52 protein-coding genes and 1 tRNA gene are annotated in these 55892 nt (G+C 71.6%); 24 read left to right on the forward strand and 29 right to left on the reverse strand.

Translation table 11 applies throughout. From position 1 onward, the window contains the following. The 8 genes from ABZY13_RS12170 to ABZY13_RS12205 all read right to left on the reverse strand — a co-directional run. The coding region (locus ABZY13_RS12170; RefSeq protein WP_356629536.1) for a replication initiator at window positions 1–557 on the reverse strand (557 nt) is incomplete at its 3' end. Window positions 558–710: 153 nt separating this feature from the next. Further along, entirely contained in the window at window positions 711–956 is a 246-nt protein-coding gene (locus ABZY13_RS12175; protein WP_053914013.1) for a hypothetical protein, read from the reverse strand. A 25-nt stretch (window positions 957–981) separates the two neighbouring features. Beyond that, window positions 982–1176, reverse strand: a complete 195-nt coding sequence (locus ABZY13_RS12180; protein WP_356629538.1) for a hypothetical protein — start codon at window positions 1174–1176, stop codon at window positions 982–984. Between the two features lie 15 nt (window positions 1177–1191). After that, window positions 1192–1383 carry a mobile element transfer protein gene (locus ABZY13_RS12185; protein ID WP_004986816.1) on the reverse strand — a complete coding sequence of 64 codons (192 nt, stop codon included), beginning with the start codon at window positions 1381–1383 and terminating at the stop codon, window positions 1192–1194. Window positions 1384–1395: 12 nt separating this feature from the next. Next, entirely contained in the window at window positions 1396–2061 is a 666-nt protein-coding gene (locus ABZY13_RS12190) for a DUF2637 domain-containing protein (RefSeq protein ID WP_356629540.1), read from the reverse strand. A gap of 88 nt (window positions 2062–2149) precedes the next feature. After that, entirely contained in the window at window positions 2150–3529 is a 1380-nt protein-coding gene (locus ABZY13_RS12195; RefSeq protein WP_356629542.1) for an FtsK/SpoIIIE domain-containing protein, read from the reverse strand. Then, window positions 3529–3885 carry a hypothetical protein gene (locus ABZY13_RS12200; RefSeq protein ID WP_093799846.1) on the reverse strand — a complete coding sequence of 119 codons (357 nt, stop codon included), beginning with the start codon at window positions 3883–3885 and terminating at the stop codon, window positions 3529–3531. The genes ABZY13_RS12195 and ABZY13_RS12200 overlap by 1 nt, the downstream gene beginning before the upstream one ends. Window positions 3886–4040: 155 nt before the next feature. Continuing rightward, window positions 4041–4826, reverse strand: coding sequence for a GntR family transcriptional regulator (locus tag ABZY13_RS12205; RefSeq protein ID WP_356629545.1), 786 nt, complete (start codon window positions 4824–4826; stop codon window positions 4041–4043). Window positions 4827–4933: 107 nt separating this feature from the next. Between ABZY13_RS12205 and ABZY13_RS12210 the strand changes: the two genes are divergently transcribed. The 4 genes from ABZY13_RS12210 to ABZY13_RS12225 all read left to right on the forward strand — a co-directional run bounded on the left by ABZY13_RS12210 (window position 4934) and on the right by ABZY13_RS12225 (window position 6534). Further along, window positions 4934–5341 carry an NUDIX hydrolase gene (locus ABZY13_RS12210; protein WP_356629864.1) on the forward strand — a complete coding sequence of 136 codons (408 nt, stop codon included), beginning with the start codon at window positions 4934–4936 and terminating at the stop codon, window positions 5339–5341. A 46-nt stretch (window positions 5342–5387) separates the two neighbouring features. Then, entirely contained in the window at window positions 5388–5819 is a 432-nt protein-coding gene (locus tag ABZY13_RS12215) for an ATP-binding protein (RefSeq protein WP_356629547.1), read from the forward strand. 98 nt (window positions 5820–5917) lie between these two features. Further along, window positions 5918–6160: a hypothetical protein gene (locus ABZY13_RS12220; protein WP_356629548.1), complete on the forward strand. Its 243-nt coding sequence runs from the start codon at window positions 5918–5920 to the stop codon at window positions 6158–6160. Continuing rightward, window positions 6157–6534, forward strand: a complete 378-nt coding sequence (locus ABZY13_RS12225) for a hypothetical protein (protein WP_356629550.1) — start codon at window positions 6157–6159, stop codon at window positions 6532–6534. Before ABZY13_RS12220 ends, ABZY13_RS12225 begins: the two co-directional genes overlap by 4 nt. Window positions 6535–6884: 350 nt before the next feature. Here ABZY13_RS12225 and ABZY13_RS12230 read toward each other — a convergent pair whose 3' ends face one another. Further along, window positions 6885–8018, reverse strand: a complete 1134-nt coding sequence (locus ABZY13_RS12230; RefSeq protein ID WP_356629552.1) for a hypothetical protein — start codon at window positions 8016–8018, stop codon at window positions 6885–6887. 537 nt (window positions 8019–8555) lie between these two features. Next, entirely contained in the window at window positions 8556–10262 is a 1707-nt protein-coding gene (locus ABZY13_RS12235) for a DUF6119 family protein (RefSeq protein WP_356629554.1), read from the reverse strand. Window positions 10263–11043: 781 nt separating this feature from the next. Between ABZY13_RS12235 and ABZY13_RS12240 the strand changes: the two genes are divergently transcribed. Then, complete coding sequence (locus tag ABZY13_RS12240; RefSeq protein ID WP_356629556.1) at window positions 11044–12645, forward strand: restriction endonuclease; 1602 nt, start codon at window positions 11044–11046, stop codon at window positions 12643–12645. Between the two features lie 344 nt (window positions 12646–12989). Here the strand turns inward: ABZY13_RS12240 and ABZY13_RS12245 are convergent, their stop codons facing one another. Next, window positions 12990–13634, reverse strand: a complete 645-nt coding sequence (locus ABZY13_RS12245) for a DNA-binding response regulator (RefSeq protein WP_356629866.1) — start codon at window positions 13632–13634, stop codon at window positions 12990–12992. Between the two features lie 83 nt (window positions 13635–13717). Between ABZY13_RS12245 and ABZY13_RS12250 the strand changes: the two genes are divergently transcribed. Continuing rightward, window positions 13718–14575 carry an oxidoreductase gene (locus ABZY13_RS12250; RefSeq protein WP_356629558.1) on the forward strand — a complete coding sequence of 286 codons (858 nt, stop codon included), beginning with the start codon at window positions 13718–13720 and terminating at the stop codon, window positions 14573–14575. A gap of 74 nt (window positions 14576–14649) precedes the next feature. On the opposite strand, the gene ABZY13_RS12255 is transcribed toward ABZY13_RS12250, so the two are convergent. Then, window positions 14650–14898 carry an SCO4226 family nickel-binding protein gene (locus ABZY13_RS12255; RefSeq protein ID WP_356629560.1) on the reverse strand — a complete coding sequence of 83 codons (249 nt, stop codon included), beginning with the start codon at window positions 14896–14898 and terminating at the stop codon, window positions 14650–14652. 463 nt (window positions 14899–15361) lie between these two features. After that, the gene (gene phoU / locus ABZY13_RS12260; protein WP_356629562.1) at window positions 15362–16051 is read right to left on the reverse strand and encodes a phosphate signaling complex protein PhoU; all 690 of its coding nucleotides are present in this window, start codon (window positions 16049–16051) and stop codon (window positions 15362–15364) included. 199 nt (window positions 16052–16250) lie between these two features. Here phoU and ABZY13_RS12265 point away from each other — a divergent pair, with 199 nt between their 5' ends. Together ABZY13_RS12265 and ABZY13_RS12270 are read left to right on the forward strand one after the other, a co-directional pair. Next, on the forward strand, window positions 16251–17516 hold the full coding sequence (locus ABZY13_RS12265; protein ID WP_356629564.1) for an ATP-binding protein: 1266 nt from the start codon (window positions 16251–16253) through the stop codon (window positions 17514–17516). Further along, the gene (locus ABZY13_RS12270; protein WP_356629566.1) at window positions 17513–18193 is read left to right on the forward strand and encodes a response regulator transcription factor; all 681 of its coding nucleotides are present in this window, start codon (window positions 17513–17515) and stop codon (window positions 18191–18193) included. Before ABZY13_RS12265 ends, ABZY13_RS12270 begins: the two co-directional genes overlap by 4 nt. A gap of 119 nt (window positions 18194–18312) precedes the next feature. On the opposite strand, the gene ABZY13_RS12275 is transcribed toward ABZY13_RS12270, so the two are convergent. Beyond that, on the reverse strand, window positions 18313–19002 hold the full coding sequence (locus ABZY13_RS12275; RefSeq protein ID WP_356629568.1) for a copper chaperone PCu(A)C: 690 nt from the start codon (window positions 19000–19002) through the stop codon (window positions 18313–18315). A gap of 695 nt (window positions 19003–19697) precedes the next feature. Here ABZY13_RS12275 and ABZY13_RS12280 point away from each other — a divergent pair. From ABZY13_RS12280 to ABZY13_RS12305, 6 genes are all read left to right on the forward strand, one after another. Next, a complete protein-coding gene (locus tag ABZY13_RS12280) occupies window positions 19698–20180 on the forward strand; it encodes a CarD family transcriptional regulator (protein WP_003953493.1) in 483 nt (160 codons plus the stop codon). A gap of 392 nt (window positions 20181–20572) precedes the next feature. Further along, window positions 20573–21325: a 2-C-methyl-D-erythritol 4-phosphate cytidylyltransferase gene (gene ispD, locus ABZY13_RS12285; protein WP_356629570.1), complete on the forward strand. Its 753-nt coding sequence runs from the start codon at window positions 20573–20575 to the stop codon at window positions 21323–21325. Continuing rightward, window positions 21315–21863 carry a 2-C-methyl-D-erythritol 2,4-cyclodiphosphate synthase gene (gene ispF, locus ABZY13_RS12290; RefSeq protein WP_356629572.1) on the forward strand — a complete coding sequence of 183 codons (549 nt, stop codon included), beginning with the start codon at window positions 21315–21317 and terminating at the stop codon, window positions 21861–21863. The genes ispD and ispF overlap by 11 nt, the downstream gene beginning before the upstream one ends. A gap of 430 nt (window positions 21864–22293) precedes the next feature. Beyond that, a complete protein-coding gene (cysS, locus tag ABZY13_RS12295; RefSeq protein WP_356629574.1) occupies window positions 22294–23697 on the forward strand; it encodes a cysteine--tRNA ligase in 1404 nt (467 codons plus the stop codon). A 134-nt stretch (window positions 23698–23831) separates the two neighbouring features. Then, window positions 23832–24773 carry a 23S rRNA (guanosine(2251)-2'-O)-methyltransferase RlmB gene (gene rlmB / locus ABZY13_RS12300; protein WP_356629576.1) on the forward strand — a complete coding sequence of 314 codons (942 nt, stop codon included), beginning with the start codon at window positions 23832–23834 and terminating at the stop codon, window positions 24771–24773. A 129-nt stretch (window positions 24774–24902) separates the two neighbouring features. After that, window positions 24903–26657 (forward strand): DoxX family membrane protein, encoded by a 1755-nt coding sequence (locus ABZY13_RS12305; protein WP_356629578.1) that lies wholly within the window; start codon window positions 24903–24905, stop codon window positions 26655–26657. A gap of 98 nt (window positions 26658–26755) precedes the next feature. Here ABZY13_RS12305 and ABZY13_RS12310 read toward each other — a convergent pair whose 3' ends face one another. The 3 genes from ABZY13_RS12310 to ugpC form a co-directional block, all read right to left on the reverse strand. Further along, window positions 26756–27487 (reverse strand): nucleotidyltransferase family protein, encoded by a 732-nt coding sequence (locus ABZY13_RS12310; protein ID WP_356629580.1) that lies wholly within the window; start codon window positions 27485–27487, stop codon window positions 26756–26758. Between the two features lie 422 nt (window positions 27488–27909). After that, the gene (locus tag ABZY13_RS12315) at window positions 27910–28356 is read right to left on the reverse strand and encodes a hypothetical protein (RefSeq protein ID WP_356629582.1); all 447 of its coding nucleotides are present in this window, start codon (window positions 28354–28356) and stop codon (window positions 27910–27912) included. 209 nt (window positions 28357–28565) lie between these two features. Next, entirely contained in the window at window positions 28566–29654 is a 1089-nt protein-coding gene (ugpC, locus tag ABZY13_RS12320) for a sn-glycerol-3-phosphate ABC transporter ATP-binding protein UgpC (RefSeq protein WP_356629584.1), read from the reverse strand. Between the two features lie 235 nt (window positions 29655–29889). On the opposite strand from ugpC, the gene ABZY13_RS12325 reads away from it, so the two are divergent. The 3 genes from ABZY13_RS12325 (at window position 29890) to fxsT (ending at window position 35879) form a co-directional block, all read left to right on the forward strand. After that, window positions 29890–29963 (forward strand) — tRNA-Thr (locus ABZY13_RS12325). A 187-nt stretch (window positions 29964–30150) separates the two neighbouring features. Next, window positions 30151–31623 carry a hypothetical protein gene (locus ABZY13_RS12330; RefSeq protein WP_356629586.1) on the forward strand — a complete coding sequence of 491 codons (1473 nt, stop codon included), beginning with the start codon at window positions 30151–30153 and terminating at the stop codon, window positions 31621–31623. A gap of 338 nt (window positions 31624–31961) precedes the next feature. Further along, complete coding sequence (gene fxsT, locus ABZY13_RS12335) at window positions 31962–35879, forward strand: FxSxx-COOH system tetratricopeptide repeat protein (protein ID WP_356629588.1); 3918 nt, start codon at window positions 31962–31964, stop codon at window positions 35877–35879. A 138-nt stretch (window positions 35880–36017) separates the two neighbouring features. Here fxsT and ABZY13_RS12340 read toward each other — a convergent pair whose 3' ends face one another. From ABZY13_RS12340 to ABZY13_RS12350, 3 genes are all read right to left on the reverse strand, one after another. Next, entirely contained in the window at window positions 36018–37814 is a 1797-nt protein-coding gene (locus ABZY13_RS12340; protein WP_356629590.1) for an HEXXH motif domain-containing protein, read from the reverse strand. An 18-nt stretch (window positions 37815–37832) separates the two neighbouring features. Beyond that, the gene (locus ABZY13_RS12345) at window positions 37833–38015 is read right to left on the reverse strand and encodes a hypothetical protein (RefSeq protein WP_356629592.1); all 183 of its coding nucleotides are present in this window, start codon (window positions 38013–38015) and stop codon (window positions 37833–37835) included. 132 nt (window positions 38016–38147) lie between these two features. After that, the gene (locus ABZY13_RS12350) at window positions 38148–39257 is read right to left on the reverse strand and encodes a trypsin-like peptidase domain-containing protein (RefSeq protein WP_356629594.1); all 1110 of its coding nucleotides are present in this window, start codon (window positions 39255–39257) and stop codon (window positions 38148–38150) included. A gap of 176 nt (window positions 39258–39433) precedes the next feature. Here ABZY13_RS12350 and ABZY13_RS12355 point away from each other — a divergent pair, with 176 nt between their 5' ends. Continuing rightward, window positions 39434–39604: a hypothetical protein gene (locus ABZY13_RS12355; protein WP_356629596.1), complete on the forward strand. Its 171-nt coding sequence runs from the start codon at window positions 39434–39436 to the stop codon at window positions 39602–39604. A 9-nt stretch (window positions 39605–39613) separates the two neighbouring features. Next, complete coding sequence (locus ABZY13_RS12360) at window positions 39614–41305, forward strand: HEXXH motif domain-containing protein (RefSeq protein ID WP_356629598.1); 1692 nt, start codon at window positions 39614–39616, stop codon at window positions 41303–41305. Here the strand turns inward: ABZY13_RS12360 and ABZY13_RS12365 are convergent, their stop codons facing one another. The 3 genes from ABZY13_RS12365 to ABZY13_RS12375 all read right to left on the reverse strand — a co-directional run bounded on the left by ABZY13_RS12365 (window position 41306) and on the right by ABZY13_RS12375 (window position 44527). Continuing rightward, a complete protein-coding gene (locus tag ABZY13_RS12365) occupies window positions 41306–42202 on the reverse strand; it encodes an aminoglycoside phosphotransferase family protein (protein WP_356629600.1) in 897 nt (298 codons plus the stop codon). It abuts the gene before it with no gap. Window positions 42203–42304: 102 nt separating this feature from the next. Further along, on the reverse strand, window positions 42305–43285 hold the full coding sequence (locus ABZY13_RS12370) for a zinc-binding dehydrogenase (RefSeq protein ID WP_356629602.1): 981 nt from the start codon (window positions 43283–43285) through the stop codon (window positions 42305–42307). A 72-nt stretch (window positions 43286–43357) separates the two neighbouring features. Continuing rightward, the gene (locus ABZY13_RS12375; RefSeq protein WP_356629604.1) at window positions 43358–44527 is read right to left on the reverse strand and encodes an NAD(P)-binding protein; all 1170 of its coding nucleotides are present in this window, start codon (window positions 44525–44527) and stop codon (window positions 43358–43360) included. Between the two features lie 177 nt (window positions 44528–44704). On the opposite strand from ABZY13_RS12375, the gene ABZY13_RS12380 reads away from it, so the two are divergent. Next, complete coding sequence (locus ABZY13_RS12380) at window positions 44705–45433, forward strand: pentapeptide repeat-containing protein (RefSeq protein ID WP_356629606.1); 729 nt, start codon at window positions 44705–44707, stop codon at window positions 45431–45433. Between the two features lie 13 nt (window positions 45434–45446). On the opposite strand, the gene ABZY13_RS12385 is transcribed toward ABZY13_RS12380, so the two are convergent. Beyond that, entirely contained in the window at window positions 45447–45947 is a 501-nt protein-coding gene (locus ABZY13_RS12385; protein ID WP_356629608.1) for a hypothetical protein, read from the reverse strand. A gap of 7 nt (window positions 45948–45954) precedes the next feature. On the opposite strand from ABZY13_RS12385, the gene ABZY13_RS12390 reads away from it, so the two are divergent. Next, window positions 45955–47427 carry a M1 family metallopeptidase gene (locus ABZY13_RS12390; RefSeq protein WP_356629610.1) on the forward strand — a complete coding sequence of 491 codons (1473 nt, stop codon included), beginning with the start codon at window positions 45955–45957 and terminating at the stop codon, window positions 47425–47427. Window positions 47428–47835: 408 nt separating this feature from the next. Here the strand turns inward: ABZY13_RS12390 and ABZY13_RS12395 are convergent, their stop codons facing one another. After that, window positions 47836–48411: a TerD family protein gene (locus ABZY13_RS12395; protein ID WP_356629612.1), complete on the reverse strand. Its 576-nt coding sequence runs from the start codon at window positions 48409–48411 to the stop codon at window positions 47836–47838. A gap of 184 nt (window positions 48412–48595) precedes the next feature. Here ABZY13_RS12395 and arfB point away from each other — a divergent pair, with 184 nt between their 5' ends. Then, window positions 48596–49033, forward strand: a complete 438-nt coding sequence (gene arfB, locus ABZY13_RS12400; protein WP_356629614.1) for an alternative ribosome rescue aminoacyl-tRNA hydrolase ArfB — start codon at window positions 48596–48598, stop codon at window positions 49031–49033. A 111-nt stretch (window positions 49034–49144) separates the two neighbouring features. Here arfB and ABZY13_RS12405 read toward each other — a convergent pair whose 3' ends face one another. Beyond that, a complete protein-coding gene (locus ABZY13_RS12405) occupies window positions 49145–49636 on the reverse strand; it encodes a flavin reductase family protein (RefSeq protein WP_356629868.1) in 492 nt (163 codons plus the stop codon). A gap of 368 nt (window positions 49637–50004) precedes the next feature. Here ABZY13_RS12405 and cdgB point away from each other — a divergent pair, with 368 nt between their 5' ends. After that, the gene (cdgB, locus tag ABZY13_RS12410; RefSeq protein ID WP_356629616.1) at window positions 50005–51657 is read left to right on the forward strand and encodes a diguanylate cyclase CdgB; all 1653 of its coding nucleotides are present in this window, start codon (window positions 50005–50007) and stop codon (window positions 51655–51657) included. 121 nt (window positions 51658–51778) lie between these two features. Continuing rightward, the gene (locus tag ABZY13_RS12415) at window positions 51779–52708 is read left to right on the forward strand and encodes a carbohydrate-binding protein (RefSeq protein ID WP_356629618.1); all 930 of its coding nucleotides are present in this window, start codon (window positions 51779–51781) and stop codon (window positions 52706–52708) included. 21 nt (window positions 52709–52729) lie between these two features. Here ABZY13_RS12415 and ABZY13_RS12420 read toward each other — a convergent pair whose 3' ends face one another. The 3 genes from ABZY13_RS12420 to ABZY13_RS12430 form a co-directional block, all read right to left on the reverse strand. Then, complete coding sequence (locus ABZY13_RS12420; protein WP_356629620.1) at window positions 52730–53659, reverse strand: 1-phosphofructokinase family hexose kinase; 930 nt, start codon at window positions 53657–53659, stop codon at window positions 52730–52732. A gap of 133 nt (window positions 53660–53792) precedes the next feature. Then, complete coding sequence (gene nagA, locus ABZY13_RS12425; RefSeq protein WP_356629622.1) at window positions 53793–54938, reverse strand: N-acetylglucosamine-6-phosphate deacetylase; 1146 nt, start codon at window positions 54936–54938, stop codon at window positions 53793–53795. Continuing rightward, window positions 54938–55885, reverse strand: coding sequence for an ROK family protein (locus ABZY13_RS12430; protein WP_356629624.1), 948 nt, complete (start codon window positions 55883–55885; stop codon window positions 54938–54940). The genes nagA and ABZY13_RS12430 overlap by 1 nt, the downstream gene beginning before the upstream one ends. Between the last annotated feature and the right edge of the window lie 7 nt (window positions 55886–55892).

A 55892-nucleotide genomic window follows, 5' to 3' on the forward strand; every position in this document is an offset into this window, starting at 1 on the left:
AAGGCCCGCTGGGTGAGTCCGGCGCGCTTGGCGACTTCCCGGCGCAGGTAGATGGAGAAGCGCCGCCACAGCGGACCGGCGTGCGCGTTCCAGAGCACGGCCGCTTCGTATTCGTAGGTGTCCGGGTCGAGCGGGGTTCCGAGGGCGGGGTCGTCCTGGTCGTGGAGGGCGCCGCAGCGGCAGCGGCGGGCCGATCCGGTCGGGCCGGTGGGGCGGTTGTGGACCGGGCCGAAGCTCGGGGCGGTGAAGGTGGCGAAGACGCGCGGGTGGGCGGCGACGCGTTCGGGGACGCCCTTGCCGCCGCGCAGTCCGGAGGTGATCAGGTGGAAGGTGTCGCGGCGGTACACCTCGGCGCAGGCCGCGCACCGGGTGGTGCGGCGGTTGTTGCAGCGGACCAGGAGGTGATCGGCTGGGAGGCTGGAGGAGTCGAGGTGGTGGAGGACGTTGCCGATCTCGCCGGTGCGGGTGTCGACGGCGTACTCGGTGCGGTGGCCGTCGAGGCGGATCGGGTGCGTGCAGCCGCCGAGACCGGCGAGCTGGCGCAGGAGTGCAGGCATGGTGCCGAGGGCGGCCAGTTCGCCGAGTTCGTGGAGCGGGGGCGGAGTGGCGCGGGTGATGATGGCTTTCTCCTTCTGGTTCGGCTGGAGGGAGACGGCCCCCGGGGCGGCGGATGCTTGGCGGTATCGAGGCCGCCCCGGGGGTCCGGTGCGTCAGCGGCGGTGCTGGTCGCGCAGCAGCGAGCGCAGGACCACGGCGGCGACGGCCACGGAGACGGCCGTGACGGCGACGGCGGCCAGGAGCGCGGTCAGCACGACGCCGCCGACGAGGACGGCCGCGACCGCTCCGGTACTGACGGAGATCTGAGGGGCAGGCCGCCGAGCGGGCACCTGGTCGGCCACGGTGTGGGTGTGTGCGGGCGGCGGCGTCGGGCTGTCGGGGTACTTGGGCAGGAACACGGCGAAGCTCTCCTTACCTACTCGTCTAGTCATGTGAGCCGTTGACGATGTCCACGCCGGAGCGCGTGCCGGACTCGATGGCCGGGGCCAGGAAGGTGTCCGAGAGCCAGAAGCCGAAGAGGGCGATCAGGATGACGATCCACGTGCGGACGCCGAGGAACTTGACCGCTCCCCAGGCGAAGAAGCCGAGGAGGACAACGAGCGGCAGGCTGACGGTCACGGTGTGCGGGTCCTTTCAGCGGACGGGGCAGCGGTGGGTACGGGCGGCCAGTTCGGCGGCGGCGCGGCTGTCGTAGTCGGCGGAGAAGCCGCAGCGCGGGGCCGTGCAGGCGGCGGTGTGCTTCTCCCGGCCGCGACCGTCGTAGGACGTGCCGACCTGGACGGGGCCGATGCGGGTGACGGAGCGGAAGCGGCGGTTGGCGCTCATGTGGGTCTCCTCTCAGAGCTGGGCGGCGATGGCGTCGGCCATGGGTGGCGGGACGCCGAGGCGGGCGCGCAGGGTCGGGGCGTCGATGGCCGTTCCGGTGCGGGCGTGGTGCTCGGCGGCGACTTTGCGGGCGTGCTCGACCAGGGCGGCCGGGACGGCGACCGGTGGCGAGGCCGGGGTCGGAGGCGGAACCAGTGCCGACTCGATTGCCGGAGGCTCCGGGGGTTCCGGTGCAGGATCGGGCGCGTCCTCCTGGTCCTCGATGTCCTCGGGCGTCTCCTGTCCCACGGCGTCACTGGTCTCGTCGTGCGTGGTCGGCGACGAGTGGACCAGAAGGGTTCCGCCGAGGAAGGCGACCGCGGGCCAGCCCGCGACGAGGATGCGGAGCCAGGCCGGCACGTGGTCCAGGTCGAGCAGTCCGGCGGTGGCGACGTTGGCGCCGAGGGACGCGGCGAGGGCGATCAGGAACCAGCACCACCCGGCCGCTTTCGCGTCGCCGGACCGCAGTCGGCGCCAGGCGGCGACGAGCAGCAGGTCGACCGAGACGGGATAGGCCCACGCCTTCCACCCGTCCTGTCCGGCCGCCGAGGCGACGTCGTGCAGGTGGGCGAAGGACAGCGCGGCGGCGATGACCGCTTGGACGAGCACCGCGTCGACACGGGCCAGGTGGGCGCGCATGCTGCGGCTCCTTCCAGGTTCGGGCATGGGAGGGGTAGAGACGTGGCGTGAGGTGGTCACGCCGACCGGGGATGAGCGCGGGCGCGGGTCAGTCGGTCACCGGGTGGGGCCGCACGACCGGGCCCGGTGTCTCGGCGGGCGGCCGTACGGGCACGTCGGGCCGGAAGGGCTTGAGCGCGGGTAGGTCGGGGACCAGGTGGGCCGACTCGCGGCAGGTCTCGGCGGCATCGCCGAGGGAGAGGTACGGCGTGCGGATGCGGGACCAGCCGCCGGAGGTGTCACCGGCCACGGCGAGGCCGGGCCGTTCGGGAGCGATGGCGCAGGCGGCGGAGACCGCTTCGGGGGCGATGTCGCCGAGGGCCATCTTGGCGGAGGCTTCGTCGTTGACGCGGTGGCAGACGCGGCCGGTCAGCTGGGCCCGCAGCATGGTCGCGCCCTTGCCCAGCTCGGCACCGAAGCGCTGGCCGCAGACCTCCAGGTAGATGCCGGCGGCCCGGCCGAGCTGGGCGAGCCGGATGAGCTGGGTGACCATCTCGTCCCGGCGTTCCTCGTCCTTCTTCGTTGCGACGAGGAAGAGTTCGGCCACCTCGTCGACGAACAGCACGACGGGCACCGGGCGTTCGTGCTCGGGCAGGCCCCAGATGTCGGAGGTGATCTCCTCGTTCTGTGTGCTCGGTGCGATGCCTTGCCGGGCCTTGATCAGGTCGTACCGGTCCTCCATTTCCTTGATGAGCACGGGCAGCAGCTCGGCGGCCTGCTCCGGGTCGGTGGCGAGCGCCGACAGGCGTGGGGCGAAGGGCGCCAGTTCCACGCCCCGCTTGCAGTCGATGCCGACCAGGGCGACGGGCTGACGGGCGAGGCCGGTGACGAGGTGACGCAGGTACATGGACTTGCCGGACAGCGTGGCGCCGAGGGTGAGTTGGTGCGGAACGGTGCGGTAGTCGCGTACGAACGGAGTGGCGTCCTCGCGCAGCGCGACCGGCACCCGTAGCAGGTCCGGGCGGAGCTTGCGCGGCATGCGTACCCGCCGTAGTACGTCGAAGCCGACGAGCCGCAGTTCGACCACGCCCGGCTTGACCGTGGTCACGTAGACGGCGTGGACGCCCCAGGCGTGCCGCAGTCGTTCGGCGGAGGCGGCCACGTCGGCGGGTTCCTGCCCCGGGGCGAGCCGCAGGCGGACCCGCAGCCCCGTCGTGGTCGGGCGGATGATCCCCCGGCGCGGTGGTACGGGCCGGACCTCACGGCGGGTCGTGGCCTTGACCGCCAGGACCCGCAGCCGGGAGGGGGCCACGGTCAGCCCGCACGCCTCCATGACGGAGCCGTAGGAGCTGAGCAGCCGGACCGTGGACACCGGTAAGCCGACCGTGGACCAGTAGACGCCGGGGTGTCGCGCCCGGGCGTAGGCGGCCCCACCGCCGAGCGCGGCGACGGGACAACCCACCTCCAGAAGCGTTGCCAGGTCGGTCATCAGGCCGACGCCCCTACGGCGGCCGGGAAGGCGGCCGGAGTGACGGCGGCGGCCCGGAAGGCGATGCCGTGGCGCTGCTGGCCGTTGAACACGCTCTCCCACGGCCGGGCGATCAGGCCCGGCAGGGAAACCGGGGCACCGAGGGCGAGCCCTTCCGACACCCCGCTCTCCGGAACGGTCACCTTGATCAGGGACGACTCCCCCTCCTCGATGTACACGACGCCGATGGTCATCAGCGCCTCACCGCTGACGGCGTCCTTCGCGATCTCGCCCGACTGCCGGTCGCGGACCTTGGGCTCGGGCGCCTCGGTCAGCAGGATCGTCGCGGCCGAGGTCTCCACACGGATGGTGCGCAAGGCTTCTTCCCATCTACTCGTCTAGACAAGATGCATCCTTCGAACCCGACGGCGCCGGGAACGGGATCACCTTGCCACACAACTTGCTCACTCGTCTATACGAGTATGCGTGTCGGTGTGTACGAGTCCGGGGAAGTGGCCTCGCGCACCGCCGATCAGGTCGCCGGGAGCTGGTAGGAGAGGACGTACGCGTCCGCCGCCATCACTGTGTCGCAGACCTCCACGGCCCGCCCCGCAGTGTCGAAGGCGGTGCGGATCAGGTGGATCACCGGCACACCGGAGGCCAGTTGCAGCGTCTTCACCTCGGACGGCGAGGGCATCCGGGCCCGGATCTCCTCCTCGAAGTGGTCGAGCTGGTGGCCCAGTTCCTCAAGGCGGGCGTAGATGCCGCCGGGGCCCGGGTTGGGTTCGGCGATCTGCGTACCGCGGGCGATGTCGAGCGGGAGGTACGACGTGGCGAACTCGACCGGCCGGCCGTCGAGCAGGTACCGGCGACGCCGGGCGAGCACGCGCCGCACGGACCCGAGCCGGGTGGAGATGTCCTGGCCGGCCTTCTCCTCCTTCACCTCCAGGCTGTCCACGGTGGGGTGACTGCCGGCGGCATCGGCCTCCACGATGAACGCGGACTTGCCCTGCTCGCGGTGACGGCGGGCGAACCGGTCGGAGGCGAGGCGGCGCACCGGAGGCCGGGGCCGGACGAAGACCCCCTTACCGTGCTCGGCGTGCACCAGGCCCTCGCCCTGGAGGATCGAGAAGGAGTTCCGGACCGTCATCCGGGAGACCCCGTAGTGTTCGACCAGCTCAGCCTCGGAGGGCAGCTTCTCCCCCTCCTTGAATCGCCCACGGTCGATGGCCTCGCGCAGCTGGTCGGCGATCTGCCGGAAGACCGCGCGATCGCTGGTGGGGTCGAGGCCGCCGAGAAGGCTCGGTAGAGACGCCATGCGTACTCCTTTAGGTATCTAGACGAGTGGGCGAGTGTTGTTGCTACGGTGGAGAGCCTAATCAGCCGAGAGGGCCGAGGAACGTGAGCACAGAACGCCCGCACTCCGTGAGCGTCGCCGGGGTCATCGTCGATGACCAAGGCCGGGCCCTCCTGATCAAGCGCCGCGACAACGGTAAGTGGGAGCCCCCGGGCGGAGTCCTCGAACGCGAGGAGACCATCCCCGAAGCCCTCCAGCGTGAAGTCCTCGAAGAAACCGGCATCAAGATCGAGCTTCCCGCGACCCTGACCGGCGTCTACAAGAACATGACGGGCCTGATCGTCTCCCTCGTCTTCCGCTGCCAGGCGGCCGACGGTACTCCCACCACGGGGGACGAGACCCACGCACTGCGCTGGGCCACCCGCGAAGAAGTCATCGAACTCGCCGACGAGGCGTACGCGATCCGCGTCCTTGACGCACTCGACGCGGCGTCCCCGCCGGCCGTCCGCGCCCACGACGGCGTGAAACTCGTCTAGCCCGAACCCGCTGCACATGGCGGCCTACCAGCACGAAGGGACTTGTATGCACGAGTATACGAGTAGCGCCCGGGTCTGGGGGCTCAGTTGCCCAGGATTCCCGGAAGAGGTCAGCAGGGCCCGCCGCTGGACCCGCGACATCCTGCGAGGCTCACCGCTGGCGGAGGACGCCGAGCTGATCGTCAGCGAGCTGAGCGCGAACGCGATCCTCCACACGGCCAGCGGCCAGACATCCGGCAGCTTCCATCTGGCCCTCGCGGTCTCCCCGCAGGTGATCGCCCTGTCCGTCACGGACGACGGAGGCACCGGCACCGCACCGAAGGTCGAGCACCAGGACCAGGAGGCGGAGCACGGCCGGGGCCTGGGCATGGTCAGCGCACTCGCTCACCGGGTCGTCGTCCACGGCAGCCACGGCGGCCACACGGTCACCGCGGAACTCTTCACCGAGACCGGCCCCGCAGGAGGACACCCGTGCTGACGTCCGCTCCTCCCGCAGCGCTGAGCACAGGCAGCCGGCCCCTCCCCTACCGATGCCGAGCCGCCGCCTATCCGTTGAACGAGGTCTGTTCCATCCCCTTGGGATCACACGACGCCACGAGCCCACGCCTGGCACTGCGCTGGTTACGCGAGCGCGCGCAGCACATCACCGACCAGCTCGACGCCGCATACGCACAGCCGGGCCTGCACTGGTTGACAGACGAGGCCGAACACGAACGGGCCCTCGCCTACCTGACCAGCGGCACGGGGTACCAACTCACCCTCTACGACGAGAGCACCCGTTACGTGCTGCTGGCCTACCCGGCGGGAGGGACCCCATGAACGGGCCCGCCCGCGGCTACTGGTGCGAATGCTGGACCGAGCAAGTCACCGGCACGGGAGGGCCGGCGCGCCTGGCATCGTTCGACGCATACTCGGCATCCCAGGCAGACCGCTGGGTAGCCATCGCTCTCCGCACCATCTCACCGGCGCTCGACTCCGACGCGTCGGACGAAGCGTGGACGTGGCTGTACGAAGAGCGCGCCGAGACCCGCAGAGCCCTGATGCGCTCCGAGCCCTGCACGGTGACCATCACCCATGCCGACGTCCGCATCACCTGGACGATCCGACCAGTGCTCTTCCTGCCCCTCGCACACCGGCAGGACGCCGAACTCCCAGCATGCACACGAAGCTTCAAGCCCCACCGAGCAGACTGAGTTACAACTTTCTCTACTGGTTCAAGGCGGCTCGCTCCGCTCACCGCGCGCGGCCCGGCCCCCGGCCGGGCCTGCGCTCCTGTCTCCGCCCCGCTCCAGCCCGGCCGGCGCCCGTGCCGCGCGCATAGCAACCAGCCACCTGACGTCAGAGAAGGCGTACCTCGTGGCTGGGGCGGTCGGCTCCACGGCTTTAGGCAGCCACTTTGGCGCGAGCCTCGCAGATCATGGCCCCAACGTCGTGCTTTACCGGGCAGGTCCACAGACTGCCCGACGCGCCGCAAGCTTACGGGGCCATGATCACTCGCGCCAAAGCAGCTCCAGCCCAAAGCCGCTCCGCCGACCTATCGTTCCTAGCTCCCCCAACTCCTCGTTCCCCACCTCAGATCATCGAACAACGCTTCCAAATCTTTATTGTCCCGCAAGTTGAATTCACGCTCGGCCGCCAATAGCCTCCACGCCGCCCAAGTGACGGCATTCTGCATTTCACGAACAAAATCGCCTTCTCGAACCCTCGGGCTTTCACCGCCATGAGCGATAGCGCTCCGCGCAGAATATATTGCATCATACTCTCGCGCCCTAAGTGGTCGATCTCGGGGCACCGCCTCCAGGAAGGCAAACCGTTCTTTCATTGCTCGCCCCGGAAGTCCGGATCGGGCACCCACCAGAGAATCTAGCGCAACGCCAGCCGCCAGAGCTGAGTCGTCGTTCGCTATCGACCAGAAACTCTCTGAAAACCATCGCGCAGCAACTTGTATTCGCCTCGTTATATTAGTCTTGCCCTCCAGGCATTTATTTACTGCATGAGCTAGTTTATCGTCACACAGTAGGCGTTCCAGCGGGACACGTTCCGCGCTATACCAGAAGCTCGGCTTAAAAACACCAAGCGCGTCGGTAATAAGTGGTTCACAGGAAAGATCCGAACCGTCGCCTGACGCCTTCATGGCCTGATGAATAACCGTTCGGTCAAGAGTCAGTCCCCGCGCGCCGGGTCTGTTCGAAGCCCCGCGAACAGAGTAAAGGGCGTGCTCCTGCTTCTTCTGCTCGAGAAGAATCGCGAGATCTATGACTAGCTCTAGACTTCGCTGAGCCTGATTGAAGGCCTCGGTTCGCTGTCCCGGAACCATCGCAGCGAATCCGATCACGGGGCGCCGATGAGATTGTTGTTCCGCGTACTCCTTCACCGACGAGACGGCAGCACTGGCCCTGCCGCCAATTTCCTCAAGGCTGCTGGCGAATGACTCGTCCAGTACGCCTATAAGACAATTTTTCGCTAGGCGTAGAGGTGGCCCCTCCCAGTCGATGTTAGCCACCGAGAAAACAGCGATCGACGGCTCGCAAGAGAACACCGTACCGAAATTTCTCTCAGCCACGCCTTCCGGATTTTCCACCTCAGACAGGAGCGCGACCAGAGTTGCAATTAATCCCCATAGCTCCTCCAGATCCCATCGCTCGCGTATTTGTTGTTGCTTCTGCAGGAGATCCATCAGCTCTTCATATTTCTCAAGTCCCGTCTCAGTCAGGGAAATCGGGCCCTTCGGAGAGCTGATTGACGCCTCAGGTGAGCGTCGATACGTTTCACTACACCATCCGTAATCCCACGGCTTTGAGTCCGGAGCGGGAAAAGCCGTAGAGGCAGCCTCCACGGCCAATCTGACGGCACGCTGCAATGGCTTTTGCATGCTCACATGCTGCCACAGGATCACAAACAAGACTTGGGTTTTTCGTCTTGCCGGCCTTCAGGCCGAGTCCTGCACAGTCGTGGGGGCTACAGGCCGCGACCGCTGCGATCGGTTGTGGCTGCTCATTGGTGGCTGGCATCCAGGGAGTAGTATTCACTGGGCCGGGCCGTGGTAGGCCGCTCAATGAGACCCGATCTGCGACACGGGTACCACCATCCCTAGCCCGGAGAACTGGCAGTGGTGCGAGCCGAATACGCTTCTGACCTGAAAAACCTGTTCTGCCGAGGTACCACGCCCCGCGAGTTACGGGTGTTCTGCTCCCCGCGGGATAAAAGCCATCGGTCAGTCCTCTTTTTCCTTTGCCTTCGGCTTAAACGTCATCTGTATCCGGGCGAGCGTCGCCACGGAGCCCAATAGCTTGACTCGCTTACTGAAGCTGCGAAGGTTGACCTTGCTGAAGGTTGGCAGATCTTTAGGGAGTTGCTGCTTCCCGTCGAACGCTATGGCATAGGTGACGAATCTAGGGGGTGTGAGGGCTGCCGCGTCAACGAAACGAGAATTGATCGACCGCACAGCCTCTATAAAGTCATTTCTGTACGCGGCGTCTGAGATGATTGTTTGAGCAGAAACGAATCCCTGGGAGAAGAGATGGCTCAGAGTTTGACTGCCCGTATACTGCTTCACATGAATCAGATAGCCGTCTGAGTGCAAGAGGTCGCAAGCCTCGACTTGATCGCCATCCTCGGCAAAGATCGGATGCCTATCGAGGCATATTAGATCGGACCTGCCCTCGGTCGCCTTAACGTTGTAGTGCTTTTCCCAGTTCTTCCGGTAGCCCCAATCGTCCCACGTGCGCAGCTTAAGGATGGATGTAACGTCCTCTATTTGAACTAGATCTTGGTCTAGCTTCTCAGCGTATTTTTCTGCGAGCGCATACCACTTCCCCAGTGTTAGCAGATAGCGTTTGTCTCTATCTCCCGCCTCAAAAATGAGCCAGTGCTTCAAGGGCTTGGCCATGCTCACAGCTTGGCCGTTCGTGTCGCGAGCCTGCACCTTAATGTCGGCGAGGCTGGAGACGCCAAACTTTCCGGGAAATCCAAACAGTGCTTCCCTTAGCCCATCCAGGTTCATCGTGTCGAACACCTGAGACTGGTCATTCCTATACAAAATGAAGTCGTGAATATTCTCCACCGACACGTCGTCCGGGGGAGCGACGGAGAGGATGTGTACTGCCAATTCGCTGACGTCCAGCTCGTTAAGCGGGGATCCTTGAGGTTTACGAGCACGCGACTCGAAGAGTTCATCGACGAGCAGCTTCTCTAGATCCTTGACTATTTCGCTCTTGATTCGCAGAGGTTCGAGCGAATCTATGAAGGCAAGGTCTTTCGATGTCGAACCCGTTTCAGCAGTGTCGAGCATCTTTTTCAGAGTCTCACGAACCTTATTCAGGTCCGTGTCTAGTTTGAAAGAAACAGAATCTGTTGCGACAACTGCACCAAGGTCAGGAAACTCTACCCCTGAGTCGAGTCTACCTACGAGTTTTCGAGTGAACTCGCCATCTAGCTCAACCTCAAAATCGCTAATTGAGGAGTTCACGGGAATCTGAACCCACTGAGATCGCGCGGAGGAGTCAATTCTACGACTCCCAATTCCACTCATGGCCTTACTGTCAAATCGACGAGCAGCGAACTTGAGGCCAAAGTTCGCCTCAATCCAAGACCACTCAAGGGTGGAACTTCCGTATCCGAAGCAGAGTGCAAATGTGCGATCTCTTACAGGGAGGAAAATGACTAGCCGATTCGAGAAGTTCTCCACCGTCTCCAATTCGGGAAAGACGGGCGAGAGGAGTTTTGCCCAAGCCGGAGTGTTCGGGGACATGTCTCGCAAATAAGCGACACAGCCATCCGGGGCTAACGTCGACTCGGCGAGCTTCATCATGCCGGAGGTGCCGCCGGGGCGGTACTGCGACCTCAACGCTTGCTCGGGCGATTCAAGCCCTTCCCTCAACAGGAAGCAGTTGAAACGCAGCGTTTGGACCTTTTCCGTCATGACTCACCACATCCCCCCCAGCGACAGTAAAGGGATTTGTAGCACGGTAAGTCGACTATGGGAACTGGTTTAACAGTGACGCACTGTATGCGAACAAATATTCGCCTCCCGGTCTCCTTGAGGGGGCATATGGACTGGGGCTGCACCTCTGAGTGCTATAGCCGGCGCACTCGCTGGCATCATGACGACGTACGTTGTGGTGTGGACCGAGACCGCTGGAAGCTCGGCATCACGCCTCGCGCGAACGGCTCCGCATACCGCCCCTCTGGCGAGGGCCTTCCCAAGGTTCACGTTCAGGTGGGTACGAGGATGCACCAAGATCGCCTTGTGCAAGGGAAGACCACCAAGCTCCCCAGCCAGCGAGTGTCTAACTGCGTGACAACGCCGACGAACACCGGCGGACGAGCTCGAACACCTACGCACCATCAGTGCAGGTGAGGGGCACACCAGCTCAAGGCAGAGCCCTCACCCGAGTTGCTTCGAGACGAAGAAGTCACGGTCCCAAGGTCTCATCACCAGGCCGCCGCCGTCACGGCTTGCTGTGGTCGACGGCACCAATAGCGTGGCTGAGGCCGGTGGGGGTGCAGCGAGGCACACGCGCGCCCGGTCGGTCGGCAGACTCGCCATCGTGGCTGACCGTCGTCGGTCGAGGTACAGACGACCTGAGTCAGCGATGCACCGAGCGGTCGGTCTGAGGTGACACCCCTGCCCTGCGTGATTCTGCGATGTGGAAGGGGAATGCAGCCCTGTGGCGGAGTAGGGCCAGGGGAGGGGTAAACAGGTGGCGCAACGGGGTAGCGGCCGAGGCACCGACTATCAGCGGCAGCAGCAAGCGTTACGACGTGCCCAGGAGCAAAAGACCCGGCAAGTAGAGCGGGAACGCAAGGCCGCTGAGACGGCTAGCAAGCGGCAGGAGCGCGAGCGGAAGGTTGCGTATCAGGAGCAGCAGGCAGAGCAGGCGCGGGTTCGCACGATCGGGGTCGAACACGAGGTCGAGCGGCTCGGGCAGTTGCTCCGCAACGCGCTGGTTGGCGATCCGCCGACGACCTTTGAGCGCCGGCGGAGGACTCACAAGCCGAGGAAGTTAGACGAGCGTCCTTGGTCTCGGCCGGAGCCTTCGCCGCGCTGGGAGGAGTTCGCACCACCCGAGCCCGGCGGTCTGGCTGCTGTCCTGGGTCTTGGCAGGAAGCGCTATGAAGCTCAGGTTACCGAGGCTCGTGCGCGGTTCGGCGAGGCACAAGAGCGCCACAGGCGAGCCGAGGAGAAGCGGCTGGCAACGCTGGAGCAGAAGCGTGCCGAGCACCGCCAAGCCGAAGCGCAGGCCCTTGACGAGGTGGCGGCCTTCAACGGGAAGTTGGACGAGGAGCGCGAGGCGTACAGGGCTGGGGAGCCCGCGGCCGTCGAGGCTCATCTAGGGGCGGTTCTGGATGCGTCGGAGTATCCGTTGGGCTTCCCCCACGAGCATCGGATCGCCTTTCGGCCTGCCACCGGTGACGTACTCGTTGAGATCCACTTGCCTCCCGAGGCGATCGTTCCTACCGCGCGGGGCTACCGGTACGTGAAGAACCGAGACGAGACGACGGTGCTGCCTCGTCCAGAGAAGGAGCGCAAGGGGATCTACGCCTCCGTCCTGGCACAAGTCGCTCTAAGGACAGTGCACGAGGTCCTGACGAGCGATCCAGACCGGATCGTCAATGGCGTGATTTTGAACGGCCATGTGAGAACCATCGATCGGGCCACCGGTCAGGAGGTCTCACCCTGTCTAGTGACGCTCAGCGCCAGCAGGGAGCAGTTCGGGAAGCTCCGCCTCAGTCAGGTTGATCCAGCGCAGTGCCTCAGGGGACTCAACGCTCTGGTGTCGCCCAACCCATACGATCTCGAACCGATCCGTCCCATCGTCGAGTTCGACCTGTCGAAGTACCGGCTCATGGACAGCATGGATGTAGTCGCCGGCCTGGACAGCAGGCCCGTACTGGTGAAGCTGACGCCCACCGAGTTCGAGCACCTGATTCGCCAACTGTTTGAGGCGATCGGCATGGAGGCCTGGAACACTCAGGCGTCCAAAGACGAGGGCGTTGACGCGGTGGCCGTCAGCAAGGACCCCGTCTTCAACGGTGAGTGCATCATTCAGGCGAAGCGCTACAGCAAGCTCGTGGGTGTTGAGTCCGTTCAGGCGCTCGCCGGAGTGGTCGAGCACAAGCGTGCTGCCAAGGGGGTCCTGATCACCACATCGTGGTTCGGCAGGGCCAGCCACGACTTTGCCCGCCAACATGGTCGGCTCCAGCTCATCGAAGGGCCGGAACTCAAGTACCTGATCAAGGAACACCTTGGCAAGGATGTGATCCCGGGTCCGGTTCCCCCGAAGAGGCGCCCCTCGCGCTGAGGCTGGCGGGCGGCCCACTCAGACCGAGGAGCTGGGCCGCCCCTGGGCCGTCCGAGGTCGCTCGACAGTGGCCAATGATGACCAACGACGACCACCAGGCGCACGACCCCGCCGCGTCTGAGCAGGGAAAACGCAGGTCGCCAAGATCCCCGACAACACCCAGGGCAAGAAGAAGTAACGCGTCACCGATCAGCCCCCTGCCTGCGGATTCTCCGCTGGTGGGGGGCTTACCCAGCTCGGGGCAGTCGGGTGCCCGGTCGGGCCGTGGTCGGATCAGGCTGCGTCGGTGCGACGTGTCCGGGGAAGCGGGCCGCACAGGCGGGCGGTCTCCGCCGGTCGACGTCTCAGCCGTTCAGGCCCAGTTCGCCCGCGCGCATTCCGGCCTGGAATCGTGAACCCGCGTCGAGGGCGTTGAGCAGTTCGGCGACCCGGCGCCGGTATGTTCGCAGGGACATGCCCAGCTCCCGTGCGGCTCTCTCGTCGGTGGCGCCCGATCCCAGCGCCCGAAGGACCTTGCGGCTCTCGGCATCGAGACGGGGCTGGTCGCCGTGGAGGAAGGCCGTGAGGTCGGTGGCCGTCTCCCAGGCGGCTTCGAACAGCGCGTAAACGCTGCCGACCAGGCCCGATGCGGTGGTCAGGGTGTACTCGCGGCCTTCAGGGGCATGCAAGCCGGCGAGGATGGCGAACCGGCGGTCGATGACGATCGTCTCGTGGGGGAGAGCGGTGGCGGCGATCCGTACCCGGACGCCACCGCCCATGATCTCGCGCAGGTGTTCGCGGCTGCGCTCGTCGGCCAGCACGGCTGGGCTGAAGAGCTTGCGGACGCCCCGAGTGCCGCCGCTTTCCAGCAGGTCGCGGGCGGTCTGCCGGGCTCCGGGACGGGACCAGGTGCTGAGATCGCGGGCGGCACAGATGAACTCCTCCTGGACGGAGGAGAAAAGGTGCTCGGTGCGAGCGAGGAGCTCCAGGTCACCACGGATCGTCACCATCTCTGCCACCGTGCCATTGTGCCCGACGGCAAGAAGCTGCCACGGGCTCGCAGCCCGAACACCCCGCCGCGGAAGCTGAGTTCATGAGCAATGACTTCCCACTCGGTGGTGACCTGCTGGTCAACCGGATCGGCTTCGGGGCCATGCGCCTGCCCACGGACAGTTTCCACGGCCCGGCCCGCGATCCCGCAACCGGTCGTGCCGTCCTGCGCCGCGCCGTGGAACTCGGCGTCAACCACATCGACACCGCGGCCTTCTACACCAGTGGCGACGGCACGGTGCGAGCCAACGCCCTGATCCGTGAGGCCCTTCACCCCTACCCGACCGGTCTGGTCATCGCCACCAAGGTCGGCCCGGCACGCACGCCCGACGGTGGCATGACGGAGATCACCGACCCGGCAGATCTGCGAACACTGGTCGAGGAGAACCTCGAAACCCTCGGATTGGACCGCCTCGAACTGGTCTACCTGCGCATCGGGGGCATCGAGCCGCCACCGCACGGCCAATCCGTCGCCGCACGCTTCGAGGCACTGGCGGCGATGCGCGAAGAGGGCCTGATCCGGCACCTCGGCCTGAGCAACGTCGACACCGGCCACCTGGCCGAAGCCCGAACGATCGCACCCGTCTCGGCCGTCCAGAACCACTTCCACGCGGCCAAGCGCGACGACACCGAGCTGCTGGCCGCCTGCGAGGAGGCAGGCATCGCCTACGTGCCGTTCTTCCCGCTCGGGGGCGGCCTGAGCGACCTCGCCGGCGACCGCATCGCCAAGGTCGCGGACCGGCACGGCGCCACGGTTCCCCAGATCGCCCTGGCCTGGCTGCTCGCGGCCTCACCCGTCACCCTGGCCATCCCCGGAACCGGTTCTCTCGCCCACCTGGAGGAGAACACCGCCGCCGGGTCGATCACTCTCACCGAGGAGGATCTCTCGGACCTCACCTGAGCGGGAGGAAACGGCGGCGATGGCCGGGCCGGCGGTGGGCTTCCGTTCGCCCTGAAACGGCAGGATCTCCCGCGTCACACCCTCAGCGGCACCGGATGGATCTCGTCCGCCCTGTGTCCCGCCCGTTCGTGCACCCGCTGGATCGCGTCGGCCGACGGCGCCTCCGAGAGGCAGTAGACGACGCCGGACTCCGGGTCCGCCCAGGCCTGCTTGAAGTGGACTCCTTCGTCGCCCCCGATCGCCAGGTCGGCCTGGTGGGCCTCGTGAAGCTGGGCCGCCGTGATGCCCCGCATGTTGTGGTGGACGTCCATGAACTCGGGCATGACCACGCACCTCCGCTCGACTCGGTTGTTTCCCATGCTCCGCCTGTTCGGAGGCGGGGGCGACCGGGAGGCCTGGGCTACGACGACGGCGAAGGACCCGGTGCGTCACGCGCACCGGGTCCTTCATCGCCGTACGGCCGGAAAGAACCGGAAGAACCGGAAAGAACCGGAACCGGGATGAGGCCGTCAGCCGCACTGGCACGGGCTGCCCGACTGGCACCCGCACGTGCAGCCCGAGCCGCAGCCGCACGCCGCGATCAGAGGGAGGTTCCTGATGTCGGCCGGCTGGTCGGTGTCGCGGGGCTGGGCGGGGTTCGGCGGGGTGCTCGGGGATTCGGCCATGGGACCCTCCTGGAGGCTGGTGTGCCCTGCCCATTGGAAGCCCGACCCGCCGGGCGCATCAACGGCGCATTGGGGCGAAACCGCGCCCTGCCCGGACCCCGTGAGCCGGGAGCCCGCGCGATCAGGCCCCCTCCACCCCGGTCGACGGCTCGATGTCCGGCTGGAAGTCGTCCGCGTGCTCGCCCGTGACCAGGAAGACCACGCGCTTGGCGACGGCCACCGCGTGGTCGGCGAAGCGCTCGTAGTAGCGGCCGAGCAGGGTGACGTCCACCGCGGTCTCGATGCCGTGCTTCCAGCGCTCGTCGATGAGGTGCTGGAACAGCGTGCGGTGGAGCAGGTCCATCGCGTCGTCGTCGGTCTCCAGCTGGAGCGCCAGGTCGATGTCCTTGGTGACGATGACCTCGGCGGTCTTGGCCATCAGACGCTGCGCGAGCTGGCCCATCTCCAGAATGGTGGCGTGCAGGTCGTGGGGGACCGCGCGCTCCGGGAAGCGCAGCCGGGCGAGCTTCGCCACGTGCTGCGCGAGGTCGCCGGATCGCTCCAGGTCGGCGCTCATGCGCAGGGAGGTGACCACGATCCGCAGGTCGGTGGCGACCGGCTGCTGCCGGGCCAGCAGGGCTATGGCGCGGGCCTCCAGGTTGTGCTGGAGGTCGTCCACCTTCTTGTCGGCCTCGATGACGCTTTCGGCCAGCTTCAGATCGGCGTCGAGCATGGCCGTCGTGGCGCGTCCGATCGCCGACCCGACCAGGCGGGCCATCTCGACGAGGTCGTCGCCGATCGAGTCCAGTTCCTCGTGGTACGCGTCCCGCATCAGGTTCCCTCTCGTGCGTGCTTTCGGGGTTCAGACTGGCGCTGCGAACCCCACGCTCCCACGTTCGGGCTTGAACGCGTCGGAATCCGCCACCCCAAATGAACCATCACTGGCTCCAAGGTGAACTCTGGGCGACGAGTGTTCGAGCTGCTCCTCGTACGGCTGTGGGCAACGGGTACCCCATGCCTAACCTGGAGGCATGGACGTGAACGCGGCGGTCGCCGCAGCGGCAGCGATCGCCGGTGTGCTCACCGGTGTGATCGCCATGCTGGCGTTCCGCTGGAGCGAGCGCGACCTGAAACGACCCACCCGTACCTCCCTGCACACCGATCCGGTGCTGCCGCCGGGCGTGGACACCGTGCTGTCGGTGCTGCGCTCCTCGGCGGTCGTCCTCGACGAGGCCGACGCCGTCGTCAAGGCCAGCTCGGCGGCGTACGCCCTCGGTCTGGTGCGCGGCGGCCGGCTGGCCGTCGACCCGATGCTCCAGATGGCCCGCGACACCCGGCGCGACGGCGAGATACGCCAGGTCGAGCTGGACCTGCCCCGGCGCGGCAGCGGCCGCGGCGAGGCCCTCGCCGTCTCCGCCCGCGTCGCCCCGCTCGGCTCGCGCCTGGTGCTCCTCCTGGTCGAGGACCTCACCGAGGCCCGCCGGATAGAAGCGGTGCGGCGCGATTTCGTCGCCAACGTCAGCCATGAGCTGAAGACCCCGGTCGGCGCGCTCTCCCTGCTGTCCGAGGCCGTGATGGACGCCTCCGACGACCCCGAGGCCGTCCAGCGCTTCGCCGGGCGGATGCAGATCGAGGCGACCCGGCTGACCAACCTGGTGCAGGAGCTGATCGACCTCTCCCGGGTCCAGAACGACGACCCGCTGGAGGACGCCGAGCCGGTCCGGGTGGACGAACTGGTCGCCGAGGCCATCGACCGGTGCCGGCACGCGGCCTCCACCAAGCAGATCACGATGGCCGCGGGCGGCACCGCCGACCTGCACGTGTTCGGCAACCGCAGCCAGCTGGCCGCGGCGCTGGGCAACCTCGTGGAGAACGCCGTCAACTACTCGCCGGCCCGCACCCGCGTCGGCATCGCCGCCCGCCGGGTCTCCGGCGCCGGCGGCGACGTCATCGAGGTCGCCGTGACCGACCAGGGCATCGGCATCTCCGACAAGGACAAGGAGCGCATCTTCGAGCGCTTCTACCGAGTCGACCCGGCCCGCTCCCGCGCCACCGGCGGTACGGGGCTGGGCCTGGCGATCGTCAAGCACGTGGCCGCCTCGCACGGCGGGGAGGTCACGGTGTGGAGTTCAGAGGGACAGGGCTCCACCTTCACTCTGCGGCTGCCGGAGGCGGGCGCCGCCCGTGACCGGCAGCGTCGGCGATCCGGCCTCGGCAACGAGGACGGACAGTCCGCGGACGCGTCCCCCGACACACCCCCGTACAGCTCACTTCCCGCCCCGGAGGTCCTTCCGTGACCCGAGTGCTCGTCGTCGAGGACGAGGAGTCCTTCTCCGACGCCCTGTCGTACATGCTCCGCAAGGAGGGCTTCGAGGTCGCGGTCGCGACCACCGGGCCCGACGGCCTCGATGAGTTCGAGCGCAATGGAGCCGACCTCGTCCTTCTCGACCTGATGCTGCCCGGGCTCCCGGGCACGGAGGTCTGCCGCCAGCTGCGCGGCCGCTCCAACGTGCCGGTGATCATGGTCACCGCCAAGGACAGCGAGATCGACAAGGTCGTCGGTCTCGAAATAGGAGCCGACGACTACGTCACCAAGCCCTTCTCCTCCCGAGAACTGGTCGCCCGCATCCGGGCCGTCCTGCGCCGCCGCGGCGAGCCGGAGGAGGTGACCCCGGCGGCGCTGGAGGCCGGCCCGGTCCGCATGGACGTCGACCGTCACGTGGTCACCGTCGGCGGCTCCAAGGTCGACCTGCCGCTCAAGGAGTTCGACCTGCTGGAGATGCTGCTGCGCAACGCGGGCCGTGTGCTGACGCGTATGCAGCTCATCGACCGCGTCTGGGGCGCCGACTACGTCGGTGACACCAAGACGCTGGACGTCCACGTCAAGCGCCTGCGCGCCAAGATCGAGCCGGACCCGGGCGCCCCGCGCTACCTGGTGACCGTGCGCGGTCTCGGCTACAAGTTCGAGCCGTAAACCGGCCGGAGCGGTTCGCCGCTCAGTGACAGAGCACCAACGCGAAGGGCGGGCCTCCCTGGGGAGGCCCGCCCTTCGCGTGCGCTGCTGTGTACGGCCGACCGGTGTACGACGGCCGCTCAGTGGCCCGCGGACTCCTCCGCGGCCGACTCCGTCGCCGACGCGGACGCGGCGTCGGTGGGCGTGCCGCTCCCGGTCGCGGACGGCGAGGCGCTCTCCTCGCCGGCGTGCTCCTCGCCCGTGCCCTCTTCGCCCGTCGCCCCGTCGGAGGGGGACGCGGAGGCCGACGGCGTCGCCGGGACATCGGACGGGCCCCACGAGGCGTAGTAGCCCTCGCCCGGGACGATGAAGGCCTCCAGGGTGACGTCGCCGGTCTGGCTGAAGGAGAAGGTGACCTTGTGGGCGTCGCCGTCGGTCAGCGACTCGCCGTCGGCGATCACGGCCGAGGCGTTGTCCTTGCCGCCGATGACGATCGAGCCGCCCGCCGGGACCGTGACCTGGCCGCCGCCCTTGGCCGTGGACAGCTCGACGGAGCCCGAGCCGTCCACGGTGATGGACTCCAGCGTCTCGGCCTTGTCGCCGGAGTTGAAGACGGTGGCGGAGACGGTGGCCGGGCCGGCCGCCTCCGGGTCGGGCTGCGTGATGAGGATGGCGTTCTGGATCTTGATGTCGCCGGCCCCGCCCGCCGCGTGATCCGGCTGGATCACCAGCGACTGGGCGTCGTTGCCGGCGCCGCAGGCGGCGAGCGAGGCGATCGAGAACGCGATGGCGGAGGCGGCGAGGGCGCCGCGTCGAAGGCTGCTGCTCACGGCGGCGGCAACTCCTTGAACGCAGTGGGCGGCTCTCTTGTAAAGCCGCCCTCAGTGGCTGTCAGCGGGCTTCAGGTTACCGAGCCGTCCGCCCGGCGCCGCACCCGGCCCTCCCCCGGCGCGCCCCGCCACTCGGGCGCGCCCCGGCCCGTCACCGGGTGTGCCCCGCCGCTGCTCCCGGCCTGCCTCCGGCCCGGCTTCTCGCCGGCCCCCGCCGCGTCCGGTCCCCACGACCGCATTCGGATAAGCAGTTGCAGACAATCCCACCGGCGGCGCGCGAATTTTCCGTGAAGGAATGCACGGCCGTCGTTGAATTGATCACCGGGTGAACCGGCGTCCGTGATCAGCCGGTGATCGGGCGCGAGAGGAGCGCCGGCGACAGCGTGTGATCAATTCCTGAATCGTCTCGGATCCGTCGCCGGGCGGCCGAACGGAGTAGCGGAAGTCGCACTCATGGAACCGGACATTTGCGGACGTTCGGCCGGTTGGCGGCGGTGTCGGAGGTGGGCGACGTGGACGTTTCGCCCGCCCCGCGCAGCCGCTCCGACCTGCGAATACCTTGTTCCGGGGGTCCGGCGAAGCACGTCCCTGTCGCTGTTGTCAAGCCCCGAGATATGCTCTGACCTGCGAAAACGCCATTCAGAAGACGCCGTATCCGTGTTACTCTGGATAGCCACGGAAGGGGTACCTGTCACATGACGTTCAAGGTTGGCGACACCGTGGTCTATCCCCATCACGGGGCCGCGCTGATCGAGGCCATCGAAACTCGCCAGATCAAAGGCGTGGACAAGACCTACTTGGTGTTGAAGGTCGCCCAGGGTGACCTCACGGTGCGTGTGCCGGCGGACAATGCGGAGTTCGTGGGCGTGCGTGACGTGGTCGGTCAGGACGGGCTGGACCGGGTCTTCGAGGTGCTGCGCGCGCCGTACGCCGAGGAGCCCACGAACTGGTCCCGTCGCTACAAGGCAAACCTGGAGAAGCTCGCCTCCGGCGATGTCATCAAGGTCGCGGAAGTCGTGCGTGACCTGTGGCGTCGTGAGCGCGAGCGCGGACTCTCCGCCGGTGAGAAGCGCATGCTCGCCAAGGCCCGCCAGATCCTGGTGAGCGAGCTCGCGCTCGCGGAGAACACGAACGAGGACAAGGCCGAGGCCCTGCTCGACGAGGTGCTCGCCTCCTGACGCGGGCAGCGTGCCCCGTACATCGGCTTCGTCGGCCGGTGTTCATCGGCCGACGCCACTCACTGAAGCCGACGCACTGAAATGCCGCGGTGCCCGATGACGCAGAGCTCCCGCATCTGCCGTCGCCGGGCGCTGCGGCATGTCCGCGCCCATGACGCATCGCGCGCATGCCGAGACCTGCGCGCGCGTGGAGCCTCGTAGAGCCGCGGAGCCTCGGAGAGGCCGTCGGCTCTTCGAAGCCGTACGCCGAAGAGGAGTCCCCCCGGTACTGTGCCTGCGGGCCCGGGCGACCGGCTCGACCAGGGGTCACGGAAGGGTCCGGTCAAGAGGTCGCGCGGGGTACGCCCAGGCCATACCCACGTAGGCCGAGCACACAAACCTGACGGGAACCGATGTCTGACGATTCGCGCCCTGCACCCGCGCCCCCGCGCGTAGCCGCCGTGATTCCGGCCGCCGGCCGGGGCGTACGGCTTGGTCCGGGCGCTCCCAAAGCGCTGCGCGCGCTGGGCGGCACGCCCATGCTCATCCACGCGGTCCGCGCCCTGGCCGCGTCCCGTGCCGTCTCCCTCGTGGTCGTCGTCGCCCCGCCCGACGGCGCCGGCGAGGTCAAGTCACTGCTCGACGCCCACGCCCTGCCGGAGCGCACCGACTTCCTGGTCGTGCCCGGCGGGGAGTCCCGGCAGGAGAGCGTGAGACTGGGCCTGGACGCGCTGCCGCCCGGGTACGACATCGTGCTGGTGCACGACGCCGCGCGCCCCTTGGTGCCGGTGGACACGGTGGACGCCGTGATCGACGCCGTACGCGACGGCGCACCGGCCGTGGTGCCGGCGCTGCCACTCGCGGACACCGTCAAGGAGGTCGATCCGGCCGCGGCGCCCGGCGAGCCGGAGCCCGTGGTCGCCACCCCGGAGCGGGCGCGGCTGCGCGCGGTGCAGACCCCGCAGGGCTTCGACCGCGCGACGCTGATGCGCGCCCACGAGACGGTCACCGGTGATGTCACCGACGACGCGAGCATGGTGGAGCGGCTCGGCCTGCGGGTCGTGGTCGTCCCCGGCCACGAGGAGGCCTTCAAGGTCACCCGCCCGCTGGACCTGGTGCTGGCGGAGGCGGTCCTGGCCCGCCGGAGGCTCAACGATGGCTTCTGAGCAGGAGTTCGGGCACGAGTCCGGGCAGGTTCTCGTGCTGCCCCAGGTCGGCGTCGGCACCGACATCCACGCCTTCGAGGAGGGCCGGGAGCTGTGGTGCGCCGGCCTGAAGTGGGAGGGCGAGGGGCCGGGACTGGCCGGTCACTCCGACGCGGACGTCGTCGCGCACGCCGCGTGCAACGCGCTGTTCTCCGCCGCCGGGCTCGGCGACCTGGGGCAGCACTTCGGCACCGGGCGGCCCGAGTGGTCCGGCGCGTCGGGCGTGACGCTGCTGACGGAGGCGGCCCGGATCGTCCGCGCGGCGGGCTTCCGGATCGGGAACGTCGCCGTGCAGGTGATCGGACCACGGCCGAAGATCGGCAAGCGCCGGGACGAGGCCCAGAAGATCCTCTCCGAGGCGGCCGGCGCGCCGGTGTCGGTGTCCGGCGCGACCACGGACGGCCTCGGCTTCCCCGGCAGGGACGAGGGCCTGATGGCGGTGGCGACGGCCCTGGTGGTGCGCGTGCCGTCCGCGACCGGCAACGCGACCGCTCGATGACGCCCGTTCACCGCTGACGCGGGCCGACCGCCGACGGCGGTACCGCGGTGGACGTGGTACCGCGGTCGACGGCGGCCTGCGGCCGACTGCTGACACGCCACCGCTGCCGGCGGCACCGACGGCATCACCGCGACCGGCCGCGGCCTGCGACCGACCACGGATGGCCGTTGCCCGCCGCCGACGACCGACGACCGACGACCGACGGCTGCCGAGGCCCCCGGCCCGGCAGCCTGCGCGTGCCGGGCCTGCGCGTGCCGGGCCTGCGCGTGCCGGGCCTGCGCGTGCCGGGCCTGCGCGTGCCGGGTCTGCGCGTGCCGGGTCTGCGCGTGCCGGGTCCCGGTCGCCCGCCGCCCTCCGGCAACGTCACGAATGAGTGGCCGGACGCCGCGTGCGGCCACTGGCACTCGTCGCGGACCACTACCCTGGAGGCGTGACTATTCGCCTGTACGACACCAGCGCCCGGCAGATCCGTGACTTCGCCCCGCTCACGCCGGGCCGCGTCTCGATCTACCTGTGTGGTGCCACCGTGCAGGCGGCCCCGCACATCGGGCACATCCGCTCGGGCCTGAACTTCGACATCATGCGCCGCTGGTTCGCGTACCGCGGCTACGAGGTCACGTTCATCCGGAACGTCACCGACATCGACGACAAGATCATCCGCAAGTCGGCCGAACAGGACCGCCCCTGGTGGTCCATCGGCTACGAGAACGAGCGCGCGTTCAACGACGGTTACCACGCGCTGGGCTGCCTCCCGCCGACGTACGAGCCGCGCGCCACCGGGCACGTCACCGAGATGGTCGAGATGATGCGGACGCTCATCGAGCGCGGCCACGCCTACGAGGCCGACGGCAACGTCTACTTCGACGTGCGCTCCCTGCCGGACTACCTCTCGCTGTCCCGGCAGGACCTCGACGAGCTGCGCCAGCCGTCCGGGGAGGGCGAGACCGGCAAGCGGGACCCGCGCGACTTCGCGATGTGGAAGGCGGCCAAGCCCGGCGAGCCGGACTGGGAGACGCCGTGGGGACGGGGCCGTCCGGGCTGGCACCTGGAGTGCTCCGCCATGGCGCACAAGTACCTCGGCTCCGTCTTCGACATCCACGGCGGCGGCATCGACCTGATCTTCCCGCACCACGAGAACGAGATCGCCCAGGCCCGCGCCTACGGCGACGAGTTCGCGCGGTACTGGGTGCACAACGCCTGGGTCACCATGAGCGGCGAGAAGATGTCGAAGTCGCTCGGCAACTCGGTGCTCGTCTCCGAGATGGTCAGGGCCTGGCGCCCGATCGTGCTGCGCTACTACCTCGGCACCCCGCACTACCGCTCGACCATCGAGTACAGCGAGGAGGCCCTGCGCGAGGCCGAGTCCGCGTTCGCGCGGATCGAGGGATTCGTGCAGCGCGTGGTGGAGCTGGCCGGTGGTCCCGTCGAGGCCGCCGTCGAGGTGCCGCCCGCCTTCGCCGAGGCGATGGACGACGACCTGGGCGTGCCGCAGGCGCTCGCCGTCGTCCACAACACCGTCCGGCAGGGCAACAGCGCCCTGGCCGCCGACGACAAGGAGGCCGCCGTCGCGCGGCTCGCCGAGGTCCGCGCCATGCTGGGCGTCCTCGGGCTGGACCCGCTGGACGCGCACTGGGCCGGTGACGGCACCGGCCGCGGCGAGGAACTGCACGGCGTCGTGGACAGCCTCGTCCGGCTGGTCCTGGACCAGCGCGAGGCCGCGCGGGCCCGCAAGGACTGGGCCACCGCCGACGCCATCCGCGACCGGCTGAACCAGTCCGGCCTCGCCATCGAGGACAGCCCGCAGGGCCCGCGCTGGAGCCTCGGCGGGCGCTGACCCGGCCGCCGCGGACGTACGCCGTACACGCACAAGCACACGCACAAGCACACGCACACACAAGAGATCGCGCGGATCCAACGGATCGCAGGGATCGCACGGATCGCAAGAGATACAGAGACAGCAGGTAGATCATGGCCGCGAACAACCGTCGCATGTCCGGCAAGAAGGGCGCGCAGGTCGGCAGTGGCGGCCAGCGGCGCCGGGGGCTGGAGGGCAAGGGTCCGACGCCCCCCGCCGAGATGCGCAAGGGGCACGCCAAGCAGCGCGCCGCCGCAGCGAAGGCCCGGCGGGCGCAGGGGCGTTCGCAGGCGCGCCGTGGGGGCGGGCGCTCCGCGTCGGAGCTGGTCGTCGGGCGCAACCCGGTCGTCGAGGCGCTGCGCGGCGGGGTCCCCGCCTCCACGCTGTACGTCCAGCAGTTCATCGACAGCGACGAGCGGGTGCGCGAGGCGCTCCAGCTCGCGGCCGAGCGCGGCGGCATCAACCTCATGGAGGCGCCGCGCCCCGAGCTGGACCGGATGACCAACGGCCTGAACCACCAGGGCCTGGTCCTCCAGGTCCCGCCGTACGAGTACGCGCACCCCGAGGACCTGGTCGCCGCCGCCCACGACGACGGCGAGGACCCGCTGGTCGTCGCCCTCGACGGGGTGACCGACCCGCGCAACCTCGGCGCGGTCGTGCGGTCCGTCTCCGCCTTCGGCGGGCACGGCGTCGTCGTCCCCGAGCGGCGCGCCGCCGGTATGACCGCCGGCGCCTGGAAGACCTCCGCCGGCACGGCCGCCCGAACGCCCGTCGCCCGCGCCACCAATCTGACGCGGGCGCTGGAGGCGTACAAGAAGGCCGGGATCGCGGTCGTCGGACTGGCCGCGGACGGCGACGTCGAACTGCACGACCTGGAGGCGCTGGCCGGGCCGGTCGCGATCGTCGTCGGCAGCGAGGGCAAGGGGCTGTCCCGACTGGTCGGGGAGACCTGCGACTTCCTGGTGCGCATCCCGATGCCGGGCGGCGCCGAGTCGCTCAACGCCGGTGTGGCGGCGGGCATCGTGCTGTACGAGGCGGCGCGCCGACGGGCGTGACGCCTGTCTGAACGCGCGTTCGGCACTGTCACCCACTCGGGCCATTCCGGGTGGTCCGGCCAAGCTTGACGCGGTCCGGACAGTTCCGGCGCGTCAAGACAGTGTCCTAACTCCACGTCACTCTGTTAGATGAGTGTGGACACCAGAACACCCCGCACACCCACGGGGGACCGCTCGTCCGGCTTCGACGACGCTCCCGCGCTGAGCATGGTGAAGGTGCCGAGCGATCCGGCGCAGGTCATCGTCAACCATGCGAGTTTTCGCGTGCAGTTGGGCGCGTCCTCGCGGCGCGCCCAGTCGCCGCGGGTCGCACGGCACCTGAGCGCCGGGCCGGACCCCGGCCGCATCCCGGCCCCCGTCGGCGCCCGCCGCAGGCCCGTCGTCTGGAGCGGCCGGTCCGCCCCCGACGACACGGGCGCGCACCGGCTGCTCCAGGCCGTGCGCGGTGCGGGCGTGCGCCACCCGGAGGAGCTGTCCGCCGGCTCCGGCGCCACCCGGGTCATCCCGCGCGTCGGCGTGGGAGCGGGCGGCGGGTACGGCGGCCACGGCGGGTCCCACGTCCGCCCGCACGACCTGGGCCGCGACCCCGACCTCGAACAGACCGTCGAGACGCCCGTCGTCGGCTCGCCGCGCCCGCCCGGCGACGGCTCCCGGCTGCTGCCCCCCATGCGCAGGGTCGAGAGCGCCTACGACGAGCAGGCCTACGACGAGACCCACCGCGGCCCGGCCCACGGCGAGCAGGCCTACGACGACGGGTACGACGACGAGTACGACGACCGCCACGACGGCGACCCCCGCCGCGGCGAGGCCCGTCCCCGCGGTCGCCGGCACGCCGACGACCCGGCCCGGCACGCCTATTTCCCCGGCCGCCGGATGAACCTCGGCGTCGTCCTCCTCCCGCTGCGCGTCTTCCTCGGCTGCATCTCCATCTACGCCGGCATGGGCAAGCTCTGCGACCCCGTCTACTTCGACGGCGGCGCACGCGGCTCCATGGTCAAGTGGCTCAACACCCTGCACCCGTGGGAGATCGCCGAGCCGCTGCGTCAGTTCGCGCTCCAGCACCCGGTCGGCGCCGGGCTGGTGATCGCCTTCGCCCAGGTGATCGTGGGCGTGCTGACGGTGCTGGGCTGCTGGCAGCGGGTGGCCGCGGTGGGCGGGGCGCTGCTGTCGGCGGCGCTGCTGGTCACCGTCAGCTGGAAGAGCGTCCCGGCCTACGACGCGCCGGACATCATCTACCTCGCCGCGTGGTCACCGCTGATCATCGCCGGCGCGCCCGTGTACTCCGTCGACGGCCGACTCGCGGGGCTGGCGTGGCGGCGGCTCGGGCCGCGCTCGGACATCTGGGAGCTGCGCCGCTTCGTGCTGCGCCGCGGGGCCCTGATCACCGCGGTGGTCGCGGGGCTGACCCTGCTGGTCGGCTCGCTGCTCGGCGGGGCCGTCCGCGATGCCGACCGGGTGGTGGTCCCCAAGCCCGGGGAGGCGCCGCGCAACCAGCTGCCGGGCTCGCCGCTGCCCCGCAAGCCCGCCGAGCGCAAGGAGGAGAGCGGTACGCCGTCCGCGTCCGTCTCCTCGCCGGCCGAGGATGCCACGTCGGCGGCGCCCACCGCGGGCACGGAGGCCACTCCGGGGGCCACCAGCGACACCGGCGCGCTCACGGGCGGTGCGCCCAGCCGGACGCAGGGCAGCGCGGGCCAGGCCCCGCCGCAGCAGTCCTCGCCGGTCCAGCAGGCCCCGACGACCAGTACGGGTCCGACGTCCAGCGGCGGTGGCACGACGGGCGGCGGCAGTACGGGAACGCCGGGCGGCACCGGCACGGGCGACTCGGCCGGCGGCGGCACGACGTCGCCGGACCAGCCGGGGCTGGTGGGCGGCCTGCTCGGCTGAGGTCCCGGGCAGGAGCACGAAAAAGGGTCCCGCACTCTGCGCGGCTGAACCGCGGAGTGGGGGACCCTTTTCGCGTGCGCTCCCGTCGGCCGGGCGCCTCAGCGGCCCAGGGCGGCCAGCTCCCGGGCCGCCTCCCGGAGGTCCTTCGCGGTGTCGATGGCACGCCAGTAGGCGCCCTGGGGAAGCGGGAAGCCGGCCAGGCGGCGTTCGCGGGCCAGGTGCGGGAAGGTCGTGCGCTCGTGGTCGCCGCGGTCCGGGAGGAGGGCGGTGAACTCCGGGGAGAAGACGTAGACGCCCGCGTTCACCTCGTACGTCGTCGGCGGGGCCTCGATGAAGTCGGTGATGTGGCCGAAGCCGTCCGTCTGCACGGCGCCCCACGGGATGCGCGGGCGGGCCAGCGCGAGGGTGGCCAGCGCGTCGCGCTCGGCGTGGAAGTCGGCCATGTCGCGCAGCGAGAACCGGGTCCAGATGTCGCCGTTGGCGGCGTACCAGGGCCGGTCGGGGTGGGGCAGCCGGGTGGCGGCGTACTTCAGCCCGCCGCCGCGGCCGAGCGGCTCGGTCTCGACGACGGTGGTCACGCGCACCGGCAGGTCGGCGCAGGCCAGCCAGTCCTGAAGAACCTCGGCGAGATGGCCGCAGCTTATGACGACGTCGGTGACGCCCTCCTCGGCCAGCCAGTCGAGCTGGTGTCCGATGATCGGCGTGCCGGTGCCGGGGATCTCCACCATCGGCTTGGGCCGGTCGTCGGTGTAGGGCCGCAGCCGGGACCCCTGCCCGCCGGCCAGGATGACCGCCTGCACCGGGCGTACGGCGGCGTTCGGATCGCTCATGGCCTGCACTGTACGCGCGGTGGGGCGTGGGGTGCGGGGAGTGGGGTGGAGGGCTTCTGCGGGGTGGGGCGGGGTCCGGCGGATGGTGGGGGCGCGTGGACGTCGACCGGTCGTACGCCGGCGATGCGTGACCCCGGCGTGCGTCCCGGGCGATCGCGGGCTGATCCCCGGTCGAGTGCGCAGGGTGAGGCCCGCGCGGACGCCGGCAGGCGCGCGGGGCGCCGTATGCCGAACCCCGCGGGTCCGGTGGCGCGGCGGGCGTCGCTCGGGGCGGCGGCGCGGTGCGCGGGGACTCGCGGGGCGGACGGAGGCGCTGGGCCCCCGGTGGCGGTCGGGGCGGGATCCGGGCGGTCCGGCGGAAGGGGGGGCGGGGCGCCCGTGCGTGGCCCGGGACGGTCGGTCGAGAGGGAGGAGAGGCAGGATCAGCCCTGCGGGGTCAGGACGCCCGAGGCGTAGGACGTGTCGCAGACCGGGCGGGCGTAGGACTGGGCCTCCGTCGGGCCGTACCGGGCGACCGCGGCGCGGCCCAGGGCGCGGGCGATCGACATGCAGTGGCGGGCCAGCGACGGGCGCTCGTCCACCGCCCGCTGGAGGTGGGTGAGGGCGACGCCCGGGTTCTCCTCCTGGAGCTCGGTCAGGAGGCGGTCGCGCAGGACGTCCTGGGGGGCGCGGGGCGCGGCGCGGCCGGCGGGCGAGACGTCGGAGGCGGTGAGCACCGAGTTCTCGGGGGTTCCCGACCAGTGGACCCGCGTGACCGCGAGGGTCCCGGAGAGCACCAGGACGACGGGCAGAACGAGGGCGAGGGTGCGGCCGATCCGGCGGGCGGGGCCCTGGCCGCGTCGCGTGGGGAGGGTGGTGGAGTGCTTCACGCGAGTGAGGGTAGCGCCCGGTAATGATTCGGCGACATTGGGTCACCGGTTCGAGGGACGGGGTGCGGGGGTTTTCCGCGGCGCGGGTTGACGAACAGTGATCGAAAAGGGCGGATGTGCGAGGTATCTTCCGGCATCGAAAAGGGCCCCGCGACCAGTCGCGGGGCCCAGTTTCGTCAGTGTGGGTGAATCACCCGGTCACACCCGGATCAGTCGGAGAGGCGCGCGCCCGTCGACGTGGAGAAGACGTGGGTCTCGCCCGGGCGCGGCACGACGTGCAGCGTGCTGCCCTTCTCCGGGACGTTGCGGCCGCCCACGCGGACCACCAGGTCCTTGGACTCGCCGCCGACCGTGGCCGTGCCGTAGACGAACGCGTCCGAGCCCAGCTCCTCGACCACGTTGACGACGACCGCGAGACCCTGGTCCGAGTCCGCGCCGGCCACGTCGAAGTGCTCGGGACGCACGCCCACGGTGACCGTCTTGTCGGTCGCGGCGGAGAGCGCGTCGCGCTGCACCGGCACCACGCTGTTGCCGAACTTCACACCGCCGTCGGCGATCGGCACCTCGACCAGGTTCATGGCCGGCGAGCCGATGAAGCCGGCGACGAAGAGGTTCGCCGGGCGGTCGTACATGTTGCGCGGGGTGTCGACCTGCTGGAGCAGACCGTCCTTGAGGACCGCGACGCGGTCGCCCATCGTCAGCGCCTCGACCTGGTCGTGGGTGACGTAGACGGTGGTGATGCCCAGACGGCGCTGGAGCGAGGCGATCTGCGTACGGGTGGAGACACGCAGCTTGGCGTCCAGGTTGGACAGCGGCTCGTCCATGAGGAACACCTGCGGCTCACGCACGATCGCGCGGCCCATGGCGACACGCTGGCGCTGACCGCCGGAGAGCGCCTTCGGCTTGCGGTCCAGGTACGGGGTGAGGTCGAGGATCTTCGCGGCCTCCTCGACCTTCTGCCGGATCTCCGCCTTGTTCACGCCGGCGATCTTGAGCGCGAAGCCCATGTTGTCGGCGACGGTCATGTGCGGGTAGAGGGCGTAGTTCTGGAACACCATGGCGATGTCCCGGTCCTTCGGCGGCAGGTGCGTGACGTCGCGGTCGCCGATGCGGATGGCGCCGCCGTTGACGTCCTCGAGACCGGCGAGCATGCGCAGCGAGGTGGACTTGCCGCAACCGGACGGGCCGACCAGGACGAGGAACTCGCCGTCCGCGATCTCGATGTCGAGCGCGTCGACGGCGGGCTTGTCGGAACCCGGGTAGATCCGGGTCGCCTTGTCGAACGTAACAGTGGCCATGGTGATGGGCCCCCTTCTACCGGCAGGAACGTGCCGGACGATCCGTTGTAGGAAGGTGGAGAAGCGAAGAAGTGGTCCACGCGAGTGAACTGGGTCAGGACGGTACCTGGCGTTCACCACTTCTGTCAGTAGATCCACCCCTGTGAACTTCGCGGAAATTTTCGACGGGACCCCGCCGGTGGCTGGGTACACTGCACGGGCACGGACCGCGCACGCAGCGCACGCGGGTGTGCAGGCCTCCTTAGCTCAGCTGGTCAGAGCGCCGCTCTTGTAAAGCGAAGGTCGTCGGTTCGAATCCGACAGGGGGCTCCGAACACATGAGCGCCGGTCCGCCGTCCGGATTGCGGGCGGCGGAATCCGGTCACCGTCCGCCACGCAGCGTGCACGGGGCCCGCGCACGCCTCTGCCGCACCCCACCCCACGGCCGTACTCTGGTCGGCACCATCTGGAGAACAGCGCCGGCCGTCTGAGCGCCGGCTGTCTGGAGGTACACGGGGTGAAGGGGCGCAGTCCCGAACGGGTCCGCAACGAGCTGATCGTCTCCATCGTGGACGCGCTGCAGGGCTCGGCCACGGTGCAGCAGCCGGGCAGCCGCGAGATATGGCGCGAGATGCTGGCGGGCGAGCTGGCCGCGCCGGTGGAGCCGTTCGGCGGGGACAGACTGCGGCCCTGGCTGCTGCAGATCGTCCGGGAGTGCACGGGGGTCGGCGACGGGCTGGCCTGCCTGGTGCGCTCCCTGGAGTACGTGGAACAGCAGTCGGCGACCGTCGCCGCGTTATGGCCGCTCGTGGACGAGTGGGAGGCCGTCGACTTCTTCGGCAGCGCCGACCTCGGTCCGCTGCGGCCGGTGCTGCTGTCGCTGAGGTCGCCGGACCTGTCCGCCATGGCACGCCGCGCGAGCCGCTCCCGGGTGCAGGAGCTGCCCGCCTGGTGCCAGACCGGATGGCAGGTCTTCCTGCGGCTCGCCGGCGAGAACTCCCCGGACGGCGAACTCCCGCCCGGCATGGCCTTCCTCGCCCTGTGCGCCGACCGACTGGTCGCCGACAGCCGCCCCGACGCCGCCGAGGTGCTGCGCCGCTTCACCCGCGGCCAGGCGCACAAGCTGGGCCTGGACGGCGTACTGGCCGAGTGGCAGCACTCGGAGTTCCCGCAGCCCGCGCCCTCGCTGGTGCCCGCCTATCTGATGATCCAGTTCGAGCCGGACCGGGTCGAGCCGGACCGCTACTACCTCTCCCACTGGCGCCAGTCCGACCCCGAGGGCTGGCATCCCGTGCGCGGCGAGACCGTGCATCTGCACCGCGACGAACTGCCGCGGGCCGTGGACGCGCTGATCGAGGAGGTCGAGGAGAAGTGGGCCGACCTGCGCCAGCCCGTGATGGTGGAGTTCATCCTCCCGTGGGAGCTGCTGAACGAGCCGGTCGAGTGGTGGCTCAAGGAGGCCGACACCAACCTGCCGACGCCGCTCGCCCTCGACTACCCGGTCGTCGTGCGCAGCCTCGAGCGCCTGCAGCGCGCCGCCTGGCACCGGCCCTGGCACAACAAGTGGCGCCAGCTGCGCGAGCGTCCCGCCGACAGCCACCCGCACTGGAGCCGGCCGACCGAGGACGGGGCGTACTTCTTCCATCTGGAGCGGGAGCTGAAGGAGGACGATTACGCCGTGTGCCTGGTGCTGAGCACCCCGCCGGGCGACCCGTCCGGCACCGGCAACCGCGAGGTGCGCGCCGGGCTCAAGGCGGGCGTCCCGGCGATGGTCTGGCACCGCACCGACTGCGCCGATCCCTCCTTCCAGGACGCCATCGGCGAGATACTGCAGGACCGGGGGCTCGGCAGCCTCGTGGAGCGGGTCGGCAAGTGGCGCAAAGAGGCCCTCGCCCTCGGCCCCGAGGCGTGGGACCAGCACGTCGGCCGGCACCTCGCCATCCTCCTCGACGACCCGGAGCGCAAGCCGGGGCCTCCGGGGCCGGTGTAGCGCGATGGGGACGGGGGCGCAAAACGGTTCGGTGACGTCGCGATTACTCGATGAGGCGTACTTTGCGTCGGGCTTGCGCGAGCCCTTGACGTGGTGTCACGCTTGCCGCAGCGACAGCCTCACCGGCCGTCTTGTGCGTTCACCGCCACCGGGGGCGGAATCCCGACCGCCGACATGTGATCCCCTCCGTCATCCCCCTGGTGGACTCTCCGTCTTGCACCGGCAGCGCTGCGCTGCCACGCTTGGCGGCGTGGATGTCACGCATGCCCGCGGACTGCGGGACTCCTCCTTGGGCCTCCCTCCGTACCCGGGCAGCAACGGACGCTCTGAGAGCGCTTATGCAGTGTGACGACGGCACACGAACCCCGCCCGGCACGACCGATGACGACACGTCGGTCGACGCGGCGCTGGACGCGCTCAGCGCCCTGCGGGCCCCGGACCGGGCCGACCGGCCGGCCGTCGTCCTGGTCGTCGACGACCACATGACGCTGCGCGTCTGGGACGAGACCGTCGCCCGTCTCGCCGAGGGCCTCGCCCGCGACGAGGGGCTCGGCGGCGTCACCGTCGTACGGCTGCTCAGTTCGGACGACACCGAGCCGAACCGCATCCGGCTGGACCGGCTTCCGCCCGCCGACTCCGGCCGCCGGGCCGTGCTGGTGGTGACCGACGGGCTCGCGGCCGGCTGGCGGTCGGACGCGGTGCTGCCGCTGCTGCGGGAGCTGGGCCGGGCCGAACCGCTCGCCGTCCTCCATCTGCTGCCGCAGCGGCTGTGGTTCCGCACCGGCCTGGACGTGCACCGGATGGCGCTGAGCGCCGAGGCCCCTTGGGCGCCCAACCCGGCCCTGCGGTGGGAGCTGCGCACCTCCCCGCTCGAGCAGGTCGACGACGTCCTGGCGCGGGACGGCGTGGTGCCGGTGCCCGTGCTGGAGATGACCGAGCGGTCCCTGTCCTGCTGGACCGACCTGATCACCGGGCGCGCCCAGGGCTGGACGGAGATGTCCGGCATCCGCGCCCGGGACTGGAAGCAGCGGCCGGACGCCGCGCGCGCCGTGCCCTGGGTGCAGGACGTGCCCGACCCCGACAGCGCGCTGCCCGCCTGGGAGCGCGTGTCGGAGTTCCGCGCCGCCGCCTCGCCCACCGCCTTCGCGCTCGCCACCCGGCTCGCCGCCGCCCCGCTCACCCTGCCCGTGATGGCCGCGGTGACCGCCTCCGTGCCCGGGGCCGGGCCCGCCCACCTCACCGAGCTGCTGATGAGCGGGCTCGTCCGGCCGGCCGGCGGCGACGCCGAGCGCACGGCGGGGGTCGCCTTCGCGTTCGGGCCGGGCAACCGCCAGGAGTTATTGGCGCTGTCCCGCCGCCGGGACACCGCTCGGGTGCTGCACGACGTGCGGGCACTCACCGACCCCGCCGCGCCGGCCGACGACCCGCTGGAGGCCGTCCCGGTGCCGCGGGTGACCCGCGCCAACGTGGCGTTCCTACGGGTCGAACTCGCAGCGCTGCGCGCCCTGTCCGGACGCTTCCTGCCCCGCGCCGAACGCCTCGCCCGCGCCCTGCGCGCCTACGACCGCAAGAACACCGTCAGCCTGACCAAGGGCGTGCCCGCCCCCGCCGCCCGGGAACAGGGCGACGGGTCGACCTCGACGGGTTCCGAGACACCTTCCGAAGGAGCCACGGACATGTCCACCACGCAAACGCAGCCGCCCGCGGTCGAGAGCGGGCGCTCGACGCAGCCGCGCGTCTGGGGCAACATCCCCCCGCGCAACCCGAACTTCACCGGCCGCGTCGATCTGCTGGAACGGCTGACCGAGCGCCTGCGTGAGGGGACGACCACCGTGCTGCCGGAGGCCATCCACGGCATGGGCGGCGTCGGCAAGACCCAGCTGGCCATCGAGTACGCCTACCGCCACCAGTCCGAGTACGACATCGTCTGGTGGATCCCCTCCGAACGCCCCGGCCAGATCGGCCAGTCCCTGGTCGAACTCGCCCAGCGGCTCGGCCTGGTCACCACCTCGGAGGCCAACGTCGCGGGTCCCGCCGTGCGCGAGGCGCTGCGCGAGGGGCGGCCGTACTCCCGCTGGCTGCTGATCTTCGACAACGCGGACAGCCCCGAGCGGGTCCGCGACTACTTCCCGACCGGCGGCAGCGGCACCATCCTCGTCACCTCCCGCAACCGGCGCTGGAGCGTGGTGGGCCCGTCGCTGGAGGTGGACGTGTTCACCCGGGAGGAGAGCAAGGAACTGCTGCGGCGCTCCGGCGCCTACGGGGCGGAGCTCGCCGACTCCGACGCCGACCTGCTCGCCGACGCACTCGGCGACCTGCCGCTCGCCCTCGAACAGGCGGCGGCGTGGCGGGCGGAGACCGGGATGCCGGTGTCGGAGTACCTGCGCCTGTTCGACGAGAAGCGCAGCGAACTGCTCGAGGTCTCCCCGCCCCCGGACTACCAGCTGCCGGTGGCCGCCGCGTGGAACGTCTCCCTCGACCACCTGGAGACCCGCAGCCCGGCCGCCCTGCGGCTGCTCCAGCTGTGCTCCTTCTTCGCGCCCGACCCCATCTCCCGGTCGATCTTCTCGGGTCTCGGCGGCTCCCGGATCGACCCCGAGCTGGACCGGGCGCTCAACGACCCGATGCGGCTGGCCCGAGCGATCCGCGAGATCAACCGCTACTCCCTCGCGCGGATCGACCACCGGACCAACTCCATCGAGATGCACCGCCTGGTGCAGGCGGTGCTGATCAACCGGATGACGCCGGAGGAGCAGCAGCGGATGCGCAGCGGGGCCCACACCCTGCTGGCCGCGGCCGACCCCAAGGGGCCCAGCCAGTCCGCCAACTGGCCGCGCTACGCCGAGCTGTACGGCCATGTCATCGCCTCCCGCGCCATCGAGTCCGACCAGCCGTGGGTGCGCGAGCTGGTCATGAACGTCGCCAAGTACCTCTGGTACTGGGGCGACCACCGGGTGGCCCTGGAGTTCACGGAGCAGAGCTGGGAGACCTGGCGGCGGCTGTTCGGCGAGGAGGACCAGCAGACGCTGCTGATGGCGTGGTGGCTGGGCTTCCTCTACCTCATGGTGGGCCGCCACGACGACGCCGCCCGGGTCGTCTCCGGTTTCCAGGCGGTCTACGCCCGCACCGCGCCCGCGGACCAGGAGGACACCCGCGAGGACGCGCTGGTGGCGCTGAACCTGGAAGCCGCCGTGCGCCGCCACGAGGGCGACTTCGCCGCCGGCGCCGAACTGGACGAACTGGCCTACGACCGGGCCCGGCGCGCCTTCGGCGACGACGACCCCACCACGCTGGTCACCGCGCACAACCTGGGCGTGAGCCTGCGGCTGGTCGGGGAGTTCCAGCGCGCGCTGGAGCTGGACCGGCGGACGCACGCGATGAAGGCCCGGCTGTTCGGCCGCGACCACCAGCAGGCGCTGGTGACCGAGGCGAGCGTGGCCGTGGACGTGCGCGAGAGCGGCGACTACGTCGGCGCCCGCTCCCTGCAGCAGGCGGTCGTGGACGGCTACCTGACCACTTTCGGCGAGGGGAACCCCACCACCCTGCGGTCCCTGCGCCAGCTGAGCGAGGCCTGCCGCAAGGAGGGCGACCAGGTCACCGCCCTGACGCTGGGCCGCGACACCTTCGAGCAGTTCACCCGCCGTTACGGCGACACCCACCCGGAGTCCCTGATGGCCGCGCTCGCCCTGTCGGTGGCGCTGCGGCACAACGGCGAACTGGAGGCGGCGCGGGACCGCGGCCAGAAGGCCCGCGAACGCTTCCGCTCCATCTTCCCGCAGGACCACCCGCACGTCGTGGCCGCCGACGTGGACCACGCGGTGACGCTGCGGCTGATGGGCGAGGTGGAGGAGGCTTTGCGGCTGGACGAGGCCGCGCTGAGGACGCTCACCGAGCGGCTCGGGGAGGGGCACCCGATCGCTCTCGCCTGCGCCCTCAACCTGGCGAGCGATCTGAGCGCGCTGGGCCGGCTGGAGGAGGCGCGGGAACTGGGCCGGCACACGGTCGAGTTGTGCCGGACCCGGCTGGGCGAGAACCACCCGACCACGCTCGTCGGGTCGGCGAACCTCGCCCTGGACCTCATCGCCCTGGGCGACGAGGCGGAGGGCGAGGCCCTGCACGCGGACACCCTGGCCCGTCTGGAACAGGTTCTGGACGCCCCCCGTCTACGCTCCCCGGAGGCGGCGCCCCACCCGGCGACGGCCCTGGTGCGGGCACGGCAGCGGTCCAACTGCGACATCGATCCGATGCCCATGTGACCGGCCGGCCCCCGTGCGGGGCGGGCCGCGGTCGGTACGAGCGGCGGCCTGGGATGGTCGGTGTGCGTGGGCCGGGCTGTCCGCCCGCGGTGGGTCGGCGGCCCCGGTGGTGTCTGGTCGCCGGGTGTCGTTCCGTCGTCAGGCCGGGGGCGAGCCGAGCCAGGTGGCGAGGCGGAGCGGGTCGGGTGCGGAGCCGGTGGCGGCGAGGAGGGCCCGGTGCACGGCGTGGGCCCGTTCGGGATGCCGTGACAGCAGGCGGGCGGCCTTCGGCTCGGCGCCGGACTCGGTGAGGGCACGGCCCAGGCCGGCCCAGGCCCCGGCCGGACCGGACTCCGCGAACAGGTGGGCCGCATAGGCGTCGCGTGCCGCGACGGCGTCGCCCGCGGCGAGCAGGGCGTCCCCGGTCAGCGCTCCGGTGACCCGGGCGGCCGCCTTCTCCGGGCCGTCGGGCGCGTCCGGGCCGGCGAGGCGGTGGCGGACGAGGATCACCAGACAGTCCAGCCACTGCGCCGAGGGGTCGGCCACGAGACCGGGTTCGGCGGCGAGGGCGCGGGGCGGGCCGCCGGCTCCGTCCAGCCAGGCGCGCACGGCCGCGTCGACGGCCGCGGCGGGCGGCCGCCGGTGGTGGGCGCGCCAGCGCCCGGCGTGGTCGTCGGCGCACATCCGGGCCAGCGCCAGCGGTTCCCCGGGCACCGGCTCGGCCAGCCACCGGTCGCACTGCTCGCGCAGCGTGTCCAGCAGGGCGGCACCGAGCCGCGTCAGCCGGGGGTGGCGGTGCACCTGCTCCAGCGCCGACCTGACCTGGGTCCGCCACAGCGCGAACTCGAAGTGCGCCATGGCCGACGGCTCGGTCCTGCGGTGCTCGCGCCAGAACCGCACGATGCCGACGAAGGCGTAGATGCCCTGGAGCAGTCCCTCCAGCGGCCGGGGGTCGTTGCGCCAGGGCGCGTACCAGCGCTCCGTGCTCTCCACGGGGCCGCGGGTCACCAGCGGCGCCAGATGGAGCAGTCCGCCCAGCTTGGTGTGCTGGAACTCGTGGACGAGGGTGACGGCCAGCTGCACCGCGTCGTCCGGTTCCGAGGCTTCGACGCCCCCGAAGGCGTCGCCCGCGCTTACGCTGCGAGGCCGAAACCTTTCCCCCGCCGGGACCGGCGTCAGCGACAGCACGCCCCGCCGCATGGCCCGGGCCGTCCCGGGCAGGTCACGCAGCAGTACATCCCAGGCCCGCTCCAGCATCACCCGCCACTGCGTCGCGGCCTCGGCGGACAGCGGGCGCGGCTCCGTCGGCAGCGGATAGGTGCGGTACGGGTCCACGTCGTCGAGCGCGATGTCGAGCCGTTCGCCCGCCGGTCCCACCACGACGCGCCGCACGGGATGCCATCCGGGCGCCGCGGAACCGCCCTCCGGCGGTACGACGACCTCGGCGCCGCCCGCCTCCACCACCGCGTGTCCGGCGCGGGCCCGCACCGTGGCCCTCGTCCAGGGACCGCTCACCGGGAGGACTGCGCAGCCCAGCGTCGGCAGCGGCGCCCTGCCGTGCCGCACGGGCACCTCGACGGTGAAGTCGAGCCCGGCGCGCAGCGCGGCCGCCGCCGCGAGGGCCGACATGTGGCCGAGCTCCACCCATGCCGGAACCCCGTCGTCCGCCGTCTTGCCGCGCAGTCGGCGCAGCGCCGTCGTCAGCCACATGCCGGTCTGCGGGTACAGCAGGAGGTCGTCGACGACCCGCGGGGCGCGGCGCTGCGCCGCACTGAGCAGGTCCCACGCCGGACCGAGGTCCGCGGCGTCGTCCAGCATCCGCAGCAGCAGCAGCCGGCGGCTCCGTTCGGCGTGGAGCAGCAGGCCGAGCGTGGCCGGGCCGCCTTCGCCGCGCAGCAGTTCGGCCAGGCTGTCGGACGGCAGAAGATGACGCTGCAGGGGCGGCTCAGCGCTCATGCGGGGTCCCCCGCGCGGTCAGGCGGAACGCGCGCCGCCGCCATCGGTGCCGGGGTCGACGCCGGCCACGCTGGCCGACTGGTGGTCGAGTCCCGGCAGCAGCTCCCGGACCGACGCGGCGAGGTCCCGGCTGTCAATGGAGCGCAGCGTTTCAAGGGATACCCCCGCGAGATCTACCAGGCTGGACTCGACGGCGGCCACAGACGGCTCCATGACGGCCAAACCCCTTCCCCCCGGCTGCGTTTGACGGCTGCTGGCTACTGACATCCTCCTGATGATGACCCAAGCCACCGGGGATGAAACCCCGTCCTCGCACGGCTGCGCGATATCAGGTCAGCGGCTCTGCCCGGTCCGGCGATGGCGCCGGGACAATTCCATCGCCTCGTGTTCCACCCGGGCCACCCCGGTGGAGTCGCCTTCCAACAACCGTATCGCGTCAAGGAATTGAGCCAGCGCGCCGGAATAGCGCAGGCAGGTGCGCACGAGGGAGAAGACGTCCGGGCGCAGGGCGGGCGAGCGGGGGGCCATGGCGGCGATCACCGGGTCGATGCTGTTCAGCACCATGGCGAGCGTCGTGGGGTCGCGGACCGTCGGCAGCTCGGTCAAGGCGCTGACGAGGCCGTTGAGTTCGCTCATCGGCAGGCTGTCCGGGAGATGCGCCAGACTACCGGGGCCGGTCGCGCCGGAGGGCGGACAGGGTGGGGCGGCGGGGGCTTCGGGAAACCCCGCGTGCCGCCGTAACAGCGCCAGTTCCTCCGCCGTCAGCGACTCGTGCCACCGGTCCGCGCGGACGGCGGCGAGGCGGCCCAGGCCGTCGGCGCGGTGGTGGGCGCGGACCAGGCCGATCAGCGTCCCGTCGTGCCAGACCGCCGCGCCGGACATGCCCTCCCAGGGGGAGCGGTCCGGCTCGGGGTCGGCGCCGGGCGGGGTGACCGCGAGTTCCAGGGTGCCCTCGCGGCGGTTGGACAGCGCCGAGATCACGCCGGTGGCGTGGCAGGAGTCCCGGTACTGGGAGGGCGAGCCGTCGTCCAGCCGGCGCATGGGGTCCGCGCGCAGCTTGAACCGGGGGAAGCCCATGGCACTGCACGGCAGGGTCGCGTCGGCGTCGGGCACCGCGCCGTAGACGGGCGGCCCGACGGCGCCGGGCGGTACGGGGCCGGTGATCTCCAGCAGGGCGACGTCGGCCCGTTCGGCCGCGAACAGCACCCGCGCGGGGGCGGTCCATTCCCGTGGGCGGTCGGCCTCGAAGCGGACGTCGACCTGGAAAGGCGCCGGCCCGGCGGCGACGACGTGCGCGGCGGTGAGGACGTGCGCCGGACCGACCCGGTAGCCGGAACCCCGCCGCCCCGGACACGGCCCCGACGGGCGCACCAGCACCTCTGCCACCCGGGCCGGGTCCAGCCCCGGGCGCAACTCCTCGGTCGGTCCCACCGGTTCCCCCATGGCCGCCTGTTACCCGGTGCGCCCGGCCTTCACTCGATCAGGTCGAATCCGGCGTTCCCGGGCGTGTCCGGCAGCGTGGGTGAACTAAAGTCGTGCAACGAACGAACAGGTCGAAAGTGCCGCAGAACGGGGCGTTGACGACCGTAGTCATACACTTCCATCAAGGGGACGGCGTCATGGAGAAGTCCGGAGTCGAGTCCGAGCTGATCGACCTCAGCGCAGTCCCGCTGGACGCCTGGCCGGCCCTGGACGTTCCGTCCGCCGAGGGCTCCATGCGGAGGCTGCTCAGCCGTATCGACGACCCGGCCGGGAGCCTCGGCGGCTACAACCCCCAGCGCGACGAATAGGTCCTTCCCATGCGCCAGACGGCCCCGCCCCACGTCCTGACCCCCGCGTCGTTCGACGAGCTGATGGGCGGCGGCGGAGGCCCCGGCACGGTGGACGCCCTGCGCGCCTCCGAGCGCAGTTGGCGGCTGCTCGTCGTCCGGGCGCTGCTGGACGCGGCCGCGACGGCGCCGACCGGTCCCCTGCCCCCGCTCGGCGAGGGCTGGCGGCTGCTGTCCCGGGCCCGGGCCGCCGACGCGCCGGGGACGGAGCGGCTGCTGGCCTACCCCGCGGTCGGCGTCTGGGCGGCGCACACTCTGCGCCGGCTGCGCGGCACCGCCGACGACGACGCGCCCCTGTGGGTGCACACCGGACACCTCCACGCCCTCGCCGCGAGCGCCGCCGTCCGGGCCGGACTGGACTTCCGCACCGGCATCCCCGTACGGCACGGTTGGGCCGTCCTGCCGGCCCTCGGCGCCCTGCGCGTGCCCGGCGACCCCGAGGTGGCCGAGGTCCGCGCGCGCGACGGGCGGGTGTGCGTCGCCGGGCGGCCGATCGGCGGCGACGACTGGCACGCCCTCGCCGAACTGCGCGCCGGTGACTGGGTGCTGCTCCTGGACGACATGGACCCCTACCGCTCCCTGCGCACCCCCGGCCCGCCCGAGCCGCTCGGCTCCGCCGCCGACTGGCAGGAACTCTTCGGGCCCGCCTGGGACATCCTGCGCACCGCCGACGGCGAGGAGGCCCGGGCGCTGGCCGGAGGGCTGGTGTCCGTGGTGCCCCGGCCGCGCGGCGAGCGGTTCCGGCCGCACAGCGCCTCCTCCGGGGACGCCTTCGGCACCGCGCTCGCCTCGCTCCCGGACGACGCCGAGCAGCTCGCGTCGACGCTGGTGCACGAGTTCCAGCACAACAAACTCAGCGCCTTCATGCACCTGTTCACCCTCTACGACGACCGGACCGGCGGCCTGCACTACGCCCCCTGGCGGGACGACCCGCGCCCTCTCGGCGGGCTGCTCCAGGGCGTGTACGCGTTCTTCGGCGTGACCCGGTTCTGGCGGGGCCGCGAACACCCGCTCGGGCGGTTCGAGTTCGCGCTGTGGCGGGAGCAGACGGCGCACGCGCTGCGGGCGATCGGCCGGGCCGAGGGGCTCACCGAGCTGGGGCGGCGGCTGGTGGACGAGCTGACGGAACGGATCGAGCCGTGGCTCGCGGAGCCGGTCGACGCGTCCGTGCGCGCGGCGGCCGGCCTCGCCGTCGCCGACCACCGCGCGACCTGGCGGGCTCACCACCTGCGGCCCGACCGGGACGGCGTCCGCGCGGCGGTCCAGGGGCGCGCCGCCGGCCGGGAGGCCGAGCCGGCGATCGTGCCGGGGCGGGCGGCGCGCGGGTTCGACACCCGGGCCGTGCTGCTGCGGTGGCTGCTGGCCGATCCGGCGGGCTTCGAGCGGCTGCGCGACGATCCCGGCGCCGTCGTCAGCGGCGCGCGGCCCGAGGACGTCGACCTGGTCTCCGGGCGCACGGGCGAGGCGCTCAAGGCGTTCCGCGCGCGCATCCTCGGCGGGGACGGCGACCCGGAGAGCTGGGTCGGGCTGGGGCTGGCCGCGCGGGCGGAGGGCGACCCGGCGGGGGAACGGCTGCTCGCCCGGCCCGAGCTGGTGATGGCCGTGCACCGCGAACTGGGCGGCGACACCGACCCGTTGGACCTCGCACGCGGCCTCGTCTGATCAGCCCCCCGCGGGGAGCGCGCGGACGCGGCGGGCGATCTCCAGCGACGCCGGGCCCGGGGAGCGGCCGTCCTCTGCGTCCCAGAGGCAGTTCTGCAGGGCGCGGGCCAGCGTCCAGGCCCGCGCCCGCTCCCGGTCCAGGGCCAGGTGGGCCGTCAGGGCGTCGAAGCGGCGGCGGATCTCGTCCGGGTCGAAGCGGTTGACGAGCGCGGGATACAGCTCGAAACCGGGGTCGCCCGCCAAGGGCTTGGGGTCGATGGCGAGCCAGGGGGCGCGCTCGGCGGCGAGGACGTTGTCGTAGTGCAGGTCCCAGTGCAGCAGCCGGTCGCCGGGCTCGTCCGCCACCTCCCGCACCGCCGCCGCGCAGTCGGCGAGCAGCCGGCGGTGCTCGGGGTCCGCGATCCGCTCCAGCGCCCGCGTCGTCCGCTCCGGCAGCGCCCGCGCGATGTCGCCGAGCCGCCGCAGTTCCGCCGGGGCCTCGACGGCGGTGAGGCGGGCCAGCAGGCGGGCGATCACCTCGACCGCCTCGCGGGAGCCGGCGACGCGGGAGAGGGAGCGGGCCGGGTCGAGGCGTTCGAGGAGCATCGCGCCGGTGTCCCGGTCGTGCGCCAGGAGCCGTACCGCGCCGTCGCCGTCCCAGGTGCGCAGGGCGAGCGGCTCGCCCACGGTCTCCCGGTCCGGCGGTTGCAGCTTCAGCACGGCCGGGACGGCGTCGGCGGTGCGGACGACGGGGAGGACGAGGGCGCATCTGCCGTGCATCGCCGGGCCGTCCCGGCGCAGCCCCCAGCGGTCCAGGAAGGCGGCGGCCAGGCCGGGAAGCGCGGCGACGAAGGCGCGGCCCGCCTCGCCGTTGTCCTCGATCTGCGTGGCGGCCAGCGCGGCGGGAACCTCGATCACCCGGTCACAATAGGCGGGTTCGGGGTTTCGGGGCCGGCTTGTTGGTCGTGCGCCTGTGGGTTCGGGGTTTCGGGGCCGGCTTGTTGGTCGTGTCCGGTCGGTTCAGGGCTCCAGGACCACCTTGCCGGTCGTGCCGCGGGTCTCCAGGGCGCGGTGGGCGGCGGCGGCCTCGGCGAGGGGGAAGCGCTGGACGGCGGGAACCAGGCGGCCGGCGGCGGCCTCGGCGAGGGCGCGCAGTTCCAGGGTGCGCAGCGGGTCGGGGCCGCCCGCCTTCTCCAGCATCACCGGGCCGAGCACCTGCTCGGTGACGCCCTCCACGACCAGCGGGCCGCCGCCCCGGATGCCTTCGGCCGACCAGCCGAACACCAGGTGTCTGCCGCCGGGCGCGAGCAGCCCGACGGCCGCGCGGGCGACGTCGCCGCCGACGCCGTCGTAGACGGTCGTGACCTTGCCGTCGTACGCGGCGACCCGCTCGTTCCTCACCCAGTCGGGGTCCTTGTAGTCGACGGCGACGTCCGCGCCGTTCGCCGCGACCCGCGCCGTCTTCGCGGGGCCGCCGGCCAGGCCGATCACGGTCGCGCCCGCGTTCTTCGCGTACTGCACCAGCAGCGTGCCGAGGCCTCCGGCCGCCGCCGGGATCAGCACCACGTCGCCCGGTCCGGGCTCCGCGAACTGCACGATCCCCATCGCCGTACGGCCCGTGCCGATCATCGCGACGGCCGCGGCGAAGTCCAGACCGTCGGGGATTTCGTGCAGCCGGGCGGCGTCCGTGACGGCCAGTTCGGCGTAACCGCCGGGTGCGAACCCGAGGTGGGCCACGGCCCGCTTGCCGAGCCACTCCTCCGGGACGCCCTCGCCCAGCGACTCCACCACGCCGGCCACCTCGCGGCCCGGCACGGTCGGAAGGCGCACCGGCTGCGGGGCCGGACCCTGGTGGCCCTCGCGCAGGGCCGTGTCGAGCAGATGCACCCCCGCCGCGGCGACGGCGACGCGGACCTGGCCGGGGCCGGGTACGGGATCGTCGACCTCTTCGAGGACGAGGTTCTCGGCGGGGCCGAAGGCGTGCAGACGGACGGCGTGCATGAGGAGTCCCCTGAGTCGGCGAGGCTGCTGCCCCGTGTCGTGTGGCGCGGTTCCGGGACCCACTCTTCGACCTCAAGCCTGCTTGAGGTCAAGGGGCTGTGATCCACGCCGTCCGAGCGCCAGCGACACCGCCGTGAGGGCGCTGCTGAACGACACCTCCGACAGGACGCCGGGCGCGGCGACCTGGTCCCCGGCCAGGTAGACCCCGTCGCCGCGGTCCACGGCCGGACGGTCCCGCCAGGTCGTGCCCGGCAGGTCCACGGCGCCGGTACGGCCCTGGGCCGTCGCCTCGCTGCGCCAGGTGACGCGGTCGCGCCAGCCGTCGAAGGCCAGGTCGAGCAGGTGCTCGGCGCGGGCGACACCGTCCGCGCGCGACTCGTGCGGGGCGATCGGGAACTGGCCCTGGAGGAGCTGCTCGCCCTCCGGGGCGAGGGTGCGGTCCTGCGCGGTGAACCGCTCGATCCAGCCCGGCGCGTCCAGGTCGGACACCGCGAAGGCGTCGCCGCGCCGGGTGCGCAGGGCCAGGTCGATCAGCCCCGTACGGCCGCTCGGCCACGTCAGCGAGGCGTCGCCGAGCAGCCGGCGGGCGGCGTCCAGGGAGGTCGCGACGACGACCGGCGTGTCCGTGGGCAGGGCGTCGACGCGGGAGAGGGTCTCGATGCGGACGCCGAGGTTCCAGGCGCGGGCGGCCATCCGGTCGATCACGCTGCCCCAGCCGCCGCGCGGATAGTGCGCCTCCGGCGGCAGCTTGGTCGCCCGGCGCAGCCGCTCCTGCACGAACGCGGCCGACAGGGAGCCCGGATCGTGGTGGAACAGGGCGACGGCCGAGTAGTGCGCGGCGGCGCGGGCGCCCTCCTCGCCTGCCTGCCCGGTGGCCCAGGTGAGGAAGTCGGCGTCGACGGGGGCCCGCCGGGCCCCGGGGCGCAGCAGCTTCAGCATCGCGAGGGGCGGCGTGCGGCGCAGGACGCCGTGGTGGCGCAGCCGCAGCCGGGCGGCTTCGAGGGGCGGGAGCGGGGCGAGGGGGCCGATCAGGTCGCGCTGCCGGAGCCAGGACCAGTGGGGGCCGCCGTTGTAGAGGGCGTGCGGGCCCTCGTTGGTGCGGTAGGGGGCGTCGGCGGTGCGGGCGCGCCCGCCGAGGGTGTGGTGCGCTTCGTGGACGGTGACCCTGGCGCCGGCCTCGGCGGCGGCGATGGCCGCGGTGAGACCGGCGAAGCCGCCGCCTACGACGGTGATGCGGTGCATGGGCGTACTCCCTCTGTGGTTCGCCGCTTTCTCGCGTCCCGCGTGCTGCGTTTCGCGTTTTCGTTCTTGGCTTCACTGCTGGGACCGGGCAGGGGCGCGGAATGTGACATCGGCGGGAGGGAGGGGCGGGGCAGTGGGCGGGACGGGATTGTCAGTGGCGGGGTGCAGCATGGGGGGATGGTGAGGCGAGGGCCGGGTGCGAGCGGTGGCCGTGTTCGTGGCGACGGTGGTGGCGCCCCCGGTGGCGGGGTGCGGGCGGCGCGGCGGCCGGAAGTGCGGCGTGCGGGAGGGGAGACGTGGGGCGGGGGCGGGCTGGAGCCGGACGGGGACTACGACGGGCTGGAGTTCCGGGACGCAGAGCTGGGCGGGCAGGACGGCGCGGGCGCGCGTTTCCTGGACTGTGCGCTGACGGGATGCGCGCTGGACGGCACGCGGCTGCGCCGGGCGCGGGTGCTGGACTCGGTCCTCACCGCCATGCGCGGGGTCGGCACGGACCTCGGCGAGGCGACGCTGCGGGACGTGGAGGTGGTCGAGCCGCGGCTCGGCGGGGTGCAGCTGCACGGCGCGGTGCTGGAGCGGGTGCTGGTGCGGGGCGGCAAGATCGACTACGCCAACCTGCGCGGGGCGCGGCTGAAGGACGTCGTCTTCGAGGGCTGTGTGCTGGTCGAGCCGGACTTCGCGGGCGCGGAGCTGACGCGGGTGGAGTTCGCGGGCTGCTCGGTGAAGGGAGCCGACTTCAGCGGGGTGACGTGCGTGGACGTCGATCTGCGCGGGGCCGCTCCGCTGGAGATCGCGCGGGGGATCGACCGGCTGTCGGGAGCGGTGATCAGTGCCGGGCAGCTGCTGGACCTGGCGCCGCTGCTGGCGGCCCAGCTCGGCGTGCGGGTGGAGGGGATGGGCGGGTAGCGGGCGACCGTTCTCAGCTCACGCGCGGGAAGCGGGCCTGGAGGGTCCACACCGCCGGGTTCTCCGCGAGGTCGTCGTGCAGATCGCACAGGTCGGCGATGAGGTCGTGCAGGAAGTCGCGGGACTCGCGGCGCAGTTCGGCGTGGGAGAAGGTGAGCGGCGGCTCCTCGGCAGGCATCCAGTCGGCCTCGATGTCCACCCAGCCGAAGCGGCGCTCGAACAGCATGCGGTCGGTCGACTCGGTGAAGTCCAGCTCGGCGCGCTGCGGGCGGGCGGCGCGGGAGCCGGCCGGGTCGCGGTCGATCCGCTCCACGATGTCGCACAGCGCCCACGCGAAGTCGAGCACCGGCACCCATCCCCAGGCTGTGGACAGTTCCCGGTCCGTCTTGGTGTCGGCGAGGTACACGTCGCCGCAGAACAGGTCGTAACGCAGCGCGTGGACGTCCGCGCGGCGGTAATCGGTCTGCGGGGGATCGGGGAAACGGGTGGAGAGGGCGTAGCCGATGTCGAGCACGTAGGCGATGGTGTCACGCCTGCCTAGGATCTCTGACGTGCCCCGTTCCGTGCCTCTGGTCCCGTTCGCCCTGCTTGTCCCGCTGGCCGCCGTCACCCTCGCCGCGTGCGGCGGCGGTGGTGACAGTCGCGAAGGGGACGGCGACGGCGGCCGTCGCGCGGGCGTGCGGGGCACTCCCGGCGCCCCCGGCGTGCGCGACCCGTACTTCCCGAAGGCGGGCAACGGCGGCTACGACGCCGTCCACTACGCCCTGGACCTCTCCTACACCCCCGCCACCCGCCGCCTCACCGGCACGGCCACCGTCACCGCCCGCGCCACACAGCACCTCTCCGCGCTGAACCTCGACCTCGAGGGCCTGGACGTCCACGAGGCCGCCGTCGACGGCCGCCCCGCCCGCTGGCACCGCGCCGGCCAGGAGCTGACCGTCCGCCCACCGCGCCACCTGCGCGAGGGCGCCGTCTTCCGGGTGACCGTCCGCTACTCCGGCAGGCCCGTGACGGTCACCGACCCCGACGGCTCGCAGGAGGGCTGGCTGCCCACCGCCGACGGCGCGCTCGCCCTCGGTCAGCCGACGGGGTCGATGGCCTGGTACCCCGGCAACCATCACCCCTCCGACAAGGCGACGTACGACATCACCGTGACGGTGCCCGAGGGGCTGCGGGCGGTCGGCAACGGGGAGTTGCGCGGCGAGACGACGCGCCGGGGCCGGACGACGTACGCCTGGCACGCCGGGCAGCCGATGGCGAGCTACCTCACGACGGTCGCGATCGGCCGGTTCGACGTCGAGCGGGGCATGGCGGGCGGGCATCCCTCCTACGTCGCCGTGGACCCGGAGGAGGCGGAGGCGAGCCGCGCGGTGCTCGGCCGGCTGCCCGAGGTGATGGAGTGGGCGCAGCGGAACTTCGGGCCGTACCCCTTCGACTCCACCGGCGCGATCGTGGAGCGCGCGGCCGACGCCGGGTACGCCCTGGAGACCCAGAACCGCCCCGTCTTCCCCGGCGCCCCCGACGTCGTCCTCCTCGTCCATGAGGTGGCCCACCAGTGGTACGGCGACTCGGTGACGCCGAAGACGTGGCGGGACATGTGGCTCAACGAGGGGTTCGCGACGTACGCGGAGTGGCTCTGGCAGGAGGACCACGGCGGCCCCACCGCCGAGGAGACCTTCGCGTCGCTGTACGACGGCGGCCAGGCGTCGCCCGACATCTGGGCGTTCCCGCCCGCCGAACCTCCGGACGCGGAACACGTCTCCGAGCGGCCGGTCTACGTGCGCGGTGCGATGGTCCTCCACCGCGTCCGCCGCACCCTCGGCGACGACGCCGCCTTCCGCTCCCTCCTGCGCGCCTGGGCGAGCGCCCACCGCCACGGCAACGCGGACACGAAGGACTTCACGGCGTTCGTGGAACGCCGTGTGCCGGACCGGGACTTCACCGCGGTCTGGGACGACTGGCTGTACGGCGAGGGCCGCCCGCCGCGCCCCTGAGCCCGCGGGAGCGCGCGGCGATGCGCGGGCCGGGCGGCACGGTGGTCCGGACGGCGGCGGTGCGGCGGTGCGAGCGGCACGGCAGTCCGGACGGCGGCGATGTGCCGGCCGGGCGGTGCGGTGGTCCGGACGGCGGCGGTGTGGGCGGGCCGGGTGGTGCGGCGATGCGAGCGGCCCGGCGGTCCGGACGGCGGCGATGCGCGGGCCGGGCGGTGCGGTGGTCCGGACGGCACGTTGGGACGGCAGTCCGGGCGGCACGGCGCCCGCACGCGGCGACGGCGGCAGGCTCGGCCCTGCCCGCGCCGCCCGAGGCCTGCCCGCTCCGCCCTCGTGCCGGAACGGGTCGGGCCCTTCGACCCCGGGGGGTCGAAGGGCCCGTCGCCGTGCCGCGAGGCGTCGAGCGGATGCTCAGACGTTGACGCCGAAGTCCTGGGCGATGCCCGCCAGGCCCGAGGCGTAGCCCTGGCCGACGGCGCGGAACTTCCACTCGGCGCCGTTGCGGTAGAGCTCGCCGAAGACCATGGCCGTCTCGGTGGCGGCGTCCTCGGAGAGGTCGTAGCGGGCGATCTCGGTGCCGCCGTCCTGGTTGACGATGCGGATGTAGGCGTTGCGGACCTGGCCGAAGTTCTGCGAGCGGTTCTCCGCGTCGTAGATCGAGACCGGGAAGACGATCTTGTCGACGTCGGCCGGCAGACCGGCCAGGTTGACGTTGATGGCCTCGTCGTCGCCGGCGCCTTCACCCGTGCGGTTGTCGCCCGTGTGGACGATCGTCTGGTCCGGCGTCTGCTTGTTGTTGAAGAAGACGAAGTGGGCGTCGGAGTAGACCTTGCCCTGCGGGTTGACCGCGATCGCGGAGGCGTCGAGGTCGAAGTCGGTACCGGTCGTGGTGCGGACGTCCCAGCCGAGGCCGACGGTGACGGCCGTCAGGCCCGGAGCCTCCTTGGTGAGCGAGACGTTGCCACCCTTGGACAGGCTTACAGCCATGGTCGGCAGTTCCTTCCCTCGTTGCGATGCGCGGTGCGGTTGAGGCTTCGTACGGGACGAAGCTACATCTACCCCTATGAACGCGGAGGGGGGTGCCACGGGTTCCCTCTTCTTTACTTTCTTTACCCGCGCCGGCCGGGGATGGTGGATATTCGCGTGACTCGGGCCCCGTCCAACCGGGAACATGTCAACCATGTCCGGTCCTCACGTCATCCGCGGCTCCGTCTCGCTCCCCGAGGCCGAGCTGATGTGGCGTTTCTCCCGCTCCTCCGGGCCGGGCGGCCAGCACGTCAACACCAGCGACTCGCAGGTCGAGCTGCGGTTCGACCTGGCGGCCACCGAGGCCCTGCCCGAGGTGTGGAAGCAGCGCGCCCTGGAGCGGCTGGCCGGACGGCTCCTCGACGGCGTCGTGACCGTACGGGCCTCCGAGCACCGCTCCCAGTGGCGCAACCGCGAGGCGGCCGCCGTACGGCTCGCCGCGCTGCTCGCCGAGGCGACCGCGCCCCCGCCCAAGCCCCGCAGGCCGACCCGGATCCCGCGCGGGATCAACGAGCGCCGGCTGCGGGAGAAGAAGCAGCGGGCGGAGACCAAGCGGGGGCGGTCCGGCCGCAACTGGCAGTAGGTACCCGCCCGACCGGCGACGGACGACCGGCGGCTGACGCGACGGACGACCGGCGGCTGACGACGGACGACCGGCGTCCGGTGACCGATGGCTGGCGGCCGCAGCCGTCGCTCAGCCCAGCTGCCGGTACCTGCCCTTGAAGTACAGCAGCGGCCCGCCCTCCGCGCTCGGCACGCGTGCCGTCAGCACGCGCCCGATCACCAGCGTGTGGTCGCCCGCCGTCACCCGCTGCTCCGTGCGGCACTCCAGGACCGCCAGCGCGCCGCCCACCAGCGGGGCGTCGGTCAGCTCGCCGCGCGTGTACGCGATGTCCTCGAAGAGCAGCCGGTCGCTGATGCGGCCGCGCATCGCGAAGCGGCCCGCGACGTGCCGCTGGCTCTCGGCCAGGACGGACACCCCCCACAGCGGCTGCTCGTCGAGCAGGTCGTCCATCCGGGAGCCCTCGCGCAGGCTCACCAGGACCAGGGGCGGGTCGAGGGACACCGACATGAAGGACGTCGCCGTCATCCCGACGTCCTCGCCGCCCGGTGCCGAGGGGTCGTCGGGGTCGAGCGGCGGCTCCTGCGCGGTCACCAGGACCACGCCCGCCGCCAGCCGGGACATCGCGGCACGGAACTCGTCGTTGCTCACCCCCTCAGCATGCCCGTCGGCCGGGACGGGTGAGAGCGGTGCGGTCGCGGTGCCGGTGGATGTAGGGAACACACCAAGACGCTAGTCTCCGGTGGACGCCCACCGCATCGGACCTCTGCCCGAGGACGGTCCTAGGACCCCAGTCGGACACGTCGCCGATAAAGCTCTCGGTGAACGCAAGGAAAAAACGCAGAAACCCCGCTCAATTGCTCACGTTATGTTGTGACTTGAGTCACAAGGGACATGAATTGTTGACCCTGTGTACCGAGTGGGGAGCGCGCTGTGATTCAGTGGCGAGGAGAACCCTTGATTCGCCGCGAGGTCTCGGGGGGAGGGTGAGCATGGAGACCGAGTCGGAGCCGTACGTCCGTCTTGATTCCCTGCGGCGGCTGCACCAGGTCATGGCCGACATGAACACGGCGCGCAGCCTGGCGGACACGTTGCAGACCGTCGCCAACGGGGTCGTCACCGCCCTCGGATACGAACTGGCGTGCGTCAACCTCGTCCGGCCGGACGGCGACCTCGTCGTCGCCGCGTTCGCCGGAAACCCCGCCGCCGAGGCGCTGATCACCGGCCGGGTCGGCTCGCGCGAGTCCTGGGACCGCCGGCTGAGCATGGGCGAGACCTGGGGCGGGCTGGTCTTCATACCCCACACCGAGGGCTGGATCCTCGACGACGACGACGTCCCCCAGTGGTACACCGAGGGCCCCGCGCCCCGCTTCGAGGACGAGTGGCACCCCGCCGACCGGCTCTTCGCGCCGATGTACGCTCCGGGCGCGCAGGGCGGCGGGACGTCCGGCGAGCTGATCGGCGTGCTCTCCGTGGACCGGCCGCGCAACGGGCGGCGCCCGGGCGCGTGGGGGCGTGAAGCGCTCCAGATGTACGCCTTCCAGGCCGCCATCGCCATCAGCAACGCCCGCCTGCGCGCCAACATGCAGCGCGCCCTGGTCCGCCTGGAGCGGGAACAGCAGGCGCTGCGGGCCAGCGAGGAAAGCTTCCGGCAGGCGTTCGAGTACGCCCCCTCCGGCATGGCCATCGCCGAGATGGGCGGCGACCAGCACGGCCGCATCCTGCGCACCAACGACGCGCTGTGCCGGCTGCTGGGCCGCCCCGCCTCCGCGATGCGCCGCTACTGCTTCTCCGACCTGGTCCACCCCGAGGACATCGGCACGCTGCTGCGGACCTCGGCCGAGGGCGGCCGGGCCGAGCTGCGCCTCGGCCGCCGCGACGGCACGTACGTCTGGGTGAGCATGCGCAACTCCGTCGTGGCCGACGCCGCCGACGGCCCCCGCTTCCTGCTCACCCACGTCGAGGACATAGAGGAGCGCAAGCGCCGCGAGCTCCAGCTCGCCCACCGCGCCTCCCACGACTCCCTCACCGGCCTGCCCAACTCCGCAGAGCTGCGCTCCCGGCTCTCGTCCCGGCTGTGCCGCCGCCCGCAGGCCGGGCACCCGGGCGCCTACGACTCCCAGGACGCCGCCTACGGCCACACCGGCTACGACAGCTTCGCCTTCCCGCAGGGCGGCGGGGAGCCGTACGACGTCTACGACCACCATGTGCACACCGTCGCCCCCGAGGGGGACCACGACGACGGGACCAAAGGGCTCGCGGTCCTCTTCTGCGACCTCGACGGCTTCAAGTCGATCAACGACCGGTTCGGGCACAACGCGGGCGACGCCGTCCTGATCGAGGTGGCCCGCCGGCTCAGCAACGGCGTCCGGGACGGCGACACGGTCGCGCGGCTCGGCGGCGACGAGTTCGTGATCCTCGCCGACGGGCTCGGCCGGGCCGACGCGCAGGACCTCGCCGTACGGCTGCGCAACGAGATCATCCAGCCGATCCGGGCCGAGGGACGGGCCGTCCGCGTGGGCGCCAGCTTCGGCATCGGGTGGGCGCACTGCGGCATGACGGCGGACGAGGTCCTGAAATCCGCTGACGAACGGATGTACGTCGAGAAACGGTCTCGTCCCAAACAGCACCGGCGTGCGGGATGAGCCGCAGGTCAGCGGTTTGATGCGAGCTGAGTCACCCGTTCGGGTCATCCGGAGCGGGTAGGCTCGCCCTTCTCACCACCCGTACCGCATCCGTTCCGCACCTGTTGAGGAGTACCAAGGGATGACGCCCGGCAACAACGGCGCGAGCACGCCCGAGGACGACGACCCCTTCGGCTACCTCTACGCCGACGGTCAGGCCAACGGCGCCCAGCCGCCGTCCGGTGGCTACGGCTACCCGAACTCGGTCAGCAGGGTGCGCACGGTGGGGGAGCGGCCGTACGGGCAGCAGGCCGCGCCGCAGCAGCCGGCCGCCGCCTACGGCCGGCCCAGCGCCCACTACGCCGCGCCCGAGACCTTCCCGGGCGGCGCGCAGACCACGCAGCAGCCGCTGCACTCGGGCGGCGTCGGCGGGGGCGGGCGCGGGCGCGGGCCGAACACCAAGGGCCTGCTGATCGGCGCCGTCGCGGTGGTCGCGGCCGTGGTGATCGGCATCGGCGTCGCCATGCTCGGCGGCGACGCGGAGGACGGCGCCGCGGACCCGAGCCCCACGCCCACCGCACCGGCCGCCGGCGAGAGCGCCGAGTCCACCCCGTCCAGCGAGAGCAGCGTGTCCGAGGAGGGGGAGCTGCCGGAGGCCGACGCCAAGACGCTGCGCCTGGAGGGCACCGCCACCACCGCCTCCGACGTCCCGGGCGCGAAGGCGGACGGCGGGGTCTACGTCACCGGCTTCAACCAGGTCGGCTCCGCGGCGACCTGGACGGTGAACGGCATCCCGAAGGCGGGCAAGTACACCGTCTTCATCGCCTACGGCGTCCCCGGCAAGGACGGCAACGCCACCCTCACCGTCAACGGCACCCCGCTGACCACGCCGGTCAGCCTCAAGAACTACGCGGGCGCCCCCGAGGGCGACTACGAGAAGGGCTGGACGCAGACCTACAACTACGTCCAGCTCAGCAAGGGCACCAACACCATCAGGATCTCCTGCGAGCAGGGCAACCAGTGCGACGCCAACCTCGACCGGGTGTGGCTGGAAAAGGGCTGGGTCAAGTAGGAGGCCGGGCAGGGGGAGGGGTCAGGCGGCGCTCGCGCCGTCGTCCACCGCCACCCGCGCCAGCATCTCCTCGTACGCGCGGCGGTCGAAGTCGCCCGCCGTCGGGGCCAGGACCGTCGCCGCGGACAGGGCCGCCGCGCGGGTGAGGCGGTCCGGCCAGGTCAGGCCCTCCACGTAGCCGGAGAGCAGGCCCGCGACCACCGAGTCGCCCGCGCCCACCGGGTTGCCCCGCGCCCGCACCGGCGCGGCGGCGCGCCAGCGGCCCTCCGGGGTCACCGCCAGCAGCCCCTCCACGCCGAGCGAGGCGACGACCGCGCGGGCGCCCCGCCGCCGGGCGTCCTGCGTGGCCCGCGACGGCTCCAGCGAGCCGGTGAGTTCGGCGAGTTCGTCGGAGTTCGGCTTGACGACGTCGGGCCGGGCGGCGATGCCGCGGCGCAGCGCCTCGCCGCTGGTGTCCAGGACCACGAGCGCCCCGGCCGCGCGCGCCGCCCGGATCAGCCCGGCGTACGCCCCCACGGGCACGCCCGGCGGCAGGCTGCCGCACAGGGCCACCGCCGAGGCGGACGCGAGCAGGTCCTGGTACGCCTCCTGGAAGGCGGACCACTCCGCCGGGGCGATGACCGGTCCGGGCTCGCTGAACTGGGTGGTGTGGCCGGTGCGCCGGTCGACGACGGCGAGGGTGCGTCGGGTGTCGCCGGCGATGGGGACCAGGGCGTCGTGGACGCCGGGGGTGTCCCTCAGCCGCTCCTGGAGCATCCGGCCGGTGCCGCCGCCGGCGAACCCGGTGACCGTGGTCTCGTGGCCGAGGGCGGCGAGTACGCGGGCGACGTTGACGCCCTTGCCGCCGGGGCGTTCGCGCACGTCGAAGACCCGGTGGGGGACGCCGGGGCGCAGTTCCCGGACGTGGTGGGTGACGTCGAGAGCGGTGTTCAGCGTGACCGTGAGGATCACCTGGGCCGACCTCCCCCGAGTGACTGTGCTGGTGTGACGACGTGCCGGTACGGCGCCGGTGCGTCGATCATGCCAAAGAGACGGCGGCCGGCCCAGACCCGGTACCGGCCACCGTCTCTTGAGGGCGGATTTTTCAGGGCAGTTGAGGTGCGACCACCCACTCGCCCCGCCGCATCACGCCTCTGACCTCGAACTCCTCGTCCAGCAGGACCAGGTCGGCGTCCTTGCCGGGCTCCAGGGAGCCGATGCGGTCGTCGAGGCCGAGCAGTCGGGCCGGGTTGGCGGACAGCGCGGCGACGGCGTGCTCCACCGGGATCCGGTCGACGGTCACCGCCCGCTTGAGGGCGAGGTCCAGGGTCAGTGTGGAGCCCGCGATCGAGCCGCCCTCCACGAGCCGGGCCACTCCGTCCGCGACCTCGACCTCCAGCGGGCCGAGCATGTAGCGGCCGTCGCCGAAGCCGGCGGCGTCCATCGCGTCGGTGATGAACGCCACCCGCCCGGGCCCCGCGTGACGGAACGCCAGTTCCAGGGCGGCCGGGTGCAAATGGGTGCCGTCGTTGATCAGCTCGACGGTGACCCGCTCGTCCTCCAGGAGGGCGGCGATGGGCCCGGGGGCGCGGTGTCCGAGCACAGGCATCGCGTTGAACAGGTGCGTGGCGACGGTCGCGCCGGCCTCGATCGCCTCGACGGTCTGCTCGTACGTCGCGTCCGTGTGGCCGACCGCCGCGATCACCCCGTGCTCGGCCAGCAGCCGCACCGAGTCGACGCCGCCCGGCAGTTCGGTGGCGAGGGTGACCATCCGGGCCTGCCCGCGCGCGGCGTCGATCAGCTTGCGCACCTCCGCCGGGTCCGGGTCGCGCAGCAGTTCCTCGGAGTGGGCGCCCTTGCGGCAGGGGGAGATGAACGGGCCCTCGAAGTGGATGCCGGCGATCTCGCCCTGTTCGGCCAGCTCCGAGAGCAGGCCGGCCCGTTCGGCGAGGAAGTGCATGTCGCCGGTGACCGTGGAGGCGACGAGGGTCGTGGTGCCGTGCCGCCGGTGGGTGCGGATGCCGGCGAGGACGTCCTCGACCGTGCCGGAGGTGAAGGAGGCGCCGCCGCCGCCGTGGTTGTGCAGGTCGACGAAGCCCGGGACCAGCCAGTGGCCGGTGACGTCGAGCGTCTGCGCGTCCGCGGGGGCGGTGTCCGCGATCCGCGTGCCGTCCACGATCACGCGGCCGTCGGGCACCACCCCGGAGGGCAGTACCACCCGGGCGCCGGCGAGAACCTTGCTAGGGGCCATCAGGTGGTTACCTCCGGGGGAGTCGTAGGGGAGTCGAGCAGGTCCCGGGCGAGGAGCCCGGCGCCCAGGCAGCCGGCGGTGTCCCCCAGGGCCGCGGGGACCACGGACGGCGGCTGCTGGAAGGTCACGCGCCGCCGGAGGGCCTCCCGCAGCGGTGCGAACAGGGTTTCCCCCGCCTCCGCGAGCCCGCCACCGATGACGATCGTGCGCGGATCCAGCAGGGTGAGCGCGGTGAGCAGGCCGTCCGCGAGCGCGTCGACGGCGTCCTGCCAGACGGTGAGTGCCCGCGGGTCGCCGGAGCGCACCGCTGCGGCGCAGGCCGCCGCGTCCGCACCCTGGTCGCCGGTCGCCTCGGCCCACGCGCGGCCGACCGCCGATGCCGACGCGTACCGCTCCAGACAGCCGCGCTGGCCGCACGGGCAGGGGATGCCGCCGGGGCGCACGACGACATGGCCGATCTCGCCCGCGCTGCCGTGCGCCCCCGCCTCCACCCGGCCGTCGATGCCGATGGCGCCCGCGATGCCGGTGCCGAGCGGCACGAACAGGAAGCGGTCCGCGCCGCGCCCCGCGCCGATCCGGCCCTCGGCGAGGCCGCCGGTGCGCACGTCGTGGCCGACGGCGACCGGGATGCCGCCGAGCCGGTCGGCGAGCAGGTCGCGCAGCGGTATGTCGCGCCAGCCGAGGTTGGCGGCGTAGACGGCGATGCCGCGGCGTTCGTCGACGAGGCCGGGGACGGCGACGCCGGCGGCGGACGCGGGGGCGCCGAGCCGGCGCTCGCCGTCCGCGTACAGCTCGGCGGCGAAGTCGAGGATGCCGGCGACGACCGCCTCCGGTCCGCGCTCGCGGCCGGTGGACCGGCGCGCTTGGTGCAGCAGCGCGCCGTCCGCCCCGACCAGGGCGGCCTTCATTCCGGTGCCGCCCACATCGAGGGCGATGACGTGTCTCACGGGGGAC

The organism is Streptomyces sp. NPDC006610 (genome assembly GCF_040611575.1).
Lineage (GTDB): Bacteria > Actinomycetota > Actinomycetes > Streptomycetales > Streptomycetaceae > Streptomyces.

Bases quoted from the DNA above. Each gene is read 5' to 3' on its own strand.
- ABZY13_RS12185 (WP_004986816.1), bottom strand. From the start codon at position 1,383: ATGAGCGCCAACCGCCGCTTCCGCTCCGTCACCCGCATCGGCCCCGTC.
- ABZY13_RS12190 (WP_356629540.1), bottom strand. From the start codon at position 2,061: ATGCGCGCCCACCTGGCCCGTGTCGACGCGGTGCTCGTCCAAGCGGTC.
- ABZY13_RS12195 (WP_356629542.1), bottom strand. From the start codon at position 3,529: ATGACCGACCTGGCAACGCTTCTGGAGGTGGGTTGTCCCGTCGCCGCG.
- ABZY13_RS12205 (WP_356629545.1), bottom strand. From the start codon at position 4,826: ATGGCGTCTCTACCGAGCCTTCTCGGCGGCCTCGACCCCACCAGCGAT.
- ABZY13_RS12215 (WP_356629547.1), top strand. From the start codon at position 5,388: ATGCACGAGTATACGAGTAGCGCCCGGGTCTGGGGGCTCAGTTGCCCA.
- ABZY13_RS12225 (WP_356629550.1), top strand. From the start codon at position 6,157: ATGAACGGGCCCGCCCGCGGCTACTGGTGCGAATGCTGGACCGAGCAA.
- ABZY13_RS12230 (WP_356629552.1), bottom strand. From the start codon at position 8,018: ATGGATCTCCTGCAGAAGCAACAACAAATACGCGAGCGATGGGATCTG.
- ABZY13_RS12235 (WP_356629554.1), bottom strand. From the start codon at position 10,262: ATGACGGAAAAGGTCCAAACGCTGCGTTTCAACTGCTTCCTGTTGAGG.
- ABZY13_RS12245 (WP_356629866.1), bottom strand. From the start codon at position 13,634: ATGGTGACGATCCGTGGTGACCTGGAGCTCCTCGCTCGCACCGAGCAC.
- ABZY13_RS12250 (WP_356629558.1), top strand. From the start codon at position 13,718: ATGAGCAATGACTTCCCACTCGGTGGTGACCTGCTGGTCAACCGGATC.
- ABZY13_RS12255 (WP_356629560.1), bottom strand. From the start codon at position 14,898: ATGCCCGAGTTCATGGACGTCCACCACAACATGCGGGGCATCACGGCG.
- phoU (WP_356629562.1), bottom strand. From the start codon at position 16,051: ATGCGGGACGCGTACCACGAGGAACTGGACTCGATCGGCGACGACCTC.
- ABZY13_RS12265 (WP_356629564.1), top strand. From the start codon at position 16,251: ATGGACGTGAACGCGGCGGTCGCCGCAGCGGCAGCGATCGCCGGTGTG.
- ABZY13_RS12280 (WP_003953493.1), top strand. From the start codon at position 19,698: ATGACGTTCAAGGTTGGCGACACCGTGGTCTATCCCCATCACGGGGCC.
- ispD (WP_356629570.1), top strand. From the start codon at position 20,573: ATGTCTGACGATTCGCGCCCTGCACCCGCGCCCCCGCGCGTAGCCGCC.
- ispF (WP_356629572.1), top strand. From the start codon at position 21,315: ATGGCTTCTGAGCAGGAGTTCGGGCACGAGTCCGGGCAGGTTCTCGTG.
- rlmB (WP_356629576.1), top strand. From the start codon at position 23,832: ATGGCCGCGAACAACCGTCGCATGTCCGGCAAGAAGGGCGCGCAGGTC.
- ABZY13_RS12305 (WP_356629578.1), top strand. From the start codon at position 24,903: ATGAGTGTGGACACCAGAACACCCCGCACACCCACGGGGGACCGCTCG.
- ABZY13_RS12310 (WP_356629580.1), bottom strand. From the start codon at position 27,487: ATGAGCGATCCGAACGCCGCCGTACGCCCGGTGCAGGCGGTCATCCTG.
- ugpC (WP_356629584.1), bottom strand. From the start codon at position 29,654: ATGGCCACTGTTACGTTCGACAAGGCGACCCGGATCTACCCGGGTTCC.
- fxsT (WP_356629588.1), top strand. From the start codon at position 31,962: ATGCAGTGTGACGACGGCACACGAACCCCGCCCGGCACGACCGATGAC.
- ABZY13_RS12340 (WP_356629590.1), bottom strand. From the start codon at position 37,814: ATGAGCGCTGAGCCGCCCCTGCAGCGTCATCTTCTGCCGTCCGACAGC.
- ABZY13_RS12350 (WP_356629594.1), bottom strand. From the start codon at position 39,257: ATGGGGGAACCGGTGGGACCGACCGAGGAGTTGCGCCCGGGGCTGGAC.
- ABZY13_RS12355 (WP_356629596.1), top strand. From the start codon at position 39,434: ATGGAGAAGTCCGGAGTCGAGTCCGAGCTGATCGACCTCAGCGCAGTC.
- ABZY13_RS12360 (WP_356629598.1), top strand. From the start codon at position 39,614: ATGCGCCAGACGGCCCCGCCCCACGTCCTGACCCCCGCGTCGTTCGAC.
- ABZY13_RS12370 (WP_356629602.1), bottom strand. From the start codon at position 43,285: ATGCACGCCGTCCGTCTGCACGCCTTCGGCCCCGCCGAGAACCTCGTC.
- ABZY13_RS12375 (WP_356629604.1), bottom strand. From the start codon at position 44,527: ATGCACCGCATCACCGTCGTAGGCGGCGGCTTCGCCGGTCTCACCGCG.
- ABZY13_RS12380 (WP_356629606.1), top strand. From the start codon at position 44,705: ATGGTGAGGCGAGGGCCGGGTGCGAGCGGTGGCCGTGTTCGTGGCGAC.
- ABZY13_RS12390 (WP_356629610.1), top strand. From the start codon at position 45,955: ATGGTGTCACGCCTGCCTAGGATCTCTGACGTGCCCCGTTCCGTGCCT.
- ABZY13_RS12395 (WP_356629612.1), bottom strand. From the start codon at position 48,411: ATGGCTGTAAGCCTGTCCAAGGGTGGCAACGTCTCGCTCACCAAGGAG.
- arfB (WP_356629614.1), top strand. From the start codon at position 48,596: ATGTCAACCATGTCCGGTCCTCACGTCATCCGCGGCTCCGTCTCGCTC.
- ABZY13_RS12405 (WP_356629868.1), bottom strand. From the start codon at position 49,636: ATGTCCCGGCTGGCGGCGGGCGTGGTCCTGGTGACCGCGCAGGAGCCG.
- cdgB (WP_356629616.1), top strand. From the start codon at position 50,005: ATGGAGACCGAGTCGGAGCCGTACGTCCGTCTTGATTCCCTGCGGCGG.
- ABZY13_RS12415 (WP_356629618.1), top strand. From the start codon at position 51,779: ATGACGCCCGGCAACAACGGCGCGAGCACGCCCGAGGACGACGACCCC.
- nagA (WP_356629622.1), bottom strand. From the start codon at position 54,938: ATGGCCCCTAGCAAGGTTCTCGCCGGCGCCCGGGTGGTACTGCCCTCC.